This window comes from Pseudomonas sp. PS02290 (assembly GCF_029960075.1).
Classification (GTDB): Bacteria; Pseudomonadota; Gammaproteobacteria; order Pseudomonadales; family Pseudomonadaceae; genus Aquipseudomonas.
Genome location: NZ_JASCOY010000034.1, coordinates 1 through 52,810 on the forward strand (window position 1 = coordinate 1; position 52,810 = coordinate 52,810).

47 protein-coding genes are annotated in these 52,810 nt (G+C 61.5%); 21 read left to right on the forward strand and 26 right to left on the reverse strand.

Going from position 1 to position 52,810, the window contains the following annotated elements; all coding sequences use genetic code 11:
• Nucleotides 1–278 precede the first annotated feature (278 nt).
• The gene (locus tag QMX88_RS16045; RefSeq protein ID WP_020290439.1) at nucleotides 279–437 is read right to left on the reverse strand and encodes a DUF3309 family protein; all 159 of its coding nucleotides are present in this window, start codon (nucleotides 435–437) and stop codon (nucleotides 279–281) included.
• Between the two features lie 448 nt (nucleotides 438–885).
• Between QMX88_RS16045 and QMX88_RS16050 the strand changes: the two genes are divergently transcribed.
• From QMX88_RS16050 to csrA, 3 genes are all read left to right on the forward strand, one after another.
• Nucleotides 886–1,698: an SDR family oxidoreductase gene (locus QMX88_RS16050; RefSeq protein WP_282371026.1), complete on the forward strand. Its 813-nt coding sequence runs from the start codon at nucleotides 886–888 to the stop codon at nucleotides 1,696–1,698.
• A gap of 72 nt (nucleotides 1,699–1,770) precedes the next feature.
• On the forward strand, nucleotides 1,771–2,103 hold the full coding sequence (locus tag QMX88_RS16055) for a YnfA family protein (protein WP_192170961.1): 333 nt from the start codon (nucleotides 1,771–1,773) through the stop codon (nucleotides 2,101–2,103).
• 201 nt (nucleotides 2,104–2,304) lie between these two features.
• Nucleotides 2,305–2,502, forward strand: coding sequence for a carbon storage regulator CsrA (gene csrA, locus QMX88_RS16060; RefSeq protein ID WP_192170962.1), 198 nt, complete (start codon nucleotides 2,305–2,307; stop codon nucleotides 2,500–2,502).
• A gap of 44 nt (nucleotides 2,503–2,546) precedes the next feature.
• Here the strand turns inward: csrA and QMX88_RS16065 are convergent, their stop codons facing one another.
• The 9 genes from QMX88_RS16065 to mnmC all read right to left on the reverse strand — a co-directional run bounded on the left by QMX88_RS16065 (nucleotide 2,547) and on the right by mnmC (nucleotide 14,872).
• Nucleotides 2,547–2,777, reverse strand: coding sequence for a YheU family protein (locus tag QMX88_RS16065; protein ID WP_065986890.1), 231 nt, complete (start codon nucleotides 2,775–2,777; stop codon nucleotides 2,547–2,549).
• A gap of 64 nt (nucleotides 2,778–2,841) precedes the next feature.
• Nucleotides 2,842–4,026, reverse strand: coding sequence for an osmoprotectant NAGGN system M42 family peptidase (locus tag QMX88_RS16070; RefSeq protein ID WP_282371034.1), 1,185 nt, complete (start codon nucleotides 4,024–4,026; stop codon nucleotides 2,842–2,844).
• A gap of 127 nt (nucleotides 4,027–4,153) precedes the next feature.
• Nucleotides 4,154–5,902 carry an N-acetylglutaminylglutamine synthetase gene (gene ngg, locus QMX88_RS16075; protein WP_282371036.1) on the reverse strand — a complete coding sequence of 583 codons (1,749 nt, stop codon included), beginning with the start codon at nucleotides 5,900–5,902 and terminating at the stop codon, nucleotides 4,154–4,156.
• Nucleotides 5,903–5,905: 3 nt separating this feature from the next.
• On the reverse strand, nucleotides 5,906–7,678 hold the full coding sequence (locus QMX88_RS16080; RefSeq protein ID WP_282371038.1) for an N-acetylglutaminylglutamine amidotransferase: 1,773 nt from the start codon (nucleotides 7,676–7,678) through the stop codon (nucleotides 5,906–5,908).
• Between the two features lie 437 nt (nucleotides 7,679–8,115).
• Nucleotides 8,116–8,343, reverse strand: coding sequence for a hypothetical protein (locus tag QMX88_RS16085; RefSeq protein WP_192170966.1), 228 nt, complete (start codon nucleotides 8,341–8,343; stop codon nucleotides 8,116–8,118).
• 135 nt (nucleotides 8,344–8,478) lie between these two features.
• The gene (locus QMX88_RS16090; RefSeq protein ID WP_282371040.1) at nucleotides 8,479–9,576 is read right to left on the reverse strand and encodes a lipocalin-like domain-containing protein; all 1,098 of its coding nucleotides are present in this window, start codon (nucleotides 9,574–9,576) and stop codon (nucleotides 8,479–8,481) included.
• On the reverse strand, nucleotides 9,566–12,046 hold the full coding sequence (locus tag QMX88_RS16095) for an ABC transporter permease (RefSeq protein WP_282371042.1): 2,481 nt from the start codon (nucleotides 12,044–12,046) through the stop codon (nucleotides 9,566–9,568). Before QMX88_RS16095 ends, QMX88_RS16090 begins: the two co-directional genes overlap by 11 nt.
• 1 nt (nucleotide 12,047) lies before the next feature.
• Nucleotides 12,048–12,716: an ABC transporter ATP-binding protein gene (locus tag QMX88_RS16100; RefSeq protein ID WP_282371044.1), complete on the reverse strand. Its 669-nt coding sequence runs from the start codon at nucleotides 12,714–12,716 to the stop codon at nucleotides 12,048–12,050.
• Nucleotides 12,717–12,865: 149 nt separating this feature from the next.
• Nucleotides 12,866–14,872 (reverse strand): bifunctional tRNA (5-methylaminomethyl-2-thiouridine)(34)-methyltransferase MnmD/FAD-dependent 5-carboxymethylaminomethyl-2-thiouridine(34) oxidoreductase MnmC, encoded by a 2,007-nt coding sequence (gene mnmC, locus QMX88_RS16105; RefSeq protein ID WP_282371046.1) that lies wholly within the window; start codon nucleotides 14,870–14,872, stop codon nucleotides 12,866–12,868.
• A 136-nt stretch (nucleotides 14,873–15,008) separates the two neighbouring features.
• On the opposite strand from mnmC, the gene QMX88_RS16110 reads away from it, so the two are divergent.
• Together QMX88_RS16110 and pap are read left to right on the forward strand one after the other, a co-directional pair.
• Nucleotides 15,009–19,307 (forward strand): NEL-type E3 ubiquitin ligase domain-containing protein, encoded by a 4,299-nt coding sequence (locus QMX88_RS16110; RefSeq protein WP_282371050.1) that lies wholly within the window; start codon nucleotides 15,009–15,011, stop codon nucleotides 19,305–19,307.
• A gap of 157 nt (nucleotides 19,308–19,464) precedes the next feature.
• Entirely contained in the window at nucleotides 19,465–20,967 is a 1,503-nt protein-coding gene (gene pap / locus QMX88_RS16115) for a polyphosphate:AMP phosphotransferase (RefSeq protein WP_282371051.1), read from the forward strand.
• A gap of 75 nt (nucleotides 20,968–21,042) precedes the next feature.
• Here pap and QMX88_RS16120 read toward each other — a convergent pair whose 3' ends face one another.
• Complete coding sequence (locus tag QMX88_RS16120; protein ID WP_192170973.1) at nucleotides 21,043–21,630, reverse strand: UPF0149 family protein; 588 nt, start codon at nucleotides 21,628–21,630, stop codon at nucleotides 21,043–21,045.
• A gap of 210 nt (nucleotides 21,631–21,840) precedes the next feature.
• Here QMX88_RS16120 and recQ point away from each other — a divergent pair, with 210 nt between their 5' ends.
• From recQ to QMX88_RS16145, 5 genes are all read left to right on the forward strand, one after another.
• Complete coding sequence (gene recQ / locus QMX88_RS16125; RefSeq protein WP_192170974.1) at nucleotides 21,841–23,967, forward strand: DNA helicase RecQ; 2,127 nt, start codon at nucleotides 21,841–21,843, stop codon at nucleotides 23,965–23,967.
• A 174-nt stretch (nucleotides 23,968–24,141) separates the two neighbouring features.
• Nucleotides 24,142–24,576: a MarR family transcriptional regulator gene (locus QMX88_RS16130; RefSeq protein ID WP_065986915.1), complete on the forward strand. Its 435-nt coding sequence runs from the start codon at nucleotides 24,142–24,144 to the stop codon at nucleotides 24,574–24,576.
• A gap of 143 nt (nucleotides 24,577–24,719) precedes the next feature.
• Nucleotides 24,720–27,059 (forward strand): FimV/HubP family polar landmark protein, encoded by a 2,340-nt coding sequence (locus QMX88_RS16135; RefSeq protein ID WP_282371055.1) that lies wholly within the window; start codon nucleotides 24,720–24,722, stop codon nucleotides 27,057–27,059.
• Between the two features lie 3 nt (nucleotides 27,060–27,062).
• Nucleotides 27,063–27,359, forward strand: coding sequence for a SelT/SelW/SelH family protein (locus QMX88_RS16140; protein ID WP_065986919.1), 297 nt, complete (start codon nucleotides 27,063–27,065; stop codon nucleotides 27,357–27,359).
• Nucleotides 27,360–27,479: 120 nt separating this feature from the next.
• Nucleotides 27,480–28,298 carry a UDP-2,3-diacylglucosamine diphosphatase gene (locus QMX88_RS16145; RefSeq protein ID WP_192170976.1) on the forward strand — a complete coding sequence of 273 codons (819 nt, stop codon included), beginning with the start codon at nucleotides 27,480–27,482 and terminating at the stop codon, nucleotides 28,296–28,298.
• Between the two features lie 69 nt (nucleotides 28,299–28,367).
• Here the strand turns inward: QMX88_RS16145 and QMX88_RS16150 are convergent, their stop codons facing one another.
• Both QMX88_RS16150 and QMX88_RS16155 read right to left on the reverse strand, forming a co-directional pair.
• The gene (locus tag QMX88_RS16150) at nucleotides 28,368–28,679 is read right to left on the reverse strand and encodes a DUF962 domain-containing protein (protein ID WP_282371057.1); all 312 of its coding nucleotides are present in this window, start codon (nucleotides 28,677–28,679) and stop codon (nucleotides 28,368–28,370) included.
• A gap of 107 nt (nucleotides 28,680–28,786) precedes the next feature.
• Nucleotides 28,787–30,241, reverse strand: a complete 1,455-nt coding sequence (locus QMX88_RS16155) for a TrkH family potassium uptake protein (RefSeq protein WP_282371117.1) — start codon at nucleotides 30,239–30,241, stop codon at nucleotides 28,787–28,789.
• Nucleotides 30,242–30,415: 174 nt separating this feature from the next.
• Between QMX88_RS16155 and QMX88_RS16160 the strand changes: the two genes are divergently transcribed.
• Nucleotides 30,416–30,976: an NAD(P)H nitroreductase gene (locus tag QMX88_RS16160; protein WP_282371059.1), complete on the forward strand. Its 561-nt coding sequence runs from the start codon at nucleotides 30,416–30,418 to the stop codon at nucleotides 30,974–30,976.
• Nucleotides 30,977–31,124: 148 nt separating this feature from the next.
• Here QMX88_RS16160 and QMX88_RS16165 read toward each other — a convergent pair whose 3' ends face one another.
• From QMX88_RS16165 to QMX88_RS16185, 5 genes are all read right to left on the reverse strand, one after another.
• Nucleotides 31,125–32,462 carry a sensor histidine kinase gene (locus tag QMX88_RS16165; RefSeq protein ID WP_282371061.1) on the reverse strand — a complete coding sequence of 446 codons (1,338 nt, stop codon included), beginning with the start codon at nucleotides 32,460–32,462 and terminating at the stop codon, nucleotides 31,125–31,127.
• Between the two features lie 93 nt (nucleotides 32,463–32,555).
• Entirely contained in the window at nucleotides 32,556–32,999 is a 444-nt protein-coding gene (locus QMX88_RS16170; protein WP_282371063.1) for a Spy/CpxP family protein refolding chaperone, read from the reverse strand.
• A 328-nt stretch (nucleotides 33,000–33,327) separates the two neighbouring features.
• Nucleotides 33,328–34,005 carry a response regulator transcription factor gene (locus tag QMX88_RS16175; RefSeq protein WP_074890298.1) on the reverse strand — a complete coding sequence of 226 codons (678 nt, stop codon included), beginning with the start codon at nucleotides 34,003–34,005 and terminating at the stop codon, nucleotides 33,328–33,330.
• A gap of 274 nt (nucleotides 34,006–34,279) precedes the next feature.
• Nucleotides 34,280–34,579 carry a YciI family protein gene (locus tag QMX88_RS16180; RefSeq protein WP_192170981.1) on the reverse strand — a complete coding sequence of 100 codons (300 nt, stop codon included), beginning with the start codon at nucleotides 34,577–34,579 and terminating at the stop codon, nucleotides 34,280–34,282.
• A 1-nt stretch (nucleotide 34,580) separates the two neighbouring features.
• The gene (locus QMX88_RS16185) at nucleotides 34,581–35,189 is read right to left on the reverse strand and encodes a septation protein A (protein WP_282371071.1); all 609 of its coding nucleotides are present in this window, start codon (nucleotides 35,187–35,189) and stop codon (nucleotides 34,581–34,583) included.
• Between the two features lie 65 nt (nucleotides 35,190–35,254).
• Here QMX88_RS16185 and QMX88_RS16190 point away from each other — a divergent pair, with 65 nt between their 5' ends.
• The 6 genes from QMX88_RS16190 (at nucleotide 35,255) to rluB (ending at nucleotide 40,113) form a co-directional block, all read left to right on the forward strand.
• Nucleotides 35,255–36,115, forward strand: coding sequence for a PHP domain-containing protein (locus QMX88_RS16190; protein WP_282371073.1), 861 nt, complete (start codon nucleotides 35,255–35,257; stop codon nucleotides 36,113–36,115).
• Between the two features lie 13 nt (nucleotides 36,116–36,128).
• Nucleotides 36,129–36,761, forward strand: a complete 633-nt coding sequence (locus QMX88_RS16195; protein WP_282371075.1) for an L-threonylcarbamoyladenylate synthase — start codon at nucleotides 36,129–36,131, stop codon at nucleotides 36,759–36,761.
• A gap of 140 nt (nucleotides 36,762–36,901) precedes the next feature.
• The gene (locus QMX88_RS16200; protein WP_192171059.1) at nucleotides 36,902–37,600 is read left to right on the forward strand and encodes a segregation and condensation protein A; all 699 of its coding nucleotides are present in this window, start codon (nucleotides 36,902–36,904) and stop codon (nucleotides 37,598–37,600) included.
• A gap of 17 nt (nucleotides 37,601–37,617) precedes the next feature.
• A complete protein-coding gene (gene scpB, locus QMX88_RS16205; protein WP_282371077.1) occupies nucleotides 37,618–38,409 on the forward strand; it encodes an SMC-Scp complex subunit ScpB in 792 nt (263 codons plus the stop codon).
• Nucleotides 38,410–38,463: 54 nt separating this feature from the next.
• Nucleotides 38,464–38,652 carry a DUF1289 domain-containing protein gene (locus tag QMX88_RS16210; protein WP_163022138.1) on the forward strand — a complete coding sequence of 63 codons (189 nt, stop codon included), beginning with the start codon at nucleotides 38,464–38,466 and terminating at the stop codon, nucleotides 38,650–38,652.
• A gap of 213 nt (nucleotides 38,653–38,865) precedes the next feature.
• Entirely contained in the window at nucleotides 38,866–40,113 is a 1,248-nt protein-coding gene (gene rluB / locus QMX88_RS16215) for a 23S rRNA pseudouridine(2605) synthase RluB (RefSeq protein WP_282371084.1), read from the forward strand.
• Between the two features lie 83 nt (nucleotides 40,114–40,196).
• Here rluB and QMX88_RS16220 read toward each other — a convergent pair whose 3' ends face one another.
• Nucleotides 40,197–41,165 carry a leucyl aminopeptidase gene (locus QMX88_RS16220; protein WP_282371086.1) on the reverse strand — a complete coding sequence of 323 codons (969 nt, stop codon included), beginning with the start codon at nucleotides 41,163–41,165 and terminating at the stop codon, nucleotides 40,197–40,199.
• A gap of 69 nt (nucleotides 41,166–41,234) precedes the next feature.
• Nucleotides 41,235–41,372, reverse strand: a complete 138-nt coding sequence (locus tag QMX88_RS16225; RefSeq protein WP_163022139.1) for a hypothetical protein — start codon at nucleotides 41,370–41,372, stop codon at nucleotides 41,235–41,237.
• Between the two features lie 484 nt (nucleotides 41,373–41,856).
• Between QMX88_RS16225 and QMX88_RS16230 the strand changes: the two genes are divergently transcribed.
• Together QMX88_RS16230 and arfB are read left to right on the forward strand one after the other, a co-directional pair.
• Nucleotides 41,857–43,281, forward strand: a complete 1,425-nt coding sequence (locus QMX88_RS16230) for an amino acid permease (protein WP_282371089.1) — start codon at nucleotides 41,857–41,859, stop codon at nucleotides 43,279–43,281.
• Between the two features lie 53 nt (nucleotides 43,282–43,334).
• Complete coding sequence (gene arfB / locus QMX88_RS16235) at nucleotides 43,335–43,748, forward strand: alternative ribosome rescue aminoacyl-tRNA hydrolase ArfB (RefSeq protein ID WP_065986956.1); 414 nt, start codon at nucleotides 43,335–43,337, stop codon at nucleotides 43,746–43,748.
• Between the two features lie 15 nt (nucleotides 43,749–43,763).
• Here arfB and QMX88_RS16240 read toward each other — a convergent pair whose 3' ends face one another.
• The 5 genes from QMX88_RS16240 to phhA all read right to left on the reverse strand — a co-directional run bounded on the left by QMX88_RS16240 (nucleotide 43,764) and on the right by phhA (nucleotide 47,927).
• On the reverse strand, nucleotides 43,764–44,978 hold the full coding sequence (locus QMX88_RS16240) for an MFS transporter (RefSeq protein WP_282371096.1): 1,215 nt from the start codon (nucleotides 44,976–44,978) through the stop codon (nucleotides 43,764–43,766).
• Nucleotides 44,979–45,213: 235 nt separating this feature from the next.
• Nucleotides 45,214–45,351, reverse strand: coding sequence for a hypothetical protein (locus QMX88_RS16245; RefSeq protein ID WP_192170990.1), 138 nt, complete (start codon nucleotides 45,349–45,351; stop codon nucleotides 45,214–45,216).
• 181 nt (nucleotides 45,352–45,532) lie between these two features.
• Nucleotides 45,533–46,729: an amino acid aminotransferase gene (locus QMX88_RS16250; protein WP_282371100.1), complete on the reverse strand. Its 1,197-nt coding sequence runs from the start codon at nucleotides 46,727–46,729 to the stop codon at nucleotides 45,533–45,535.
• Complete coding sequence (locus QMX88_RS16255) at nucleotides 46,730–47,086, reverse strand: 4a-hydroxytetrahydrobiopterin dehydratase (RefSeq protein ID WP_074890313.1); 357 nt, start codon at nucleotides 47,084–47,086, stop codon at nucleotides 46,730–46,732.
• A gap of 52 nt (nucleotides 47,087–47,138) precedes the next feature.
• On the reverse strand, nucleotides 47,139–47,927 hold the full coding sequence (gene phhA / locus QMX88_RS16260) for a phenylalanine 4-monooxygenase (protein ID WP_282371103.1): 789 nt from the start codon (nucleotides 47,925–47,927) through the stop codon (nucleotides 47,139–47,141).
• Between the two features lie 271 nt (nucleotides 47,928–48,198).
• On the opposite strand from phhA, the gene QMX88_RS16265 reads away from it, so the two are divergent.
• Nucleotides 48,199–49,752 (forward strand): sigma-54-dependent transcriptional regulator, encoded by a 1,554-nt coding sequence (locus tag QMX88_RS16265; RefSeq protein WP_282371105.1) that lies wholly within the window; start codon nucleotides 48,199–48,201, stop codon nucleotides 49,750–49,752.
• A gap of 143 nt (nucleotides 49,753–49,895) precedes the next feature.
• Here the strand turns inward: QMX88_RS16265 and QMX88_RS16270 are convergent, their stop codons facing one another.
• On the reverse strand, nucleotides 49,896–50,162 hold the full coding sequence (locus tag QMX88_RS16270; protein ID WP_133773333.1) for a DUF2790 domain-containing protein: 267 nt from the start codon (nucleotides 50,160–50,162) through the stop codon (nucleotides 49,896–49,898).
• A gap of 450 nt (nucleotides 50,163–50,612) precedes the next feature.
• Here QMX88_RS16270 and acs point away from each other — a divergent pair, with 450 nt between their 5' ends.
• Nucleotides 50,613–52,568: an acetate--CoA ligase gene (gene acs, locus QMX88_RS16275; protein ID WP_122624629.1), complete on the forward strand. Its 1,956-nt coding sequence runs from the start codon at nucleotides 50,613–50,615 to the stop codon at nucleotides 52,566–52,568.
• The last annotated feature ends 242 nt before the right edge of the window (nucleotides 52,569–52,810 follow it).

The window sequence follows — 52,810 nt, forward strand, 5'->3', positions numbered from 1 at the left end:
GGTGCAGGCTGAACGCAGGTCTCGCGCAGTGGGCCGAGCCGCATGGATGCGGCGAGAGCGCCGTCAGGACAGGGATGTCCGTTCGGCGCGGGCCCACGGAGCGAGACCGGAGTGAAGGAACCCTGACGAAGGAAGGGCCCAACCAGGAGCACAAGCCCTTGGTTACTTGGGGCTTTATCAAGTAACTCGCCGAAGGCGAAACAGTTCTGCTCCAGCAGAACCGCTTCCATAAAAAAACCGCGCCTAAGCGCGGTTCTTTTTGATGCCAGACTTAGCAGTTAAATCCTGCCCAGCAATACCAATATCAGCAGGATCACCAGGATCGTACCGATGATGCCCGACGGACCGTAGCCCCAGCTCCGGGAGTGTGGAAATACCGGAAGTCCACCGACCAACAGCAGGATAAGGATGATGATCAGAATTGTGCCGATGCCCATGACGAGTTCCTTCTAGTGTTCTTGGAAGATGGCTGTGCAGTTCAAGAGGTTGCCACGACGGCTAATCATTGTGCTGCTTGATTGATCCGACTGTCGGACCAATCAAAAGGTTCTCAGCTGCCGAAATAAAAAATAACATCTTCAGGAAAGGCCAGGAAAATCATAGGCCTGCGTCTTTAACAAAAGTATTTTCCGTATTCAAATGCTGATTGGAAAAGCGCAAAAAGTACTTCGCCTAGTGTGGAACCAAGCGGTAACTAACCGGTCACCAAGTTCGATGTAACGCGCTTCTCGTTAATCATCCACCTGCCTAAATACATCCAAAAGAGTGCCCACCCATTCAAACCATCGGTTTGCCTCCCATATTCAGCGATCTGATGAAGGGTTTGTCGGACAATCTGTCTGTTTACACTCTAGTGACTTCTTAATAACCGACAAGGCGTCTGCTATGCACAATCGCATCATGATCACCGGCGCAGGGTCCGGGCTGGGACGCGGGATCGCGCTGCGCTGGGCGCGCGAGGGCTGGCAGCTAGCGCTGTCGGACGTCAGTGACAGCGGCCTTCAGGAAACCCTGCGCCTGGTGCGCGAAGCGGGAGGCGACGGTTTTATTCAGCGCTGTGATGTTCGCGACTACAGCCAGCTCACCGCATTCGCCCAGGCCTGCGAACAGAAATTCGGCGGCATCGATGTGATCGTCAACAACGCCGGCGTCGCTTCAGGCGGGTTCTTTGGCGAACTGTCCCTCGAGGATTGGGACTGGCAGATCGCGATCAACCTGATGGGCGTCGTCAAAGGCTGCAAGGCGTTTTTGCCGCTGCTGGAACAGAGCAAGGGCAAGATCATCAACATCGCCTCGATGGCCGCGTTGATGCAGGGCCCGGCGATGAGCAACTACAACGTCGCCAAGGCGGGCGTCGTTGCGCTGTCGGAGAGCCTGCTGATCGAGCTGCGCCAGCAGGAAATCGGCGTGCATGTGGTGTGTCCGTCGTTCTTCCAGACCAACTTGCTGGATTCCTTTCGTGGCCCCACGCCGGCGATGAAAGCCCAGGTCGGCAAGCTGCTGGAAAGCTCGCCCATCAGCGCAAAGGACATCGCCGATTACATCTACCAGCAGGTCGCCAGCGGCGAATTCATGATCCTGCCCCATGAACAAGGGCGAATGGCCTGGCAGCTCAAGCAGAAAAATCCCCAGTTGCTGTACGACGAGATGGCCAACATGGCGGAGAAGATGCGCGCCAAGGCGAAGTCCGGGAGCTGAGTCAATCGTTCGCCACGGGTCTTTTCTGATAGGGTTCCCGGCACTTTCCGGCTGACCTGGACGAGGCTCATCGTGCTCAATTACCTGTGGTTCTTCCTCGCTGCGCTGTTCGAGATCGCCGGGTGTTATGCCTTCTGGATGTGGCTGCGCCAAGGCAAGAGCGCGTTGTGGGTGATTCCCGCGTTGATCAGCCTGACGCTGTTCGCCGTGCTGTTGACCCGGGTCGAAGCCACTTACGCCGGACGCGCCTACGCGGCGTACGGCGGCATCTACATCATCGCTTCCATTGCCTGGCTGGGCGTTATCGAACGTGTTCGCCCGTTGACGTCGGACTGGATCGGCGTCGGCCTCTGCGTCATCGGCGCCACCATCGTTCTGTTCGGCCCGCGCTGGTCTGCCGCCTGATTTTCCGTGTTTTAGGACCAAACTGACGTCTGCCGGACCTTTCTCTGACGTGCAGGCCGGAAATGCCCGGGCGCGTAGGAAGCGTCTGTCAGCCATGGTCTTGAAGGGTTGAAGGGCGTTACTGATTTTGCTCTGGCGCATTGAAGCGCCGGGACCTGAGCGTCAACCTGCTTCCTCGGTTACAGCCAAGGAGCAGGACGTATGCTGGTATTGACGCGAGAAATCGGCGACACCTTCAACATTGGCGATGACATCACCCTGAGGGTGCTGGGCATCTCCGGCAATGAGGTGCGCCTGGGAATTGATGCACCGCAAAGCGTCAGAATTCATCGGGCAGAAGTTATTCGACGAATCGCCTCACGACTGCAGAACCTGGCCAACCGGGGGCCGGGCAGGTAAGTCCACCTTAGTCGCCATCCAGACCCGGTTGTGGGCGCAGGGGCCTATTCCTCGAAATATTCCTTGGGCACTTCGTGCTTGAGCATCAGCTGACATTGCTGGCTGTCCATGTCGAAGAAAATCACCGCCTGACCCTTGCTCAACGCATGGCGTACCCGCAATACGCGGGTTTCGAGGGGGGTGTCGTCGCCGTTGTCAGTACCGTCGCGGGTCACGAAATCCTCGATCAGGCGCGTCAGGGTGTCGGCTTCGAGTTGGTCGTAAGGGATCAGCATAGGTTTCTCGGCCATCACAAAAAGAACACGGGGCGGCGATGCTATCGCGCCCCGTGCGGGCAGGCTACCGCTGCCCCACCAATGTATCCACCGACGGCACACGAGTGTCGCTTTCCATCTGCGCGTCGTGTTCCAGCTGATGGCTGAAATTCTCCAGCGATGCGTTGGACGGATGCGCGTCGCTGGCAAACACTGGCGGGCTCATGATGTAGGCGGTGAGCAGACGGCTCAGGGTGCTCAGGCTGTCGATGTGCGTGCGCTCATAGCCATGGGTCGCGTCGCAGCCGAACGCCAGCAGGGCGGTGCGCGTGTCGTAACCGGCAGTGATCGCCGAGTGCGCGTCGCTGTAGTAATAGCGGAACAGGTCGCGGCGTACGGACAGCTCGTTTTGCTCGCCCAGGCGCAGCAAATGGCGTGACAGGTGATAGTCGTAGGGGCCACCGGAATCCTGCATCGCCACGCTGACCGCGTGTTCGCTGGAGTGCTGGCCGGGGGCAACGGGGGCGATGTCGATACCGACGAACTCGCTGACGTCCCACGGCAGGCTGCCCGCAGCGCCGCTGCCGGTTTCTTCGGTAATGGTGAACAGCGGGTGGCAATCGATCAGGGGTTCGACGCCGCTGTCGACGATAGCTTTGAGCGCCGCGAGCAGAGCGGCGACGCCGGCCTTGTCGTCCAGATGGCGCGCGCTGATATGCCCGCTGTCGGTGAACTCGGGCAACGGGTCAAATGCCACGAAGTCGCCGATGTTGATGCCCACCGATTCACAATCCGCGCGGGTCGCGCTGTAGGCGTCCAGGCGCACTTCGACGTGGTCCCAACTGATGGGCATGGTGTCGACGGCCGTGTTGAACGCGTGCCCGGAGGCCATCAACGGCAGCACGCTGCCGCGAATCACGCCATTGTCGGTGAACACGCTGACGCGGCTGCCTTCGGCAAAGCGACTGGACCAGCAACCCACCGGGGCCAGGCCCAGTCGGCCGTTGTCTTTCACTTCACGAACGCTGGCACCGATGGTGTCCAGGTGCGCGGAAACGGCACGATCGGGGCTGTTCTGTTTGCCTTTCAACGTGGCGCGGATGGTGCCGCGACGGGTCAGTTCGAACGGAATGCCCAGTTCTTCAAGCCGCTCGGCGACGTAGCGCACGATGGTGTCGGTAAAACCGGTGGGGCTCGGGATCGCGAGCATTTCCAGCAGGACTTTCTGCAGGTAATTCAGATCCGGTTCAAGGATGTTTGCAGTCGTCATAGGGACCTCAATGTGTGGCGCAGATTAAGCTGAGAGCGGACTCGCTCGCGGGACGGGTCTGGTGTCGACGAATTCGTCGCCCGACCAGACCTGTCGCGGGCAGGCTCAGGGCTACAGCGGTTGCGCCTTAGCCATGGGCAGGCTGGCTGTGGGGAAACAACAGATCGACGAAACGCTCGGCCGTCGGTTGTGGCTCGTGATTGGCCAGGCCGCAGCGCTCGTTCGCCTCGATAAACACATACTCCGGCTGATCGGCGGCGGGCACCATCAGGTCCAGACCCACCACCGGGATGTCGAGGGCGCGGGCGGCACGCACGGCGGCGTCTTTCAGCACCGGGTGAAGAATCGCGGTGACGTCTTCCAGGCAGCCGCCGGTGTGCAGGTTCGCGGTGCGGCGCACGGCCAGACGCTGGTCCGCCGGTAACACGCTGTCGAAGCTGAAACCCGCTTCCTCAACGGTGCGGTGGGTTTCATCGTCCACCGGAATCTTGCTCTCGCCGCCCGTGGCTGCAGAGCGACGGCGACTTTGCGCCTCGATCAGCTGACCCACGGTGTGACGGCCATCGCCGATGATCTCGGCAGGACGGCGGATGGCGGCAGCCACCACCTCAAAACCAATCACGACGATGCGCAGGTCGAGCCCTTCGTGGAAGCTTTCGAGCAGCACACGGCTGTCGAACTGGCGGGCACGCTCAACCGCCGCCTGGACATCTTCGATCGTACGAAGGTCCACGGCCACGCCCTGACCCTGTTCGCCATCGACCGGCTTGACCACGACGCGCTGGTGTTCTTCAAGAAACGCCAGGTTGTCGTCGCCGTTACCCGCCAGTTGCTGCACCGGCACTTCCAGCCCCGCCGCCTTCAGCGTCTTCTGGGTCATGCGCTTGTCCTGGCACAGCGTCATGCTGACGGCGGTGGTCAGGTCGCTCAACGACTCGCGGCAGCGCACCCGGCGGCTGCCATGAATCAGCGTGAACAGTCCGGCCTCGGCATCATCTACTTGCACCTCGATGCCGCGACGATGGGCTTCTTCGACGATGATGCGCGCGTACGGGTTGAAGTCCGCCTGTGGGCCGGGGCCGAGAAACAGCTTCTCGTTGATGCCGTTTTTTCGCTTGATGGCGAAGGTTGGCAGATTGCGGAAGCCCAGCTTGGCGTACAGGCTTTTTGCTTGTTCGTTGTCGTGCAGCACCGACAGATCCAGGTACGCCAGACCCCGGCTCTGGAAGTGCTCGACCAAATGACGCACCAGCACTTCGCCGACGCCAGGCCGTGTGCATTGCGGATCAACCGCCAGGCACCACAGGCTGCTGCCGTTTTCGGGATCGTTGAACGCCTTTTGGTGATTCAGGCCCATGACGCTACCGATCACGGCGTTGGTGGTCTCGTCTTCAGCAATCCAGTAGACCGGGCCGCCTTGGTGCCGAGGCGTCAGCAGGGCAGGGTCAATGGGCAACATGCCACGGGCGATGTACAAATTGTTGATCGCGGTCCAGTCACCTTCGCTTTGCGCTCGGCGAATCCTGAAGCCACGAAACACCCGCTGGGCCGGGCGGTAATCGCTGAACCACAGGCGCAGCGTGTCTGACGGATCGAGAAACAACTGTTGCGGCGATTGCGCCAGCACCTGTTGCGGTGCGGCGACATACAGGGCGATGTCGCGCTCGCCCTGCTTTTCGTTGAGCAACTCTTGCGCGAGGGATGCCGGGTCGGGGTAAGTGTGGCCAATCAGCAGCCGTCCCCAGCCGCAATGCAGAGCCAGCGGTTCTGTCTCAGGCGTGCTGCCGTCTTCGGCAAGGCGAGCCTGCAAGCGCTCGTACGACGGCGCCTGGCCGCGCAACAAACGCTGGTTATGAATCGAAGCGTTGGCTTTCATCGGTCAGAGTCCTTGTTCGCTGAGCCACAGGTTCAGCGCTGCGAGCTGCCACAGCTTGGAGCCGCGCAGGGGCGTCAGTTGACCCTGTGGATCGGTGAGCAGCTTGTCGAGCATGACCGGGTTGAACAGGCCACGGTCCTGGCTTGGATCGAGCAGCAGATCGCGGACCCAGTTCAGCGTGTCGCCCTCCAGATGCTTGAGGCCCGGCACCGGGAAATAACCTTTCTTGCGATCAATGACTTCGGACGGAATCACCAGTCGCGCCGCTTCCTTGAGCACCTGCTTGCCGCCGTCCGGCAACTTGAAGCGGCCCGGAACCCGTGCCGACAGCTCGACCAGTCGATAGTCGAGGAACGGGGTGCGTGCTTCGAGGCCCCAGGCCATGGTCATGTTGTCGACGCGTTTGACCGGGTCATCCACCAGCATGACCGTGCTGTCCAGTCGCAGGGCTTTGTCCACGGCGGCATCAGCGCCCGGCATCGCGAAATGCTCGCGCACGAAATCACCGGCCGCGTCATTCGCCGTCAGCCACTTCGGCGTAACGGTGTCGGCGTATTCGGCGTAACTGCGGTCGAAGAACGCATCGCGGTAGGCGGCGTATGGGTCACTGGCGCCGTCCACTTGCGGGTACCAGTGATAACCGGCGAACAACTCGTCCGCGCCCTGACCGCTCTGAACCACCTTGCAGTGCTTGGCCACTTCGCGGGACAGCAGATAAAAGGCGATGCAGTCATGGCTGACCATCGGCTCGCTCATCGCACGGAAGGCGGCGGGCAGTTGCTCGATGATTTCGCTTTCCTTGATGCGCAGTTGATGGTGGTTGGTGCCGTAGTGTTTGGCGATCAGGTCCGAATACTGGAACTCGTCGCCGCGTTCGCCGCCGGCGTCCTGAAAGCCGATGGAGAAAGTCGACAGATCTTTCACGCCCACTTCACGCAGCAGACCGACCAGCATGCTCGAGTCGACGCCGCCGGAGAGCAGCACGCCAACGTCCACCGCAGCGCGTTGACGAATGGCAACGGCTTCGCGCGTGCTGTCGAGCACACGGTCGCGCCAGTCTTCGAGGGTCAGATTTGCTTCGTCAGCACGCGGGCCATAAGGCAGGGTCCACCAGACTTTCTGCTCGACCTTGCCTTCGGCGCTCACGCGCATCCACGACGCCGGCGGCAGTTTTTCCACACCGGCCAGCAACGTGCGCGGCGCAGGCACTACGGCGTGGAAGTTCAGGTAATGATTGAGCGCGACCGGGTCGAGCATCGGGCTGATGTCGCCGCCTTTGAGCAATGCGGGCAGCGCGGATGCAAAACGCAGGCGCTTGTCGGTGCGCGACAGGTACAGCGGCTTGACGCCGAGACGGTCGCGGGCGATGAACAGGCTTCTGTTGTCGCGCTCCCAGATGGCGAACGCGAACATGCCGTTGAGCTTGGGCAGCATGTCAGCGCCCCAGGCGTGATAGCCCTTGAGCAGCACTTCGGTGTCGCCGCCGGAGTGGAACTGGTAGCCAAGGCTTTCGAGCTCGGCACGCAGTTCCGGGAAGTTGTAGATCGCGCCGTTGAAGGCCAGGGACAGGCCCAGGTGGCTGTCGATCATCGGCTGTGCCGAGCCGTCCGACAGGTCCATGATTTTCAATCGACGGTGGCCGAGGGCAATCGGCCCCTGGCTGTGAAACCCCCACGCATCCGGGCCGCGAGCCGCGAGATGATGAGTGATACGTTCTACTGCGGCGAGATCCGCAGGTTGATTGTCAAAGCGTAGTTCGCCAGCTAATCCGCACATCTGTCCTAAACCCTTTATGTTTTCGGCGTGTTTGGCGTTACTGGGATTGCGCGGCGATAGATGCCGGGTTCATTCCGGGCATCAGGCGCATGATTGCGTACATATGGCGCGTGTCGTACATCCTGCGCTGTCTAATCCCGAGCCTGCGCAATGCACTCAGCCAGTAACGATTCGGCCCTGTCCCGGCGCGGATATACAGCCCTGACACGAACCCGCTTCCTATCGGCGCGAACACGTCATCAGGGCGCGCTGCCGTCAGCGGCCTAGCTTTATCGAGTACCAGCAGGCGTGGATCGTTCAATAAAAAAACATTGCAAGGGAGGGAGGCGTGGCCGGGTTTTTAATCACCGACGACGTTTTTCGTGGGATGTCGACTCGCTCATAGGTGCAAGACGCGCTGCCCACGTAACGGCTGGGAAGCGCATCACTCGCCCGACTCAACGCGAGCGGTTGGCGATCCGTAAAGCCGCGGTTTTGATGTACCTCACCGAGTTGGCAAGGTTACCGGCGTGACTTTCGAGGAGCATGAGGTCCTCTTGTCGACACACAACTCTCTGAGCCTTCAGGTAGATGGCATGACCTTCGAGAAATTGCGACAGAGAGTCAAAGTAAGCCGCCGAATCTTCGAGATCCGACTGCATATCTTTCAAGCTTAATGTAGACATCGAGGCTCCAGACGCTATTGAAGTAGGCGTCCTGGCCTGACGGGGTTGGGGTATTTAGTTCACTGTCCGATGCTTTGTTTATCGGCAGCCGTCAGGAAACTTTAGATGATTATTAGGGTCTGGCTCGGCGGCGTGTCAGTAGCCCGTCATCTCCAGATACCCCACACCCTCATGGCTACCGCTCAGGGTGACTGGCCCCTCCCAATAAGGAATCTGCAGGTTCATCCACGCCTGGGGGTTAAGCGCTTCGACCGCGATATCCACGGCCTTCGACGGTATTTTCACCGACCAACGCGTGGGCATGTCGCGGCCTTCAACGTCAGTGGTGTCTTCCGGTGCCAGTTCTATGTCCTTCGCTGCCAATTGCTCGGTACTGCCATCGGCGTTGATCCATGTCCCGGTCAGGTACGGCTCGCCGTCCTTTTGCCGCATGCGATAGAGCATCACTTCGGTGCCATCACCCAGATGCAGTGAGAACCAGTCCCAGCCCGTCTGATTATCGGTGAGCGGCTGGCTGCTCCACTCCCGGTCCAGCCACGCGGGCCCGGACACCTGATAGGTTTTGCCGTCGATCTCGAGGCTGCCGTCCGCCTGAAAAAACGGCTGGCTGTAGTAGTACGACGCCTGACCCTGTTCGGACTTCTGGCTGAAGCCCTGTTTGCCTTGCAGCACCAACGGCTTCGTGGCTTTCAGGTGCAGGCGATAGTTGAACTGCGGACTGCTGGCCTGCAACTGCATGTCCGCCAGCGGGTCATCGGTGGCAGATTGGCTGGTGAAGGACCAGTCATCTATCCAGGCCGCGAACGGTGCCAGGGTCACGCCGGCCTGCTGCACGCCGCCGCGGGCGTAGCGTTCCGCTGCGAAATGATCGTCCTGGGACGTCACGGCGGCGTGGCCCATCCACAGATTGCGGTTATTCCAGCCAGACCCATCGCCTTGCAGCCCTTTCGCGCGGGGGAGGGCATTGCGAAACAAGGTCCATTGCACGCCAAACGACTGGCCGTCGGCATCCTTGAGGTTGGCGGTGACGTACCACCACTCGATGCGAAAATCATCGTGGGGGCCATGATCGTCGGGAAACACGAAGCGTTTGTCCGGCGTCACCTGCGCGTAACTCGAGGCGTCGTCGGCAAGGCCTGCGAAGCCTTTTTCTTCCTCGGGTTTGTCGTCGCAGCCGCTCAGCAGGGTGACGAGCAACAGACCAACGAGCGGGATCAGGGCCTTAACCTTCATTGGCGAAAGTCCTCAACAAATCAGCAGGGCGGGTGCGGTATAAACGATAGAGCGGCCATGCCGAGGCCAGCAGTGTGGCGAGCATTGCCAGCAGCGTCAGGCGCAACAGCTGCATCGGGAACACCTGCAGCGGCAGGCGCCAACCGAAGGCTTGCACGTTGATCACCGCGTCCAGACACCACGCCAGCAAAAGCCCCAGCGGAATTGCCAGCACCAGCGTCAGCACCGCCAGGAGCCACGTCTGCGCCAGATTGAGCAACATCAATTGGCGCCGCGTTACGCCCAGCGCCCACAGCGGCGCCAGTTGTGCGAGGCGGCTCTGGCTCTGGGTGAGGAGACTGATGAACAGCGCGACGCCGGCCACCATCAAGGTCAGGCTGTTCAACGCGGCCGTGGCGGCGAAGGTGCGTTCGAAGACCTGCTGCGACCAGGCCTTGAGCTGAATCTGATCGACGATGCGGTTGTCGTCGATGGTGAATTTGTTGTGCAGCACCCTCAGCAGTTGCGGGATGGCGTGGGGATCGATGCGCAGATTGAAACGGTTGGGCGTCAGCTGCGGCCAGTGCTTGAGCAGGTGGTCGGCGTTCACCAGCATGTGGCCCTTGGGATTGCCGTAATCGGCATAAATGCCAACGACCCGCAGCGGCCATGGCCCGTCCGGCGCCGGCAGTTTCACTTCATCGCCAACGCTGACATCCAGACGGCGGGCCAGTTGTTCGCTGAGCATCAGCGTGTCTTCCTGCGCCAGTTGCTTCCAGGCATCGCCGCTCGCCGATTCCAGCAGCGGCCAATGCTGGCGATAGTGCGGATGGTCGATAACGCCATACAGCTCGGCCGGCCAGCCATGCAGCTGCAGCGACACCTGCCAGTTGGGCAGCACCGCCGAGGTCAGCGGTTGCTGACTCAACCACTGCTGCAACGGCGCGGCCTGGGCGGGATTCTGCGGATTGATGTACAGCTCGGCGCTGAGGCGTTGCTCCAGCCAGTGGGTGAACGTCTGACGGAACCCCGACGTCATGCTGCCCGCGCCGATGTTTGCTGCCATCGCCAGAAGTAAGGCCATGAGCGCCAGGCTCAGGGCCGGCAATTGTTGTCGGCAGTCAGCGAGAAACCACTGGCCCAGCACCGAGCGGCTCCTGCCCAACAGTGCGTTGAGCAGCAGGTTGAGCAGCACCGGAAGGCCCAGCGCCGCGCTCAATAACAGGCTGGCCATCAACACGAAGCCCAGCGCCAGGCTGTCGCCAAACAGCGCGGCGGATACTGCAATCAACGCCGAAATCCCGGCAACCCAGCCCTGGCGTCGCAGCCATTTGGCGTGGGTTTCGTGCCATGCCTGGGCATTGGCCAGCGCCAGCAAGGGCAGACGCGCCGCGCGCAGCAGGCTGCTGGCGCCCGCGAGAAACGCGCCGAGCAGACTGACGCCCAATCCACTCAGCCACCACCAGACGCTCAGGTTCAGGTGGCCCGCGACTTCAGCGCCGTACAGCCCGCGCAGACTCGCCGCGACATCGGGCAACAGCGCGCTCGCCAGCCAGTAACCACTGATGACGCCGGCGATGCCACCGAGCAAGGCCAGCACGCCGAGCTCGACCACCAGACTCACCATCAACCCGCGTGCGCTGACACCGCAGGCACGCAGATTGCGCAGGAGCCCGCGACGCTGTTCCAGCGCGAGACCAATGGCCGCATGCACGATGAACAGCCCGACTACGAAAGAGAGAAAACCCAGCGCGTCGAGGTTCAGGTGGAAGCTCTCGGTGAGCCTGCCCAGGTCGTTGTCTTCGCCGCTTTTGCGCAGCACCAGCTCGCCGTTCAGCTCGGCCGGCAGGGGAGGAGCGTTTTCGGCAAAATCCTTGGGCAGCACCAGCCGCGAGATCTGATTGGGCTGGTTGAGCAATTGCTGGGCGAAACCGATGTCCATGAGCAGTACACCCGGCGCCATGTCGGTTTTCCCACGCAGTGGCGGCAGTACCTTGCCGGAGTCGATGACCGGCTGCTGGCCTTCATGAAGACCGAGGGCCGCGAGGGTCTGCGGGGAAATCCAGGTAGTGCCGGGAGGGGTGAAGAAGTCGACGATCTGCTCGGTGTCCAGCGATTGCCCGGCCAGCGCGGTGTTCACCGGCAGTGAGACTGGCTCGATGCCGAGCACGGTCAGGCGCTGCTCCGGCGCTTCTTTCAGGGTGACGCGTCCGCGGAGTGCGGGGGAGACCGGCCATCCCGCGCGGCGCAAGGTCACGAACAGGTCCTGGGAAAAGTTGGCGCCGTTGGGCGAGACCAGGATCTTCTGCGGCTCGCCACCGATCATCTGACTGGCTTTGGCGTAGCTTTCACGGGCCTGACTGTTCAGCGCCTGCACGCCGGTCAGCAGGCTGGTCGCCAGCCACAGGCCGGTCAGCACGCTGAAAAACTGCACGGGATGGCGCCGCCAGTGGCTCAGCAGCGCCTTCAACGTCCAGTAGAAGACCGGCATCTCAGCGTTCGCCTTCGCTGACCAGCCGACCCAGATGCAACACGGCCTGACGCTGCAATCGTGCCGCCACCCTCGGGCTGTGGGTCACCATCAACAGGCTGGTCGTGCTATCGGCGAGGAGGTCCAGCAACAGTTGCAGCACTTCATCGCTGGTGGCTTCGTCGAGGTTGCCAGTGGGTTCGTCAGCGAGCAGCAGGGCCGGGCGAGACGCGAGAGCCCGGCCAATCGCAACGCGCTGCTGCTGGCCGCCGGAAAGCTGTTCGGGGTAGCGCTTGAGCAGCGCGCCCAAACCCAGCCGCTCGGTGAGTTCGGTCTGCCATTCGGGCTGGTAGCGCCCGGCCAGACGCGCCTGGAACGCCAGGTTGTCTTCGACTTTCAGGCTGCCGATCAGGTTGAATTGCTGGAACACCAGGCCGATTTCCGTACGCCGCCAGTTGGCCAGCTGCGCTTCGTTCATCTGGTCGAGACGCTGCCCGGCGACCTCGATGCTGCCCTTGTCCACGTGGTCCAGCCCGGCCACCAGATGCAGCAGCGTGCTCTTGCCGCTGCCAGACTCACCCATCAACGCCAGACTGCCGCCCTGATCCAATTGCAGGTCCGCGCCACGCAAAACGGCCAATGGGCCCTGGGCCGTGGCATAGCTTTTGAACACACCCTGGACTTGCAGCATCGACACGCACCTAAATGGAGGGATGGGCTGGAGGATAACGGTTTGGCCGGAGCCGATGTAGCTGGCGAAGCAGTGGATCTTCGGCAGGAGCAAGAAGTTGCGTCGGATAGCGGCGACGGGCGCCTGGACAGCCGATACCGCAGGCCTCTCTACTTACCGCGAATCAGCCCGCGCAGCGCGAATCGGTTGGGGTGACAGGCTTCGGCCACGCTTCGCGGCAGTGGCAGAGGTTCGTCATCCAGCCAGGCGGCAATCAGTTCGCCGGACAGCGGCGCAGTGATCAGACCGCGAGAGCCGTGACCGCTGTTGACGTACAGCCCGGCGAGCCATGGGCACTCGGTATCCGGCGTCTGGCGCGCATCCTTGCGCAGCACGGCGTACGCTTCAAGAAACGCCGCCCGGTCTGCCAGCGGCCCGACGATGGGCAGGTAATCCGGGCTGGTGCAGCGAAACGCGGCGCGACCTTGCAGACCCTCCGCTGGCAGAGCGGTGGCGTCCAGCCGCTGGGTCAGGTCCTCGGAGATCTCCCTTAGCAGTTCGAGATTGCCGAGATGTTCGGCCGTATTCGGCGTCAGGTCATCGCTGTTGAAGGCGAAGCTTGCCCCTAGCGTGTGTTCGCCGTCGCGCGCAGGCGCCACGTAACCCTCGGCGCACACGACAGTCGTCAACGCGCGGCTTTCGGGGGTTGCAGCCAGTCGGGTAATCTGCCCGCGAATACGCTTGAGGGGCAGGTCAGCGCTGGCCGGAAAGCGTTTGATTTCGGCTGCGCCCGCCAACACGACGACCGGAGCAGAAGCCAGCAGACGCTCGCCATCCCACGCCTGCCACAGCGCCCCGTCCCGCCGCAGCTCGATCACGTCATTGTGGGTTAGCAGCTTGATGTTGCTTGCGCTGGCCTGATCGCGACACAACGCCGGCGGATGCACCCAGCCACCTTGGGGGTAAAACAAACCGCCGCTCTTCAACACGACACCGGCCCGTGACTCGGCGTCAGCCCGGTCCAGCACATGCAGCAGATCCTCGGGGAACGCCGCCGCCAGTTGCGCCTGACGCGCTTGCTCTTTCTCGTCGAAGGCCAGCTGCAGCACGCCGCAATCGTCCCAGTCGATGCCCCGTTGCAGGCGTTCCAGCAAACGGCGGGTGTGACCAAATCCGCTCAAGATCAGCTGCGACAACGGGGTGCCGTGGGCCGACAGCTTCAGATAGAGCACGCCTTGCGGATTGCCCGATGCTTCTTGCGCCAAATCCCCGTGACGTTCCAGCAGACTGACGTGCCAACCGCGCGCGGCAAGACTTGACGCAGTGGCGCAGCCGGCCAGGCCTGCGCCGATTACCAACGCCGTGCGCGGGCCGTCCGGTGACGTCGGCCGGGCAAACCAGGGTTTGGCGCGCGTGGGCGTTGGCACGCTTTCTGGCCAGCCGATGAAGCGGCCTTTGAGCACTTCCCACTTATGCCCGATCCCCGGCACGCGCTTCATCTTGAAACCGGCTGCGTTCAATGCCCGGCGCACCCAGCCCGTGCTGGTAAAGGTGCCGATGGTCGAGCCCGGTGCCGCCAGCCGCGCCAGCTCTGCGAAGAGTTCGGGCGTCCACATTTCCGGGTTTTTCGCGGGGGCGAAACCGTCGAGAAACCAGGCGTCGATCTGTCCGTCCAGCTGCGGCAGCATGTCCAGCGCATCGCCAACCAGCAAGGTCAGGGTCACGCGGCCGCCCTCGAAGACCCAGCGCTGGAAGCCCTGATGCACCGCCACGTATTGATCCAGCAACTGATCCGCTTGCTCCTTGAGCTCGGGCCACAAATTCAGCGCGCGTTCCAGATCGGCACGGGTCAGCGGGTATTTTTCGACGCTGACGAAATGGAGGCGGGCGTCTGCCGCTGCGCTGGCATTGAACAGCTGCCAGGCGCACAGGAAATTCAGCCCGGTACCAAAACCGGTTTCGCCGATCACCAGCCGACCACCCGCCGGTAACGCAGCAAAGCGCTCGGGCAGCTCGTTCTGGGTCAGGAACACATGGCGGGTTTCATCCAGGCCCGATCCGGTCGAGAAATAAACGTCGGCGAACACCCGTGAATGCGGATTGCCGTGTTCGTCCCAGTCGATCTGGGCGTGGGCGATCTGGTCATCGGCGATCTGGGTGTGGTCAGTGGTGGTCATGTTCGGCTCGGGGCGGGCGAGGTGGCGATGTTACTCCAGCGTCCGGGGAGGCGTGCACTACATATGTATGCCACTTTGCGGCTGCGTTCCTGTTTATCTATGCGCCTTTGATCACACGCAGAAACAAGGACGTCACATGAACACCGCCAGTCAGGCTCTTACGACTTCATTTATCCAGGACACGCTGCCGCAATGGTTCATCCAGGCGACCCCGGCAATGCGCGATGCCCTGCGTCAGGACATGACCCTCGCGCAGGCCGCTCGGGAAAACCTTAAGCAGGTGTTCCAGCGCATTCAGGACCTGCCGTCATTTGCGCGGCCGTTGCTGACCCAGGCCCTGGACGCCGAATTCGGTCCGGGTCTCGATGTCGACAGCGACCGCTTCTTCCACGCCAGATTCCAGCGCGACTGGCTGACCGGTCGTGCTTCGCCTGAGGGTTCCAGCACACGTTCGCTGCTGGCCGCCGCCCTGCAAAATTTCGAAGCGGTCGAAGCGACGGACGCTGATCGTGAAAGCACCTCGGCAATCATTGGCGGCACGCCGGACACATCGGCGCGGCTGGAAGCCGTTCATCCATCAAGGGTTAGTCCCGGTCGCTTCATCGAGCTGTGCCGCCGGCTTGACCTGGGCGGCCAGTATCAACGGCACTTGCATCATGTGTTGCACCCCGTCGCGAGGCCGGACGTCCCTGGGAGTCTGGACAGCAATGACATCAAGTCGCGCATTATCGAGCACGCCCGTCTGACCTTACGGGTCGACTCCCACATCGCACGCCTCAAGGGCTCTGTTGATGAGGCGCAGTACCAGGGGCTGCTGCAGCTCGACGCCTACGGCCCCGCGCATCAGGTGTCCACCCTGCAACTGCTGGGCTGCAAATTGCGCGGCCCGCTGTTATTCAAATCCACCGAGCAGACGCGTTGCGTGGTGTACCTGCCTGGGGAAGCCAGTGGCGCAATCCAGTCCTACCCCTCGTTGGAACATTTCACACAGGCGCTGCGCACCAAACTGCGCTCCGAGGTGTATCAACGCTACTTCGACCGCTTCATTCCCGAGCGCAGCAAAGGCGCTTTCTTCAAACGCTTGCACGAGCGCCTGGCGCCCCATGTCCTGCACAGCGTTGCCCGTGGCAAAGGTTTTCACCGACAGCTGATCAGCGTTTCGGAAGTGGATCAGAATGCTTTCCTCGACCTGGAAGCCGTCGACGTGGGCGGCGCGCTGGGTGATGTTTTCTATCTTCATCAACTGCTGCGACTGAAGGATGACGCTCGCGTGCTCGCCGTCCCCACCGACGACGAGGACCAGAAAACCCGCGACCAGCGCCTCGCCGACTGGCTGAACTACGGCCTGGATGCACTGAATATAGCCGCGCTGTTCGTTCCCGGTCTGGGCGAAGTCATGATGGTTGTCGCGGGGGCGCAATTGCTCGACGAGACATTCGAAGGCATTGAAGCGTGGCGCCATGGCGACATGGATGAAGCGCTGGACCACTTGGGCAATGTCGCGGAAAACCTGGCATTCATGGGGGCGCTGGGTGTCGCAGGTGCCGTGACCGGCGCAATGGCGGCAGAAGCCGGTGGGTCGCAGCCACCATCGTTCATCAAACGCAGCGTTCCCGCCCGAAACGCTGCAGGTGGCCTACGCCTGACCGACGTGAGCGTGGCTTTGCGTCGTTTGCATCCGGAACTCGCGGACATCGACGACAACACCGTCGGCCGAATAATGGCAGTCAGCGGGGTGGATGAAGAGCATCTGGCCGCACTGCACATCGCCAATCAATCGGCACCCGCAGCGCTGCTCGATACCGCCAAGCGTTTTCGCCTGAGTCAGCAGGCGGCAGACTCAGCCGACGCGTTCAACGCGGCGTACCTTGCCAGCGAGCAGTCGAGCGATCCGCTGATCGCGCTGCTCAGACGGGATTTTCCGTCCCTCACGTTGGCGGCAGGCCAGGAGCTGATAGCTGAAACCGCCAGCGAACAGAAACTGGCCATGCTGGACACTCAACGCATTCCGCTCGAAGCGGCCGGAAAGATCCGTGGGCATCTGCGTCAGACCCGCATGAACCGAGCGCTGGAGGGTTTCTTTCTGACGCCCAGCACGGCCAACGCCGATCTCCAGCGCCTGACGTTGCGCAGCCTTGAAACATTCCCGGGATGGCCCGCTGACCTTCGCATCGAACTGAGGGAGGGCAGCACCACCGGGTCTTTGCTGGACAGCATTGGCGCCAAGAGTGCCTCGCAATGCCGTGTGTTGATCAAGGGCGACAAAGGCTTTCAGGTAGCGGGCACCGAGGAGTCGGAGAAAAGGGTCAGCCTGTTTGCCGCGCTCTTGCGTGCGCTGCCAGAGAGCAGTCGTCAGACGATGGGGTTCAACGACCCGGAAACGGGCGCACGGGCCTTCAAGCGTCGCATTTTTAATTGGGTCCGGTCGCAGCCGGAGTGGGCGGCGGAGCAGTTGGGGCAATGGACGTTACCGACCGGGTTCAGGCCGCCGCAGCGTCTGCTCGACGGGCGCATCGGCTACCCACTCAGCGGGCGCGGTTTGCCTGTGGCTGACAGCGCGGTTCATCAGCAATTGCTCCAGGCAATGGCGCAGCTCTATCCGGAGAGTCTCGAGATGACGGAGCAGGTGCGTGGCATGGCCCGGCGGGGGCGATCACTGGAGCAACTGCTGCACGCGACGCGCGCTCGTGCTGTGGCCTATGACCAGTTGCACGTGAGCCTCATCGCCTGGGCGGAAGCCGACGATATCAGCGTGCTGCTCCATGACGGTGAACGTCTGGCGCGGCGTCGGGTCGCCAACGCGCTGGGTCGGGCCTGGCGCTACAGCCATGCTGATGCGCCACGGGGTACGCGCTGGCTGACGCTTGAGTTCCTGACAATGCCGGAAATGCCGCCGTTGCAAAGTTTCTATGGGGACATCACACAGATCGAGCTCAATAACGTGCAGTTTGATACCAACGCTGCCAATGCGTTTCTGGCGAACTTTCCGAACATGACCCACTTGAACGTGCGCGGAAGCTTCACCGAGCTCCCTAGTGTGTTACCGCAGTTTGAGTCCCTGCAGCACCTTTCGCTGGAGAACATGCAATGGCCCTTGGGCCAGCCTGCCATGGACACACTGATGGACATCCCCGCGCTGAATTCCCTGAGTCTGGCCGGCAGCCAGTTGGGTGAATTCACCGACACCAGCCGCCTGAGCCTGTCGACCTTGTGGATTAACAACACCGGCCTTACCCAGTGGCCTGAATGGACCGATTCGCTGGGCCTTGGCGAGCTGGACATCAGTGACAACCAGATCACCGACATCCCTTCCGACGTGATCGAAAACTCAAGGGATGATGGCCAGCACACGGTGATCTACGCCTACAACAACCCGTTCAACCGCCAGGACCTTGAGGATTACTGGCGCAACGACACCGGCTACGGTCATCGCTATCAGCTCGATTACGACTTTCCCGAAGACATCCGCGAGATCCACGTCGAAGGCGCGCCGATGGACACAGACTCTGAGCCATCTGATGATGAGTCCGCGTCCCATGGTCACCGCGCTGGTCCGAGCGCGGGTGCTGCCAGACCCTCGGCGCAGGTGTGGTTGCGCACGGGGGAAGATGTGTTGAATCAGCGGTTGCTGGCAGCGTGGACGCAGGTCGAACAGGCCGCCGATGCGCCTCATCTGCTGGTGTTGTTGCAGCGTTTGAGGGAAACCCCGGACTTCCGCCAGTTCCATGCCGAGCTTGCCAGTGAAGTGCTCACTGTTCTGGAAACAGCTGCGCAGGATGCCGGGTTGCGCGGGCAGATCGAGGTCATGGCCAACGACCGCTTGTTCGGCGCCAACCAGACCTGTCAGGACGGGGCGCGCTTGATCTTCAGCGACATCCAGGTCGCGGTTTACAGCCATGGTGCGCTGCGGGGCGTTGCAGAAAGCCAACGCACGGACGCCTTGCTGGGTGTCCTGCGTCAGCTTTTCCGCCTCAACGAAGTGCAGGCGATTGCGGATGCGGAGATTGCCCGGCGCGAAAGCCTGGGGATGGCGCTGGATCATGCGGAGGTGCGACTGGCCTACCGCGTCGGGCTCGCGGAGGAACTCGGGCTGCCCGGTCAGCCTTACCGCATGGTCTGGGCGCGTCTGGCGGCGGTCGACCGTGGGGCATTGCTGGACGCTCGTCGCCAGGTGCTGGAAGCAGAACGCGGCCCGGCTTTTCTGCAGTTCGCCATCAGTGATCAGCAATGGAACGCGCGGTTGCGCTCCGAGCATGCGCCCGCGCTGGCTTTGGCCACTGAATCCGTGCGCGCACGCATGGCCGCCCTTGAAGAGCATCCGCCAACCGATCCAGACGAGTACCACCGACAGGGCCTGGCCCTCATCGCCGAACGCGATGCGGCCGAGGCGCTGATGCTCACGCAGTTGACCGATCTGTACCGCGCGGGCTGGTAATTTGCTGAACAAGGTGGCACTCCCACGGTGCCGCCTCGTTAAACCCGCAACCGAATGTTTCCCGCTGCTGTGATCCATCGCAGCGGTTGGCGGTCATAACCTGCATCGGCGCTGCCCGCCGCCTGCTAGTCTTGACCGATCCTGAAGGGAGCCTTGAATGTTCGAATCCGCTGAAATCGGCCACACCATCGACGACGAAACCTACGACGCTGAAGTCCCGGCGCTGCGCGAGGCGCTGCTGGAAGCTCAGTACGAATTGCATGAGCAAGGCAAGCGCCAGATTATCGTGCTGATCAATGGCATCGAGGGCGCAGGCAAGGGCGAGACCGTCAAGCTGCTCAACGACTGGATGGACCCGCGCTACATCGAAGTGCGCACTTTCGATCAGCAAACCGATGAAGAACTGGCCCATCCGCCGGTCTGGCGTTACTGGCGCCAGTTGCCGCCGAAAGGCCGCATCGGCGTATTTTTCGGAAACTGGTACAGCCAGATGATCCAGGGCCGGGTGCACAAGCGCTTCAAGGACCCCGTGCTGGATCAGGCCATCAACGGCGCCGAGCGACTGGAGAAGATGCTGGTCGACGAAGGCGCGGTGATCTTCAAATTCTGGTTTCACCTGTCCAAGCGGCAGATGAAGCTGCGCCTCAAAACCCTCAAGGATGATCCCCTGCACAGCTGGCGGATCAGCCCGCTGGACTGGCAGCAATCGAAGACCTACGACCGCTTTGTGCGTTTTGGCGAGCGCGTGCTGCGCCGAACCAGTCGCGACTACGCGCCCTGGCACGTCATCGAAGGCGTCGACCCGAATTACCGCAGTCTCACCGTTGGCCGCTTGCTGCTCGAGGGTTTGCAAAACGCTCTGAAGACACCTGAAGGGGCGACCCATCTTGTCGGACTCGGCCCTTTGCCCAACAACAGCAACGAGCTGAGCCTGCTCGACAACCTCGACATGACCCTGGCGCTGGAAAAAGACGACTACGACGAGCAACTGATCACCGAGCAGGCGCGGCTTTCGGGGCTCATGCGCGACAAACGCATGCGCCGTCACTCCTTGGTGGCGGTGTTCGAGGGCAACGATGCAGCGGGCAAGGGCGGTGCGATCAAACGAGTCGCCGGAGCCCTCGATCCACGGCAGTACCACATCGTGCCAATCGCCGCGCCCAGTCAGGACGAACTGGCTCAACCCTACCTGTGGCGCTTCTGGCGTCAGATTCCGGCGCGGGGGAAATTCACCGTGTTCGATCGGTCATGGTACGGGCGCGTGCTGGTCGAGCGAGTCGAAGGCTTCTGCTCCGAGGCGGACTGGTTGAGGGCTTACAGCGAGATCAACGACTTCGAAGAGCAGCTCACGGATTTCGGCGTGGTGGTGGTGAAGTTCTGGCTGGCGATCGACGACAAAACCCAGCTTGAGCGTTTTCAGGCGCGGGAGAAGGTGCCGTTCAAGCGCCACAAGATCACCGAGGATGACTGGCGTAACCGCAGCAAGTGGCCGCTTTATCGCGAGGCGGTGGGCGATATGGTGGACCGCACCAGCACTGAAATCGCCTCGTGGACGCTGGTCGAGGCCAACGACAAACGCTGGGCACGGGTAAAGGTACTGCGCACGATCAACGAAGCGATCGAGGCGGCATTCAAGAAGAGTGACAAGAAGCACAAGTAGCAGGGAGCGGGACGTACGAGCCGGAGTCGGCTCGTACGCTTCTCAATCGGTAACGGTGGGGCTTTATTGTTGAGCTTAGTGGTGGCGCGGCTTGAGGATCGCCGGCTTTTCATCCGGGGCTTGGAGCAGCAGATACAGCGCGGTCAGCGCTTCCGGGATCTGCACGATCATGTCGTCCATCAGGTTGGCATCGGCGGCGATGTCGGCGAACTCTGGCTGTTCATCGAAGAGACCGGAACCGACCATGATCGGCAGCAGCATCTCGCTGACTTCCTCTTCGTCGTTCTCGAACCAGGCGGACTCGCGCAGGAACACGCCTTCCATGAAACCGATGCACCAGCCGCGCAGCTCGGAGTCGTCGGGGTCATCGCCCAGATCGAGATCGCACGGCAATTCGAACTCTTCGTCCGACGCCAGCTGACGAGCGATGTGCGCCTTGAGCTGGATCAGCGTGGCTTCGATTTCCTCGTGCTGCGCTTTGTCAGCGTAGTGCGGGGGCTCGGCGAACAGTGCGTCGATCCACTCGCGATCCGGCACGGTTTCGGCGCAAATGGACAGCGCGGTCAGATAGCCGTGGGCGGCTACGTAGTCCAGCGCTTCGTCATGCAGCTCATCGGCATCGAGGAAGGCTTGCAGGCGGTGTAATTGCTCAGCGAAGGACATTGACAGACTACCTTGGGAATAAACGATGCTGAATTCTAGGCCCTGAGGGCGCCCGGCGCCAGCGGCGAGGCCACTGGAATCGGTATTCCGGTTAATTTCGACCGCCGGTGTCGCCGCTGTCCAATCTGTCGGAGCGCTCCGGTATACTGCCGCGCTTTGCGATTTCCACAGCGATTCTCGACCGCTGTTGCGGCACCATCCGGGGTATTTATGCTCGACCAGGCTCAACGCGTACTTAAAGACATCTTCGGCTACGACAGCTTCCGTGGTCGCCAGGGTGCCATTATCGAGCGCGTGGCCAGTGGCGGGGATGCATTGGTCCTGATGCCCACCGGGGGCGGCAAATCCCTGTGTTTCCAGGTGCCGGGCCTGTTGCGCGACGGCCTCGCGGTGGTGGTTTCGCCGCTCATTGCGTTGATGGACGATCAGGTAGCGACGCTGGAAGAACTCGGTGTTTCAGCCGCCGCGCTGAATTCCACGCTCAGCGCCGAACAACAGCGCGACCTCGCCAACCGCATTCGCCTGGGCGAAATCAAGATGCTGTATCTGGCGCCGGAGCGTCTGGTCCAGCCGCGCATGCTGTCGTTTCTGCAGAACCTCAAAATCGCCCTGTTCGCCATCGACGAAGCCCACTGCGTGTCGCAATGGGGGCATGATTTCCGTCCGGAATACCTGCAACTGGGGCAACTGGCCGAGCTGTTTCCGGACGTGCCGCGCATTGCTCTGACCGCCACGGCTGACAAGCGCACCCGCGAAGAGATCGTCGAGCGTCTTCACCTGCAGAACGCCGAGCGCTTCCTGTCGAGTTTCGACCGCCCGAATATTTTTTACCGCATCGTGCCCAAGGAACAGCCGCGCAAGCAGTTGCTGGCGTTTCTGTCCGAGCGGCGCAGCGACGCCGGCATTGTTTATTGCCTGTCGCGCAAAAAGGTCGAGGAGACCGCGGCGTTCCTTAGCGACAACGGCTATCCGGCGCTGCCCTACCACGCCGGCTTGCCCATCGAGACCCGCTCCGGCAATCAACGGCGCTTCCTCAATGAGGAAGGGTTGATCATGGTTGCCACGATTGCGTTCGGCATGGGCATCGACAAACCCAACGTGCGGTTCGTGGCGCACATGGATCTGCCCAAATCGCTGGAAGCCTATTACCAGGAGACGGGTCGGGCTGGGCGCGACGGTCTGCCGGCCGATGCGTGGATGGCATACGGTCTGCAAGACGTCCTGATGCTCAAGCAGATGCTGCAGAACTCCGAAGGCGACGAGCGCCACAAGCGCGTCGAGCAGCACAAGCTCGACGCGATGCTGGCGCTGTGTGAAGAAACCCGCTGCCGGCGTCAGTCGCTGCTCGCCTACTTCGACGAAATCATGCCCAACCCTTGTGGGCATTGTGACAATTGCGTCGATGGCGTGCAGACCTGGGACGCCACCGAACCCGCGCGACAGGCACTGTCAGCGATCTACCGGACCGGCCAGCGCTACGGTGTGGGCCATCTGGTCGATGTCTTGCTGGGCAAGGAAAACGACAAGGTCCAGAGCTTCGGTCATCAGAAGCTGGCGGTGTTCGGTGTCGGCAAAAGCCGCAGCGAAGGCGAGTGGCGTTCATTGTTCCGACAGCTGGTGGCGCGCGGTCTGGCGGACATCGATCTGGAAGGCTACGGCGGCCTGCGCCTGAGCGACACATGCCGGCCGCTGTTGCGTGGCGAAGTCACCTTACAGTTACGCCGTGACCTGAAACCGCAGACCACCGCGAAAGCTTCCGGCAGCCCGGCGAGCCAGCTGGTGCGCGGCGAAGAGCGCGAACAGTGGGAAGCGCTGCGTACGTTGCGGCGCAAACTGGCGGAAGAGCATGGCGTGCCGCCGTATGTCATCTTCCCGGATTCGACCTTGCTGGAAATGCTTCGCAGCCAGCCGGGGACCATGGCCGAAATGGGCCGGGTCAGCGGGGTGGGCGCGCGCAAGCTGGAGCGTTACGGCGAGGCCTTCCTCGAAGTGCTCGGCGGTGCTGCACCCGCGCCGCGTGTGGTCGCCGATGTGCGGCATGAGCTCATCAGCCTCGCCCGCGCCGGCATGACCCCGATGCAAATCGCCGGGCAACTGCAGTGCTCGGAGAAGAACGTCTATACGATGCTCGCCGAAGCGATCGGCAAACAGCAGCTTTCGCTGGATCAGGCGCTGGACCTGCCCGAAGACCTGATGACCGAGATTCAGGACGCGTTCCTCGACGGCGAAGGCGAACTGCCCCCCGTTGCCGCCATTGCCGAGCTGTTCACCGGCCGTGTTCCCGAAGGGGTGCTGTATTGCGTGCGCGCGGCGTTGCAGTCGGAATTCGAGGTTTAACCCTTCGCCACCACGGCCGGTTGCAAACGTTCAAGCAGTTCAAGGCAATCCAAAGGCATACCCGCCGCATCCCGGCCTGTGCGACGAATCACCGCGTCCAGGCGCTTGCCTCATGCCGGGCTCCATGGTTAGCTGCCTATTAATTAGGAATCGCCTTTAACCATCGAGTTACCTATGCCGTTAACCGAAGAACACCGCTTTGGCATGCAGCTGGCCCATATGTCCCGTGGCTGGCGTGCCGAGCTGGATCGCCGGCTGGCTGACCTGGGATTGTCCCAGGCGCGCTGGCTGGTTTTACTGCATCTGGCCCGTTTCAAAACGCCGCCGACCCAGCGTGAACTGGCCCAGAGCGTGGGCGTCGAAGGGCCGACCCTGGCCCGGTTGCTGGACAGTCTGGAAAATCAGGGGCTGGTTCTGCGGCAGGCAGTGCTCGAAGATCGTCGGGCGAAGAAGATCGTTCTGTGCGACACGGCGCGGCCGCTGATCGAGAAAATCGAAACCATCGCCACGGCCTTGCGCCACGAGTTGTTTGCCGGCATCGACGAAGAAGAATTGCTCATGTGCATGCGCGTTCATTCGAAAATCCTCGCCAATCTCGAAAAATCCTGAAAACCGCGCGAACGCCCGCGACAAATACATTGATGCGGGCGAAACATCCTGTTCTATTTGCACCCATACTGATGATGCCCGGATGACGTGTCCGGGCGTACCGAATGTGCAGGGAAGCCTGCCTCGTCTTCAAAAGGGTTCGCATGCGGAAGAGTTTTCAGGCCGGTAGTCGTCGCGAAGGAGATGCGCCCCTTCGCGTTCAGTCAGGTCTTCGTTCGGGTTTGCTCGCCATCGGTCTTGCTTCGGCCGCGTTGCTGCACAGCTCCGTGGCGGCTGCGCTGGGGCTGGGCGAGATCAGCCTGCATTCCGCCCTCGGGCAACCTTTCAACGCCGATATTGAATTGATCGAAGCGGGTGGGCTGAGTCCCGAGGAAATCGTCGTGGGGCTCGCGCCGCCCGAGGCCTTCACCAAGGCTGGCGTTGAACGCGTGTTCTTTCTCAACGACCTGCGTTTCACCCCGGTGATCCGTGGCAACCGCAGTGTGGTTCACATCGAATCGCACAAGGCAGTCACTGAGCCTTACTTGAATTTCCTCGTCAGGCTGGTACGGCCTAACGGCGACCAGCTGCATGAATACACCGTGTTGCTCGACCCGCCGACATCGCCCACAGGACTCGCCGCGACGCGCAGCCGTACTCAATCGCCGGCGGTCAGCGCGAAGAATGATGAGTCGCGTCTGCCGGTCGCGCCGCCCCAGGCTCGACAAGGCAAGCATTACACGGTTGTGTCCGGCGACACCCTGGCGGGTATTGCCCGTCAGGTACAGGCGCCGGGCAGCAAGACCTCTTCTGCCGAGTTGATAAAAGGTGTGGTGGCGCTCAATCCGCAAGCGTTTCCCAATGGCGAGCGCAGCCAGTTGAAGGTCGGTCAGAGCCTTTTGCTGCCGGACAATGCCGTTGAACCGAAGACCGCCAGCGCGCCCGCCGCTGCAGGCAGCAACCCCTCGGCAGCAGCTTCCACCTCGACGTCTACCCCGGCGAACCAGAACGCGGTCGATCAGTTGTCGGCGACGGCACTGGAAAACCAGCAATTGAACAAGACGCTGGACGACCTCAAACAGCAAGTCCAAACGTCCACCGTCGAAGAGGCCGACAAGGACAAGCAGATCATCGAACTGCAGACCCAGCTCGCCGAACTCAAGGCGCAGTCGGCCAAACCTGCGCCCGCTGCTCCGACGGCAGGGGCGGTGACGACTGCGACTCCCGCTGCAGCGCCAGCTCCGACGCCAGCTCCCATAGCCACTCCCGCACCAGCGCCGATGCCGGTGCCGGTTGCCGCCGTGGACGATGACTTTCCCTGGACGTCGATTCTGGCGGCGCTTCTGGTGGTGTTGCTGCTCCTTGCGCTGGCCTGGTCGGTGCGCCGCAACCGGATCAAAAATCAGCTGGCTCTTGAGCCCGTGCCTGTCGAGCCAGTGGTCAGGCCTGCCGCGACGGTCACGCCGGTCTTCGAAGTGCCGGCTGTTACTGCGGCGCGTCCAGCCTCGGCAGCGCCTGCCGGCCAGCGCCTGGCCGGTGCCGCCACCGACGCGCTGGATGGTGCAAGCATCTACATCGCCTACGGTCGTTTCGCCGAAGCGCTGGCCATTCTGCGCGATGCGCTGGACAAGCAGCCCGAGCGTACCGATGTCCGCCTGCGCATCCTCGAACTGCTCGGCGAGCAGGGCGACGTGGATGCGTATGACGAGGAAGAACGAGTCCTGCTGAGCCAGGGCGTCGATGGGCAGAAGCTCCAGGACATCCGCAGCCGCTATCCGAAACTGAAGCCTGAGCCCGTTGCTCCCGAACCGCCGTCCGCGCCAGTCGCCTCGCCTCCCATGACCTCGGCGGCAGCCCCTGCGGCGGCGCTGGGTGCAGCCGCGGTGCTGGCCAGTCAAACTGCCTCGGCCAGTCAAGCATCAGACGACCACCCAGAGCTCAGCCTGACAGAGCCCGCCCAGCTGGACGAAAATACGGCCGCATCGCTGAACCCGGTTGACCCTGCCGACGATTTCCAGCTCAACCTCGACGATCTCTCCATGGACGCCGACTGGGATCTGGTTGATCCGTTCGACAGCAAGCCCGCTCCCCGCAAGCCCGCGCCGGCGCCCGAGGCCGAACCTGAACTGGACACGTCGTTCTCGTCCGACCTGACGCAACTGCCTGAGGTTTTCGAGATGCCGGAAGAGCAGTTCCTCAGCGATTTTGCGGAAGAGGAAACGCCGCCGGAAATGGACGTCCAGTTCGAACCGGGTCCGGCAGCCGTCGTGCAGAGCAACAGCGATTTGCTGGACGACGCTTTTCTCGACAGCTTCATGATCGAGGAGGGCGGTTTCGATTTGCTGAGTCTGGACGAAGAACCGCTGAGCAAGATCAATGAGGCGCAGGTGCTGATTGATGAAGGCAACCTCGACGAAGCCCGCCGGCTGTTGCAGGAAGTGATCGACGGCTCTGACGACGGCCCCCAGCAAACGGCCCGTGATCTGCTGGCAGGGTTGGGCTGATCGATGTCCGCCAAGCCTGAAATCACCATCACCTACTGCACGCAATGCCAATGGCTGTTGCGTGCCGCCTGGCTGGCTCAGGAGTTGTTGAGCACCTTCACCGATGACCTCGGCAAGGTGTCGCTGATCCCGGGCACCGGCGGTGTGTTCCGCATCACCTGCGATGACGTGCAGATCTGGGAGCGCAAGGCCGACGGCGGGTTTCCCGAGGCCAAGGTACTCAAGCAGCGGGTGCGCGACCAGATTGATCCGGCCCGGGACCTGGGGCACAACGATCGTCACGCCGGCCTCGACACCTGAATGCGCATCGGCTGTCGCAAAGTGTTAATCGATAGGCCGTGTCATCAAAGCTAAACACCGTCGTCATGTTCATATCACCGACCACGTCCACGCTTGGGAAAACCCAAGTGGAGGTGGTCCATGAGCATTGCCGAGAACGTGAAACCCAGTCGTAAGCAACGTGTCCGGACCTTGTGGATCTCCGATGTGCACCTGGGAACCCGTGACTGCCAGGCCGAACACCTCTCCGGATTTCTCAAGCAATACCATGCCGACAAGGTGTACCTGGTCGGTGACATCATCGACGGCTGGAAGATGCGCGGCGGCATGTACTGGCCGCAGGCCCACACCAATGTCATCCGCCGCCTGCTGACCATGAGCAAGCGTGGTACGGAAGTCATCTACGTCACCGGCAACCACGATGAATTCCTGCGCCGCTACTCGAAACTCATTCTGGGCAATATCCAGCTGGTCGATGAAGCCGTGCACCTGACCGCCGATGGTCGTCGGCTGCTAGTGATCCACGGTGACCAGTTCGACGTCATTACCCGCTACCATCGCTGGCTCGCCTTCCTTGGCGATTCGGCCTACGAATTCACCCTGACCCTCAATCGCTGGCTCAACCACTGGCGCGCCAAATACGGTTACGGCTATTGGTCGCTGTCGGCGTACTTGAAGCACAAGGTCAAGACGGCCGTGAGCTTCATCAGCGACTTCGAGGAAGCCATCGCCCATGAGTGCGTCAAGCGCGGGCTGGACGGGGTGGTGTGCGGACATATTCACCACGCCGAGATCCGTCAGGTGGGCGGCGTGGAATACCTCAACTGCGGCGACTGGGTGGAGTCCTGCACGGCCTTGATCGAACATTGGGATGGCACGATCGAGCTGTTCCGGCTGGCCGATGCACACGTCAAAGCCAAAAGCCCGCAAGCGCCGGAACCAGTGGGCGAAACGGTCTGAGCGCCAGCCGCTTTGTAGCTCAATCGGGGCGGCAGCAAGGCGTCATAAGTGATGCCGAGGGAGTGCCGATCAAAACGGCCCTTTGCCCCTGAGCATGTCCTTGTACATCACGAAATCGCCGAGCAGGCTGTAGAACGGATGCTTGAACGTAGCCGGGCGGTTTTTCTCGAAAAAGAAATGGCCGACCCAGGCGAAGGTGTAGCCCGCCAGCGGCAAGACCCACAACAACGTCCAGCTAGCGTTGAGCACGGCGAATGCCAGGATCAGGATAACCAGACTTGTGCCGATGAAATGCAAACGGCGGCAGGTGCTGTCGCGGTGTTCCTGCAGGTAGTACGGATAGAAGTCTGCGAATCGGTCGAAACGCTTCATTGTTTCCACAAAACTGTGCTCCGAGGCAGGGTATTGGCTGAGCTTAGTCCAGCCTCCGCCGCTCGCCGCGAAATTTCTCACAGCTTCGCGAACCACATTGCCCGGCCCGCAGTGTTCTAGTGCCGCCAGAACGCCGGGATGCATAGCACCAGCACCGTGATGATTTCCAGCCGACCGAGCAGCATCCCCAATGAGAGAATCCACTTGGCGGCATCCGGCAGCGTCGAGAAATTGCCCGCCGGGCCGATGGTTTCACCCAGCCCTGGCCCTACGCCCGACACGGTGCTGGCGGCGCCGGTCAGCGCCGTCATCCAGTCCAGTCCCAGCAGCGACAGCATCAGCGCGATCAGGCAGATGGTGAAGGTGAAGAAAAACGAGAAGGTCAGGATCGAGCGCACGATCTCGTCGTCCAGCCGGTGACCGTTGTACTTCTGCTTGATCACCGCGCGTGGGTGAATCAACTGGTGCAGGTTGGCGCGCAACAGGATGTACGCGACCTGAAAGCGGAAGACCTTCACGCCGCCGGCCGTTGACCCTGAACACCCGCCGATGAACCCCAGATAGAAAAACAGCATCAGGGCAAAGTTGCCCCACAGGCTGTAATCCCCCAGCGCGAAGCCGGTGGTCGTCACCACCGAGGTCACGTTCAGCGCCACATGGCGCAACGCGTCATACCACGGCAGATCGGTCGTCGCCCAATACCAGGCGCCCATCACCAGCCACGTCACCAGCAGCAGGACGAGGAAGCCCTGCACCTGCTGATCCTTGAGCAGCGCCCCGCGATTGCCCCGCAGCGTCGCGACATACAGGGTGAACGGCAGGGCGCCGAGGATCATCACCACGATCGCCACCCAATGCACGGCGGGTTGCGGCCATTTCGCCAGGGACTGATCCGAGGTGGAGAAGCCGCCGGTCGAAATCGCCGACATCGCGTGGTTGATCGCGTCGAACAGGCTCATGCCCGCCCACCAGAATGCCAGCGTGCCCAGCACGGTGATGCCGAGGTAAACCAGGACGATGAACTTGGCGACCATGTGGGAACGCGGCATGACTTTTTCGGAACGGTCCGACGACTCGGTCTGGAACAGGCGCATGCCGCCGATGCGCAACAGCGGAAGAATCGCCACCGCCATACCGATGAAGCCGATGCCGCCGAGCCAGTGCAGCAACGAACGCCAGATCAGGATGCCGGGGGACATGGTGTCCAGCCCGCTGAGCACCGTGGAGCCGGTCGCGGTGATGCCGGACATGCTTTCGAAGAAGGAGTCGGTGTAGCTGATGTGTTGCGTGAGCAGAAACGGCAGCGCCGCGAAGACGCAGACGATGACCCAACTGCTGACCGTGAGCAGGTACATGTCCCGCGGGCGGAGGTGCACATGTTCAGGTCGGCCCTGACCCACCAGCGCCAGCCCGGACACGAAAGTGATCAGGCTTGACCACAGAAACGACGGCATGTCAGCGGTGCGGTGGAAGATCATCAGGGTGACCATCGGCACGACCATGGCGATGGCCAGGGTAATCAGGAAGATGCCGATAATGAAACCGATGATGCGGAGGGTCGGCAACGCCATGCAGTCGCTCTGATCAGGTAGTGAGAGGGCGGCCATTCTACTCGCGGGCCCGTTTGTGTAAACCGAGGCATTTCCGAGAGTGTTGTAAGTAAATGCCCTGGTTAATCGTTATTGAAGTTCAAGACTGCACCCAGGGCACTACAATGGCCCGTCATTTTTCCTGGAGACGACTTAATGGAAGCGCTCGACGTATTGCTTAATCGCGTGTCCGTGCCCCGCTTGATCGAACCCGCTCCAAACGCCGAGCAACGCGAGATCCTCTTTGGCGCCGCCCTGCGCGCGCCGGACCACGGCGTGTTGCGACCCTATCGCTTTCTGACCGTAGAGGGCGACGCACGTCACCGCATGGGGGATTTGCTGGCCCAGGCCTTGATCGACAAAGGCGGCGATGTTGAGGCCAAAGCGCTGGACAAGGCTAGAAACGGACCGTTGCGCGCGCCCTTGGTGGTCGTGGTCATCGCCAAGTTGACTGACCACTTCAAAGTGCCGAAAAAGGAACAAGTGATCACCGCAGGGTGCGCTGCCCATGGCATCCTCCTGGCCGCTTATGCGATGGGCATTGGCGCGGTCTGGCGCTCGGGGGATTTGTCCTACTCCCGCCATGTCGCCGAAGGGCTGGGGCTGACAGCAGACGAAGAAGTCGTCGGTTTTCTTTACCTGGGCACCCCGCAAAACCCGCCCCGCGAACCGGCAAAGCCGGACGTGGCCGAGTTTGTCAGTGCGTGGGAGGGGTGATGTAACCGTATAGCCGGCCCCGATCTGTAGGACCGGCTTTAGCCGGGAAGGCGTTCGGCGTCACACTGCAAAATGGAGGGTGCTTACACCGGCCTCTTCCCGGCTGAAGCCGGTCCTACTGGAAATCGCTGAAGCCGCTCCCGGGGAATCAACCGTGCAGAGCGGTCAACTGGCGGGGAACGACGATGCTGGCCACGAATCCGCCCTGCGGATGATTGCCCAGCACCAGCGTCCCGCCGTGCTTCTCGGCGGCGCGTTTGGCAATCGCCAGACCCAGCCCGTAACCCGGCGCGGTCTGGTTCGGCGCGCGATAGAACGGCTCGCCCAGCTGCGCCAGATGCTCCGGATTGGCACCGGGCCCGTGATCCCGCACGCTGAGACGCAACTCATCCCCCTCAGTGCTCGCACTCAACTCGATCGGTTGCCCCTCCGGGTTGAAACGCAGCGCGTTGCGCAGCAGATTGTCCAGTGCCCGTTCCAGTACGCTCGGCCAGCCCTGCAACTGCACACCAGGCTCCACCGACACCGAAACCGTCTGCTCGCCGCCGCCCATCTCCGTCTCAGCCTGCAAATGATGCAACAGCCCTGACACATCCACCGCCGTGGCGCTGCCCATGTCGGCATCCAGTCGTGCCAGCGCCAGAATTTCACTGATCAACTCTTCCAGGCGGTCGCACTCACGGGTCAGGCGCGGCCACAGCTTGTTGCGCTCCACCGGCTCGGCGCGTTCGGCCAGGGCCAGGGCGATCCGCAGCCGGGCCAAAGGAGAGCGCAACTCATGGGAAACGTCGCGCAGCAGCTGGCGCTGGCTGCTGATCTGACTTTGCAGGCGGGCGCCCATGCGGTTGAAGTCATTGGCCAGCACACCGAATTCATCACGACGATTGGCCAGTTGCGCCAGGCTGTTCTGCTGATACGTGGTTTGGCCGAGGTCATGCACCGCGCCACGCAAACGGCTCAACGGGCGGGTGATCGACAACGTCACCATCAGGCTGAACAACGTCAGCACCACCAGGGCGATACCCAATGCACTCAGCGGCCAGACCAGACTGTCGCGGTGCCAGGCGTCCAGCTCCGGATGAGGGATGCGGTAAATCAGCAGGTAGGTTTCCCCGGTTTTTTCACTGGTGTATTCGGTGGTCAGGCGCCGCCACGGCAGCGGGCGTGTGTCGTCATTCTGCCGCTCTTCAAAGGCCGCGGCGCGGGGCGGGAAGGTGCCGGGGATCACCGCTTCGCCGCTGTCGTTCAGCACCTGGACGTCGATGTGGTATTTGCGCTTGAGGTCTTGCAGATAGTCCTGGGCAGATTTCTCGCCTTGGCCTTCGTACAGCTCGACCCACTTCTGCGGCAAGTTGTGCAGACCGGGATGGCGACTGAGGATCCAGGCGTCCTGATTGAGCACATGCCCCATCAGAATCGACAGGCCCGCCACCAACGCGATCGCCAGCCAGAAGCTGGCCAGGATTCTCCAGAACAATGAACGCACGTGCTGCCCTCGACCCGGTTCGTCAAATAGAAAACCCGACACGCCGGGGAGCGTGTCGGGTTAGGGGAAGTGTAATGCCGCGCCAGCAGCCGGTTACTGGGTTTTTTGCGCTTTCTGCGCTTTCCAGGCTTCGAACTCGGCGCGATCCGCACGACGCTGGGCCTCATCCTTCTGGATCTGGTCGAAGGTCTTCTGCTGTTCCGGCGTCAGCAGGGCGCGGATGTCGGATTGGGTTTTGGCCCGGGCAGCTTCCTGTTCATCCTTCATCGCTTTCTGGTCGGCAGCCGACAGCTTGGCCAGGTACTTCTGGGTGATCTCGTTGCGGCCGTGCCATTGAGCGCCCATCAACCTGTCGACTTGCTGACGTTGATCCGGGGTCAGGTTCAGCTGTTCCAGAGGACCTTTGCGGTGATGCATGCCAGGGCCATCAAAGCCTGGACCAGCAGGGCCACCCATCGGGCCGCCTTCCGGAGGCATGGCCATTGCAACGGTAGGGAGGGCTGCGGCGAACATCAAAGCCATCAAAGTCTTGCGCATGGTGAATCTCCTTGTCTCGATTTCGGCTCTGTGCCGGTTGAGGCCAGTTTAGGGCGATCAAGGTCAAGGGAGGTCAGGCGTGGGTAAAGCTTGGGTAAAGGGGGCGCGCTGGCGTGTTGACGTAATGGGCCGGTTACCGAGTGCGCGCCCAGCTGTAAGCGGCAAGCCACAAGCTTCAAGCCAAAAGCAGTCCGGCGTCGCTGCCGATGCCGATGCTGTTGCTTGTGCTGTCGCTGTCGCTGTCGCTGTCGCTGTCGCTGCCGCTGTCGCTGTCGCTGTTGCTCTTGATCTTGCTTGCAGCTTGAGGCTTACGCTCCCAACTCCCTCGTCAGAGGCTGTAATAATACCCACGGCTGCGCAGGGCCACTATGCGCGGGCGGCCGTCGGCGTGGGGGCCGATCTTCTTGCGCAGGTTGCTGACGTGCATATCAAGGCTGCGGTCGTAGAGCGTCAGCTTGCGACCCAGGGCCAGTTGCGCCAGCTCCTGCTTCTCAAGCGGCTCGCCGGGCTGGCCGAGCAAGGCCTCAAGCAGACGCGCTTCGGACACGGTCAGGGTGAATTCCTGCTCATCAATCGTGACCACCCCGCGCGCCGGGCTGAAGCACAGGTCGCCCAGCTCGATCTGCGACGAGACCGCCGTCGGATGGCTGCGGCGCAATACCGCGCGCAGACGCGCTGTCAGTTCACGGGGATCGCAGGGCTTGGCCAGGTAATCGTCGGCACCCAGTTCCAGACCGAGGATGCGGTCCAGCGGTTCGCCGCGAGCGGACAGCATCAGCACGGGGAGGTCGGGGTGATCGGTGCGCAATTGTTTGAGCAGTTCCAGACCGCTGCCGTCGGGCAGCATCACGTCCAGCACCACCGCAGCGGGTGCGGATTCGGCGAGCGCCTTGCGCGCGCTCTGGCCATCGTGGCAGGCGCGCACGGCGAACCCTTCCTGACTCAACCAACTGCTCAGGAGCTCACACAGCTCCTGGTCATCATCAATAAGTAACAGCTCGCTCATGACTCACTCAATTTAGCCATTGCCGACGACGTCTACGCCGGCCGCTGGCAAAGATACCGCACTGGAGGGCCACCCTATGTTGCGCGGCCCCTCGCGACAAACCGTTGTTGTTCGATCATTACCCGCAAAGGCATGACCGCCCGTGCCTCTTTGAGCCGCAGTCAAAGCTCTTGGTTCTAGCAACTTATCGGCAGGCCAGTGCGAAGGGTGAGCAATGTAAAGCGGGTTGAAGGCGGTCCGGCTCATGTACGGAGCCGGGCGCTGGTCAGGCCTATCAGGGCAGGACTTGCTTGAACGGTTTGACGACCACGCCGGCGTAGACACCGGCTGCAACGTACGGATCGGCATCAGCCCAGGCCTGGGCGTCCTTGAGGGACTCGAATTCCGCGACGATCAGGCTGCCGGTAAAACCTGCAGTGCCCGGGTCGATGCTGTCCACTGCAGGCATCGGGCCGGCGAGAACGATGCGGCCTTCGGCCTTCATTGCGTTCAGGCGATCAAGGTGCGCAGGGCGCGCGGCCAGGCGTTTTTCCAGCGAGTTGGCGACGTCGGTTGCCACGATTGCGTAGAGCATGTCAGTCCTCTCTTTTCTTGTTTGAAGGCTGGGTGGACGGGTCGGCGTCATGGATGTGGCGAGCCAGGTAGATGCCTTGGCCCACCAGGAACAGCAGGGTCATGCCCAGGCTGCCGAACACCTTGAAGTCGACCCAGAATTCTTGATAGGTAAAGGCCACATAGAGATTGGCCGCGCCGCAGAACAGGAAGAACACGATCCAGGCAATATTCAGCTTGGTCCAGACCGCCTGCGGCAGGGTCAGCGCGTGGCCCATGATGCGTTGAATCAACAGGCGGTCACCAATGAAGTGGCTGCCGGCAAAGATCAGCGCGAAGACCCAGTTGACCACCGGGGCTTTCCACTTCAGGAAGGTTTCGCTGTGGAAAGCCAGGGTCAGGCTACCGAAGACCAGACAGGCAATCAGCGTCAGCCACTGACTCTTTTCCAGTTTGCCCTGCCGGAAATAAAGGATGCCGTAGACCACGAGGGAACTGGCGATCAGCATCGCGGTGGCGCTGTAAATCCCGCCTACCATGAAGCTGTGGCCAAGGACATCGACGGCTTGCGGGCTGATTTTGTAAACGATGAAGAACAGGATGAGCGGGATGAAGTCGATGAATTGTTTCACAGTAAGAGCCAGAAGCTGGATGTGACGGCATAATAACAAACATCAATGACTGCGAAAGCGCCCCTATGAACGTCGATCTGCACTGCCACAGTACCGCTTCCGATGGCGCCCTTGCGCCCGCGGTACTCGTCGCGCGTGCCCATGAGCACGGCGTGAAAGTCCTCGCGCTGACCGATCACGACACCCTCGAAGGCCTAGCTGAAGCCCGTACTGCGGCGGTTGCGCTGGGTATGCAGCTGATCGATGGCATCGAACTGTCCTGCACCTGGGGCGGTGCCACCATTCATGTGCTGGGCTATGCATTCGATGTGGATGCCCCGCAATTGCGTGAAGCCATCGAGCAATTGCACACCGGACGCTGGTTGCGGGCCGAAGAAATAAGCCGCAAGTTGGCGATGAAAGGTATGCCCGGCGCGCTCGAAGGTGCGCGCGCGGTCCAGCAGGCACTGGGCGACAGCGGCAATGCGCCGGCCCGACCGCATTTTGCCGACTTTCTGGTTAATCAGGGGTTCGTCAAAGACCGCGCCGAAGCGTTCCGCAAATGGCTCGGTGCGGGCAAACTGGGCGACGTCAAGCAACACTGGCCGACCCTTGAGGAAACGGTGGCGACCCTGCGCGCCGCCGGGGCCTGGATCAGCCTTGCGCACCCTTCGCATTACGATTTCACCCGCAGCAAGCGTCGCAAGCTGGTCGCTGACTTCATCCAGGCCGGCGGCCACGCAATAGAAGTGGTCAACGGCCTGCAGCCTGCCGATCAGGTCGGCAGTCTGGCGATTCTGGCCCGTGAGTTCGGTCTGCTGGTCAGTGCCGGCAGTGATTTTCATGCCCCAGGCGCATGGTCTGAAATCGGCGTTTATCGCCCATTGCCCGAAGACCTGCCCCCCCTTTGGTGTCGGTTCAAACATGACCAGCCTACTGCCGTCTGAACAGGAAATTACCGTGAGTCAATTTTTCCAGGTCCATCCGGAGAATCCGCAAGCGCGCCTGATCAAGCAGGCCGTGGAAATCATCCGGGCGGGCGGTCTGGTGGTGTATCCCACCGATTCGTCCTACGCGTTGGGTTGCCAGATGGGCGACAAGACCGCCGTCGAGCGCATCCGTCGCTTGCGTCAACTCGATGACAAACACAACTTCACGCTGATGTGCAGCGACCTGTCCCAGCTCGGGTTGTTCGCCAAGGTCGACACCGCGGCGTTTCGCGTGCTCAAGGCGCACACGCCGGGGCCGTACACCTTCATCCTCGGCGCCACCCGTGACGTGCCGCGTCTGGTCCTGCACCCCAAGCGGCGGACCATTGGGTTGCGCGTGCCGGGTCATCCCATTGCGCAGGCGCTGTTGCAGGAACTGGGCGAGCCGCTGATGAGCGTCAGCCTGATCCTGCCCGGCGAGGCCATTCCGATGAGTGACCCTTACGAGATGCGCGGGATCCTCGAGCATCAGGTCGACCTGATCATCGACGCAGGCGAGGGCGGCATTTCGGCGTCCACCGTGGTCAACCTGACCGATGGCGAGCCCCAAGTGGTGCGCGTGGGTTGCGGCGATCCGACGCCGTTCGGGGTCGAAGTCGAGTGACCCAGGCGCAAACGCTGGATGTTCAGACCGACGCTCACATCGACCCGCAGGCCGGCGCTCAGCAAGAGCTGCCGTTTGCCATGGTCTACGGTCAGGCCGTCACGCAGATGCCGGTCGATCTGTACATCCCGCCGGATGCGCTGGAAGTGTTCCTCGAAGCCTTCGAAGGCCCGCTGGACCTGCTGCTTTACCTGATTCGCAAGCAGAACATCAACATCCTCGACATCCCTGTGGCGGAAATCACCCGTCAGTACATGGGTTACGTCGAGCTGATGAAAACCGTGCGCCTGGAGCTCGCCGCCGAGTATCTGGTCATGGCGGCCATGCTTGCCGAGATCAAATCGCGTATGTTGCTGCCGCGCTCGGAAATGGCCGAGGAAGAAGAGGGTGACCCTCGCGCCGAGCTGATTCGCCGCTTGCAGCAATACGAGCGGTTCAAGGCGGCAGCTGAAGGCATCGACCAGCTGTCTCGCGTGGGCCGTGATGTCTTTATACCCAGGCTTGAGGCGCCCGAAGCGCGGGTGCGCAAGTTACTGCCGGATGTCGCCCTCGAAGAGCTGTTGATGTCGATGGCCGACGTGCTGCGCCGTGGCGACATGTTCGAAAGCCATCAGGTCAGCCGCGAGGCGCTGTCCACCCGCGAGCGCATGAGTGACGTGCTGGAGCGCTTGAAAGGCGCGGGTTTCGTACCCTTCGCCGAGCTGTTCACGGCCGAAGAAGGGCGGCTGGGCGTGGTGGTGACGTTCATGGCCGTGCTGGAACTGGTCAAGGAGCAATTGGTGGAGCTGGTGCAAAACGAAGCCTTCGCCGTTATTCATGTGCGGGCGCGAGCCGAATAAAGAGCAAGAGCTGATCAATGAACCTGAATGAACCCCGCGATCTGGCGCCGTTGCTCGAAGCGTTTCTGCTTGCCTCCGGAAAACCGCAGTCCCTGGAGCGCCTCTACGAGCTGTTCGAAGAGGGCGAGCGGCCCGAACCTCCGGTCTTCAAGAAGGCCCTGACGCTGCTGGCCAAATCCTGCGATAACCGCGCCTTTGAGCTCAAAGAAGTTGCCACCGGCTATCGCTTGCAGATCCGCGAGAAGTTCGCGCCGTGGGTCGGGCGCTTGTGGGAAGAGCGGCCCCAGCGTTATTCGCGGGCCCTGCTGGAAACCATGGCGCTGATCGCGTACCGCCAGCCGATCACCCGTGGCGAGATCGAGGACGTGCGTGGCGTCGCGGTCAATACCAATATCGTCAAGACCTTGATGGAGCGCGAGTGGATCAGGATCGTCGGCTACCGTGACGTGCCCGGCAAGCCGGCGATGTTCGCCACCACCAAAGCTTTTCTTGATCACTTCAACCTGAAAAACCTCGACGAACTGCCACCGCTGGCCGACCTGCGCGAGATGGAAACCGAGCCGGTGCTGGAATTCGACGACGCGCCGGTGCCCGCGCATTTGCAGGCGTTGGCCGACGCCAGTCTGTCGCTCGATGCTGACGCCGAGCCCGAAGCGCCCCGGGATGAGACCAGTTTCCGCAGCCTGCTGGCCGAGCTGGACACCATGGAGCAGGGCCTGAAAATCGACTTTGACGATTTATTGCTCGATGAGGCCGATAAAGAGTCTGAATTGGAAGAACCGCCGCAAGACGATGAAGATCCGCGGTGACGATGGCTGTGGCGGAAATGTCCGCAGCGCCCAATTCCTCACTCAGGCGAACCCATGAGCACCAAGAATCCCTGCATCAGCCTCTGCAAGTTCGACGAAGAGATCTGCCTCGGCTGCGGTCGCAGCAAGCGCGAAATCAAGTCCTGGAAGAAGATGGAGAAGGACGAAAAGCGCTCGGTGCTCGCCGAGTCGGCTCTGCGGCTGATCAAACTCAAGGGTGCCAGTCGGCGGAAAAAGAAGTGAGCCTGAATTTTTCATCTAGTCTCTGGTGCGCAACGCGCGTCAGGCGCGTATGATTCGCGACCTTTTGGCGATCCACACGCGCCAGGGATTTCAGTTTTCTGCCCGTTCCGCTTCAGAGTTGTTCTGATCCGGAGCCGCTCTCGTCCAGAGAGCCGGGCCACAGGCCATGCCCACTCGCGCATGCCCTGATTCGACACACCGGGAGGTGCCCAGATGAGTGAACAAGACAAGCAAGACAAAGAGATCGGCCCAGCAGGCGAAAAACTGCAGAAGGTTCTGGCGCGCATTGGCGTCGGTTCCCGTCGCGACGTTGAAGCCTGGATCGGCGAAGGCCGCATCAAGGTCAACGGCGTTCAGGCCACGCTCGGTCAGCGCGTCGACCTGCACGACGCCATCACGGTCGACGGTCGCGTGATCCGCCGCGAAGAAGCCGCCGAGACCGTTCGCCGCGTCGTCATGTACAACAAGCCAGACGGTGAAATCTGCACCCGTGACGACCCTGAAGGCCGTCCGACCGTGTTTGATCGCCTGCCGCGCCCGAAAGAAGGCCGCTGGATCAACATCGGTCGTCTGGACATCAACACCACCGGCCTGCTGATGTTCACCACCGACGGTGAACTGGCCAACCGCCTGATGCACCCCTCGTTCGAAATGGACCGCGAGTACGCCGTGCGCGTCCGTGGCGAAGTTGACGACGACATGCTGGCGCGCCTGAAGGCTGGCGTGGTGCTGGAAGACGGCCCGGCGCGTTTCACCGACATTCAGCAGGCGCCGGGTGGCGAAGGCTTCAACCACTGGTACCACTGCGTGGTCATGGAAGGCCGCAACCGTGAAGTTCGCCGGTTGTGGGAATCCCAGGGGTTGGTGGTCAGCCGCCTGAAGCGCGTGCGTTTCGGTCCGGTGTTCCTCAATTCCGATCTGCCGATGGGTCGCTGGCGCGAAATGAGTCAGCAGGAAGTGGACATCCTCAGCGCCGAGGTCGGCCTGACGCCGGTCGCGATGCCGCAGATGACCGCCAAGACCAAAGACAAACTGGAGCGTTTGCAGCGCCAGTCGTCCCGTCCGTTGGGCAAGGGCGAGCGCGTGCGTCAGGTTCGTCCGGCCAAAGATGCAGTGTCTTCGGACCGTCCGGCCCGTGAGCCACGTCTGGCGGATGGCGAGCGCCCGGCGCGCAAGCCTGCGGAAAACGGTAGTCCGGCGCGCACGCCGCGTCCGGCCATCGGTGGTCGTGGCGACACTGCCCGTGGCGGCAATCCACGTGGCGACAGCGCCCGCAGCGAAAACGGTCGTGGCACGCCGGTGGCGGAACGTCCGAGCGACATGAACAAGCGTCCTGCCAAGCCGAAGCCTTCGCGCCCCGGCATCGGTCTGGTGGACGACAAGACCCCGTCCGGCAAACGCCGCGGCCCGCCAAGCGGCTCCGGTCAGCGTCCGGGCTTCGGTCGCCGCAAGCCTGAGTAATGCCGTTGTGAAACACTGACAGCGGTCTGCACTACGAAAAACGCCAGTCGAGAGACTGGCGTTTTTTTATGCCCGCTTGGGAGTCAGACGACGTAGGCGGTCCCGTCGAACACCACGCGCTTGTCCACGGCCAGCGATCCGCTGTTGAAGATCAGGTCCATGTGATGGCTGCCCTTGGCGCCGCCACCCAGGCCCAGGTGCAGCCCGCAGTGGCGCTCTTCGAACCCTGCGTTGCGCGCGTACAGCTGACTGACGCCTTCGTTGGTGCCGATCCCCAGTTCCTCGATGCGACGGTTCGAGGGATTGGCGTCCAGGTACTTATTGAAGTCGTGCTCCAGCCCCGGTACCTCAGTAGCGATGCGGGTCACCACGGAGTTCTCGATCCACAATTCCAGCGGCGATTCGATGATTCCGTATTTGCGCGCGAAAGGGATGGTGCTGAGAAACGTGCCGAGAAACCGCACATGACCGTTGATGGATTCGCTGTGGGTGGCAATCTCACCGGGGGCCAGGTCGTAGTTGCCGACGCCGTTGATGTTGGTCCATTTCTTCAGCTCGCGCAGCGGGGCCTCAAAGTATGAACCGTGATCGTCGCTGAAGCTGAGGGTCTCGCCTTGGTTCATGGTGTCGATCAGTGCCGCATTCAGCTGCGCGATGCGCTCGGGTTCAACGCTGAAAGCGTCGTAGAAATAGTCGCCGTAATCTTTGAACAGCAGGGATTTCTTCCATTGGGCCGACATCACTTCCTGCAACTGGCGTATGAACGGTGGCCCCTCCGCGCGAGGATTGGGCAGCGTTGAGGAATCGTAGAACAGGACGAAGAGATCGGAATCGGTGATGGCTTCTGTCAGTTCGCTGATAGGAGACGTGTCCAGCGGCATAGTGCTGAACCGGAAGAAATCCCACGCCGTAGCGCTTTCGATGATGCCATTGACGATGCTGCGGTATTCCGGGGTATGGGCCAGTAGTACTTGGGGAGTGTTCATGCCGGCGATGGCGGGGTGGCGTTGCAGGTAATACAGGAAATGTTCGATTGCGCTGCTGTTATCCATAGTGCGCTCCGCTCCGAATGCTTAAAACAAGAGGGCGAACGCGTTAGCCACGTTCGCCCTTCAGCTGTTTTAGAACGGCCACATCGCGGTGCCAAACGGCACGACGGCGTCAGCCTGCATCATTTCCACAGCGGCATCATGAGTCGGTGCTTCAAACCAATCGTCCAATTGCAGTTCTTCTTCCAGAGCCAGTTCAACTGTTTGCATAGGTGAATCTCCTGAGAATGACGTACTTGCCGAATGCAGCGAGGACGAGAGGGCTGAGCCCCGGGTCCTCGTCATGGAAGCACACTGACCTTCGTGGCCAGCAAGCACTGAAAAAACTAGTGCAATAACCGGAGTGTTGCAAAATAAAAAATGGGAGATAAATGCTGGCATTTCGCCGGAATTATCGAAACTTCCTGCGAAAACAACGTTAGGGAGCTTTCGATTTCGGGGAATTATTTTTGCGACAGAATTGTGTCGGCAGAGTGATTGAGAGCCCAGTCAATAAAAGATTCCCGGCTAAAGCCGGTCCTACTCTTCCGCGCAATCCGGTGTGAGCGGTGTACAATGCGCGCCCGTTTTTTCTGTGATCCACCGGCGTATGGACGCCAATCCCTCGGGGTTACCCACTCCGTTTCCCTCCGCCGCGTCATGAGCGCGTCGGGTTCGATTCCGTCACAGACAAGCGCGCCAAGGTGGTTTGCCAATGAGTGAAAACATGTCCCATTCGGGTGACTTGAAGCGTGGTCTGAAGAACCGTCACATCCAACTGATCGCCCTCGGTGGCGCGATCGGCACGGGTCTGTTCCTGGGCTCGGCAGGGGTGCTGAAGTCCGCTGGCCCGTCGATGATCCTTGGCTACGCCGTCTGCGGCTTCATCGCCTTCATGATCATGCGCCAGCTCGGCGAAATGATCGTCGAAGAGCCGGTGGCCGGGTCGTTCAGCCATTTCGCCCACAGATACTGGGGCGGCTTTGCCGGTTTCCTGTCGGGCTGGAACTGCTGGGTCCTGTACATTCTGGTGGGCATGTCAGAGCTGACCGCTGTTGGCAAGTACATCCAGTACTGGTGGCCGGAAGTCCCGGCGTGGGCCTCGGCCGCGGTGTTCTTCGTAATGATCAACGTCATCAACCTGGCCAACGTAAAAGTCTTTGGCGAGGCTGAATTCTGGTTCGCGATCATCAAGGTCGTGGCGATTCTGGGGATGATTGCCCTGGGCAGTTATCTGCTGGTGAGCGGCGAGGGTGGCCCGCAAGCGTCGGTCAGCAACCTGTGGGATCGGGGCGGCTTCTTCCCCCATGGTGTGAGCGGGCTGGTCATGGCGCTGGCGTTCATTATGTTCTCGTTCGGTGGCCTGGAAATGCTCGGCTTCACCGCTGCGGAGGCGGATCAGCCGCGAACCATCATTCCCAAGGCGATCAATCAGGTCATTTATCGGATTCTGATTTTCTACATCGGCTCGCTGGTGGTGCTGCTGTCGCTGACGCCATGGGACGCTTTGCTGATCGACCTCAATGCGTCCGGCGATGCCTACAGCGGCAGCCCGTTCGTGCATGTGTTCTCGATGCTGGGCAGCACAACGGCGGCGCACATACTCAACTTCGTCGTACTGACGGCGGCGTTGTCGGTCTACAACAGCGGCACCTATTGCAACGCGCGCATGCTGTTTGGCATGGCCGAACAGGGCGATGCGCCGCAGTCACTGGCGCGGGTCGATGGCCGGGGTGTTCCGGTGCGGGCGATTCTGGTGTCGGCGGCGGTGACGCTGATTGCCGTGCTGCTCAACTACCTGATGCCGCAAAATGCCCTTGAGCTGCTGATGTCGCTGGTGGTCGCCACGCTGGTGATCAACTGGGCGATGATCAGCTACTCCCACCTCAAGTTCCGCCAGCACCTGACCCGGGTCGGCCAGCAGCCGCTATTCAAGGCGCTGTGGTACCCGTACGGCAACTACGTCTGTCTCGCGTTTGTGGTGCTGATTCTCGGGATCATGCTGATGATTCCCGGCATCCGGATTTCGGTCTACGCGATCCCGGTCTGGCTGGCGGCGATGTGGGTGTTCTACCTGATCAAGAACAAGCGTCGGGCCAGTAGCGAGTCAATGGCCCAGCGGACGTCGATCATCAAATAAGGCGAGAGCCGCCGGTGACGTCGCGGCGGCTTCGAACCAGGACACAGATTGCCATGCTGATCATTTCCAACAACATCCATCTGCCGGACAGCGACGTCGAGCTGACCGCCATCCGTGCCCAGGGTGCGGGTGGTCAGAACGTCAACAAGGTGTCCAGCGCCATGCACCTGCGCTTCGACATCAACGCCTCGTCGCTGCCGCCGTTCTACAAGGAACGCCTGCTGGCGCTGCGTGACAGCCGCATCACCAGCGACGGCGTGCTGGTCATCAAGGCGCAGCAATACCGGACGCAGGAACAGAACCGGGCCGATGCGCTGGAGCGTTTGAGTGAGCTGATCATCAGTGCGGGGAAGGTCGAGAAGAAGCGTCGGCCGACCAAGCCGACCCTGGGCTCGAAGACCCGTCGGCTGGAGTCGAAGACCAAGCGCGGGTCGATCAAGGCAGGGCGGGGCAAGGTCGATTTTTAAACAGCGTTGACGGGATCAGCTGGCGACCGGCTTTTCCCGAGTCTTGTTCGCGTGTTTGTACAGATACACACTCAGCCCCAGCCCGCTCAGCGAAGCCAGCGCGGCGAACAGGAAGATCGACGCAAAGCCGAAACCTGCCGCCACGGCGCCCGCCACCGGCCCGGTAATCCCCAGCGACAGGTCGATGAACAGCGAATAAGCCCCGACTGCCGCACCGCGACTGGCGGGCGGCACCAGATTGACTGCTTCGACGCCGAGCGCCGGGAACACCAGCGAGAAGCCGAAGCCAGTCAGCGCCGCACCGGCCAGCGCCAGATTCGGGTTGGGCGCCAGCCACAGCAGCAACAATCCCAACGTCTCCACTGACAGGCAGGCAATCGCCACGCGGAAGCCGCCGATGCGGTTGATCAGGTTGCCGAACAGCAGGCGGGCGCCGATGAAGCAGGCGCCGAACAGGCTCAGGCACAACACCGCATTCGGCCAGGTGTGGCTGGCGTAATACAGGGTGATGAAGGTCGCGATGGTGCCGAAGCCGATCGAACCCAGCGCCAGCCCGGTGCCGTGGGGCAGCACGCGGCCGAGCACGTGAAGGAAGGGCAAACGCTCCCCATGCACCAGCGGCGCCGGGGTTTTCTTCCAGGCCAGGGAAATACCCAGCGCTGCCAGCAGCATGATGCTGACGCCCATGCTCCACAGCCCCAGCGCGTTGACCAGCAACACACCCACCGGCGCGCCGATGGCCAGTGCGCCATAACTGGCGATGCCGTTCCATGAAATCACTTTGGCCGTATTGGCGGCGCCAACGCGGCCGATGCCCCAGCCGATCGAGCCTGAGCCAACCAGGCTCTCTGCGCTGCCGAGCACCAACCGGCCCACGAACAAGCTGATCAGGCTCACCATCGGCCAGGCGTCGAGCCAGTCGGCGAGGAGCATGAACACGCCGCTCAACCCGCAGCCGAACAGGCCGATGATCACCGCTTTCTTCGGGCCCCGGGTGTCGATGATGCGCCCGGCGTAGGGGCGGCTGAGCAGGGTTGCGAGGTATTGCACGCTGATCACCAGTCCTGCGGCGACCGCGCCGAAGCCAAGGTCGGTGTGCACATAACCGGGCAATACGGCCAGCGGGATACCGATGTTCAGGTAGCCGATGAAGGTGAACAGCACGATGGAAACAACCTGCAGCGTGACAGCCATAGGACGTTGAGGGGCAGCGCTCGAAGCGTCTGGCATGGGCATAGATCCACGGTTACGACGGAAAAAGAATAGCGAGGGGGCAATCGGGTTGAAGCGTAGACGCTTGAATCCGCGCGAGGGCACATGATAACGAGGCACGGCGGTTCATGGGAGTGGCGGATGGGTGGATCTGGATCGGAGTGGAGCAGAGGTGAAGCTTGTCGCGAATGATTCAGCCCTTATGGAAATACACCTTGAAGACGCTCTTCCATAGGGGCTGGACAATTAGCCTTCAGCGCGGGCTTTGGGCTTTGCTGCTCTCGTTGCGTTTACCGCTGGCTTTCATCTCGATCGGCTGACCGAGTTCCTGGCGGGCTGCTGCGCTTTGCTGGGTTTGGCTTGGGAAGGGGAAGTTCGGGATTTCATGCATATCGTCGCTCCTCACAAGTGTGTTGCGGCTGAATTGAACAGCGCGTCCTAGAACGCTCAGGGAGGATACAGCAGTACAAATGACAATCAGACTTTTAAATGCGGGCCGCCGGTCATGTAGTGAGGATGGGTTCCTGCAACATCCGCGCGGCCCGCGAAAAAGCGTTGAATCGGTGATCGCCTCAGTCTTTGCAAACCGCTGCAAACGCCGCTGCCAGTTCATCCAGCCGCGTGGCATCAATCCCCGCAACGTTGGCTCGGCCCGCCGCCACCATGTACACGCTGTGCTCGTTGCGCAGACGCGCCACCTGATCGTCGTTCATGCCGGTGTAGGAAAACATGCCGCGCTGCACGGCGATGTGGGCGAAACGCTCACCCAGGCCCAGCGGTGTAAGCGCCTCCACCAGCCCGACGCGCAACTGCGCAATTCGGCTGCGCATCTCTTCCACTTCTTCAGCCCACAGGGCTTTCAACTCAGGATCGCCCAGGATCTCGGCCACCACGGCGGCACCATGATCCGGCGGGTTCGACCACAGATTACGGGCGGTCGCCGACAGCTGACTGCGCACATCCATCAGCTTCTCGGGGGTGTCAGCGCAGACCAGCAAGGCGCCGGTGCGCTCGCGGTACAGGCCGAAGTTTTTCGAGCACGAACTGGTGATCAGCAGCTCAGGCAGTTCGCCGGCAAACAGACGAACCGCCCAGGCGTCTTCTTCAAGACCGTCGCCAAAACCCTGGTACGCGAAGTCGATCAGCGGCAGCAGGTTGCGTTGCTTGACGATTTCCAGCACCGCGTACCAGTCATCACGGGACAGGTCGAACCCGGTCGGGTTGTGACAGCACGCATGCAGTAGGACAACGTCGCCTTCCGGAATGGTCTTCAACGCCGCCAGCATGGCCTGCACGTTGAGCGTGTTGTCGCTGCCCACGTAGGGGTAGTGACTGACCTTCAGGCCTGCAGCGGCGTAGATGGTTTCGTGAATCGGCCAGGTCGGATCGCTCAGCCAGATGCCTTTGCCCGGCAGGCAGTTGGCAATGAAGTCGGCGCTCAACCGCAGCGCGCCCGTGCCGCCAGGGGTCTGGGTAGCGCCGACGCGTTTGCTGGCGATCAGCGGTGAATCGGCGCCCATGACCAGCTCACAGATCAGCGTGCCGAAACGCGGTTCGCCATGGCCACCGATGTAGCTCTTGGTGGGCTGGGAATCGACCAGCCGTTGCTCGGCGATTTTCACCGCGCGGGGAATGGTGGTCAGGCCCTGCGCATCTTTATAGACGCCCACGCCCAGGTCGAACTTGTTCGGATTCGGGTCTTTGGCGTAGGCCTGAATCAGGCCCAGGATGGGATCGTCCGGTACGCGCTGGATCTGTGAAAAATGCATTTACTTACGGCCCTCGGCGCTTTTGGCCACCTCGTCTGTGCGGGAGGCCATGATGAAATCGTTGCGGTGCAGCCCCTTGATGGAATGGCTCCACCAGGTCACGGTCACTTTCCCCCATTCGGTCAGCAGACCCGGGTGGTGACCTTCGGCCTCGGCAATTTCGCCGACCGCGTTGGTAAACGCCAGCGCAAATTTGAAATTCTTGAACAGAAAGACTTTTTCCAGCTGCATGACGCCGTCACGCACTTCGATGTTCCAGTCCGGGATCTGCTTGAGCAAATCCGGCAGCTCGGCGTCGCTGACTTGTGGGGCGTCGGCGCGGCAGGCTTCGCATTGGGATTGGTTGAGAGCGGTCATTGAAAGATTCCTTGATCGGGTTCGGGCTGCTTTTTTTGGGGCGGCTTTTGTTTTAAGCGGCTTTATTTTTCGGTGGAAATTTCGGCGCGTGCAGCCCCAGTTCAGCCGCCGTGCGGGCCATGCCCATGATGTCTTCATGGGCTAGGTCGAAAAGGCGCTTGAGGTCCGGCAGCACAAAATACACCGGCTGCAGAATGTCGATGCGGTAGGGCGTGCGCATGGCCTCAATCGGGTCGAAAGGCTGATGTTCAGGGGTTGTTGACACGCTGTAAACGGTTTCCTTGGGCGAGGAGAGGATGCCGCCGCCGTAGATCTTGCGCCCCTGGGGCGTGTCGACCAGGCCGAACTCGATGGTCATCCAGTAGAGGCGGGCAAGATACACGCGCTGCTCTTTGCTGGCTGCCAGACCGAGCTTGCCGTAGGTGTGGGTAAATTCTGCAAACCAGGGGTTGGTCAGTAAGGGGCAGTGTCCGAAAACCTCGTGAAAGATGTCGGGCTCTCGCAGGTAGTCGAGCTCTTCTTCGCTGCGAATGAATGTGGCGACCGGAAATCGCTTGCTCGCCAGCAACTCGAAGAAGGTTTGAAAGGGGATCAGCGCCGGCACGCGCTCGACTTGCCACCCCGTGGTCGCGCCCAGCACGCGGTTGATTTCGCCCAGCTGCGGAATACGGTCGTGGGGCAGGGCGAGCTGCTCGATGCCATCCAGATACTCCTGACACGCACGACCTTCGATCACCTTGAGCTGGCGGGTGATGAGGGTGTTCCAGATTCTGTGCTCGGCTTCCGAGTAATCAATGAATCCGGTGGCGTCCGGCTCGCGGGCGACGTACTGCGTACTCATGGGGCTCTCCTGATGGTTTGTTCTTATATGGAGCAATGCGATTGAGGGTAAAACTGATGGGGCTATTGATAGCTGATTTGGCGACTCTCAACTGCAAGGCTCCAGCCCGAGTTGCTGAGCCCTGTCCGATAATTCGTAAAGAAATCGTGACGGTTGATCGGGTTCGCCTGAATACATTCGCCGTGCTGTCTCGTCTGGCCCTTGCGCTGTAACGTATTCTTGACGATAAACTCGGGCCAACCCGAAATCGATGCCACCCCGCGAGCCCTCCATGCGTATCAAAGTCCATTGCCAGAACCGCGTCGGTATCCTGCGCGACATCCTCGAGCTACTGGTGGCCTACGGCGTCAACGTCTCCGGCGGAGAAGTCGGCGGTGAGCATGGCGACGCCGTCTATCTGCGCTGCCCAAACCTGATCAATCTGCAGTTCCAAGCGCTGGTGCCGAAATTCGAGACCGTCGCCGGGGTATTTGGCGTCAAGCGTGTGGGATTAATGCCCAGCGAGCGTCGGCACATGGAGCTAAACGCTTTGCTTGGCGCACTTGAATTCCCCGTGCTCTCCATCGACATGGGCGGCTCCATCGTTGCGGCCAACCGCGCCGCCGCGCAGTTGCTGGGCGTGCGGGTCGATGAAGTGCCGGGCATTCCGCTGTCCCGTTACGCCGAGGATTTCGACCTGCCGCAACTGGTGCGTGCCAATCGCTCGCGCATCAACGGTCTGCGCGTGAAGGTCAAAGGCGACATCTTTCTGGCTGACATCGCGCCCCTGCAATCCGAGCACGAAGACAGCGAAGCCATGGCCGGCGCGGTGCTGACGCTGCACCGCGCCGACCGGGTCGGCGAGCACATCTATAACGTGCGCAAGCAAGAGCTGCGCGGCTTCGACAGCATCTTTCAAAGCTCAAAAGTGATGGCGGCGGTGGTCCGGGAGGCCCGGCGCATGGCGCCGCTGGATGCGCCGTTGCTGATCGAAGGCGAAACCGGAACGGGTAAAGAACTGCTGGCGCGGGCCTGTCATCTGGCCAGCCCGCGCGGCCAGTCGCCGATGATGGCGCTCAACTGCGCGGGGTTCTCCGAATCCATGGCCGAGACCGAGCTGTTCGGCTACGGCCCCGGCGCGTTCGAAGGTGCCCGCGCCGAAGGCAAGTTGGGGCTGCTGGAGCTGACCTCGGGCGGCACGTTGTTTCTCGACGGCGTTGCGGAAATGAGTGCGCGGTTGCAGGCGAAACTGCTGCGTTATTTGCAGGAAGGCTGCTTTCGACGGGTAGGCAGCGACGAAGAGGTTTACCTGGACGTGCGCATCATCTGCGCGACGCAGGTGGATCTTTCCGAACTTTGCGCCCGGGGTGAATTCCGCCAGGACCTCTACCACCGGCTCAACGTGCTATCGCTGCACATTCCGCCCCTGCGCGACTGCCTGGACGGCCTCGCGCCGCTGGTTGAGCACTTTCTTGATCAGGCCAGCCGACAGATCGGCTGCACTTTGCCCCGGTTGGCGCCAGCGGCAATGGAACGCCTCAGCCAATACGATTGGCCCGGCAATGTACGGCAGCTGGAAAACGTATTGTTCCAGGCTGTTTCGCTGTGCGACGGCAAATGGGTGAAAGCCGAACATATTCGCCTGCCGGATTACGGCGTGCGCCCACCCTTGGGCGACTTCTCTCTGGAAGGCGGGCTGGAAGATATTGTCGGGCGATTCGAGAAGGCAGTACTTGAGCAGCTCTATGCGGCACACCCGAGCAGCCGCTTATTAGGCAAGCGATTGGGTGTTTCCCATACAACTGTCGCCAACAAGTTGAAGCACCATGGAATAGGCCAGAGTTGATAGTGGGTGATGACTTCAGAAGTGCGCTTGCCCGCGAATCGGTAATACTGCTGGCGGATATATAAACTCATGCACCGCAATACACGGGCAAGCGCGCTCCTGCAAGTAAGCGGCGCGCTCAACTGATCAACAGAGCGTGCTGATCAACCGTTGCTGCAACCGTTGCCCATGACCTGATACTCAAGCACGTGGCGTTTGCCCTGCGAGTCTTCGTAAGTCATGTGCTGCGGGACGACCTGGCAGACGTTAGGCACTTCGTCCACCGAAATGACTTTCGCGATATCCAGTTTAGTGGAATAGGTGTACTCCTCGACACGCTGTTGCTGAGCGGCCACTTTCGCGCCGGATTCTTCTGCCATTGCCATGGCGCTGAAACCACAAAGAGCCATTACAACCAGTGCAGCTTTCATTACTCATTTCCTCTAAGTTGCTTCATTCACACTGCGTCGCAAGAACTGCGGTCGACAGGGTGCACAAAACCTTTTTGGGGCTCTGCGTGAAGCGAATCATGACCGGGTAGGTTTAGTTGATTGACAGTCCAGTGTGGGGGGCTGTTGTTTATCAATCATTTGCCGTGTTGGCGGAACGGATTCTATGCCCCTGTTCTGAATTCATATAGAAACCATTTTGATAAAGTCTATTGAGCGAAACGGCAACAATCGTCGTTGTCGGGTTGCGGCCAGGCGTTCGATGGGTTCTTCAGTCGTAGCCGGGACATGAAGATTTGCCTGGAATCGGGCACTGGACCTGCTTTCGGCGCTATGCTCGGAGTCGGTAAGACCATCGTCGAATGGCCTTTACAGCCATCGGCGGATACAACAGGGTCATAAAACAACAACATTTCCACCGAGGTAAGAAAGATGAGTGCGGCTTCCCTGTACCCCGTCCGCCCTGAAGTGGCAGCCAACACGCTGACTGACGAGGCGACCTACAAGGCGATGTACCAGCAGTCGGTGGTCAATCCCGATGGCTTCTGGCGCGAACAAGCCCAGCGCCTTGACTGGATCAAGCCATTCACCACCGTCAAACAGACCTCGTTCGACGACCACCGCGTCGACATCAAGTGGTTCGCCGACGGCACCCTGAACGTTTCCTACAACTGCCTCGACCGCCATCTGGCCGAGCGCGGCGATTCGATCGCGATCATCTGGGAAGGCGACGATCCTTCCGAGAGCCGCAACATTACCTATCGCGAACTGCACGAAGAAGTCTGCAAGTTCGCCAACGCGCTGCGCGGGCAGGATGTCCATCGCGGCGACGTCGTCACCATCTATATGCCGATGATCCCGGAAGCCGTGGTTGCCATGCTGGCCTGCGCGCGCATCGGTGCGATTCACTCCGTGGTGTTCGGTGGTTTCTCTCCGGAAGCACTGGCCGGTCGCATCATCGACTGCAAATCGAAAGTGGTGATTACCGCTGACGAAGGGCTGCGTGGCGGCAAGAAGACCGCGATGAAAGCCAACGTCGACCGTGCGCTGACCAACCCGGAAACGGCGAGCGTACAGAAGGTCATCGTGTGCAAACGCACCGGTGGCGACATCGAGTGGAACCGTCATCGCGACATCTGGTACCACTCGCTGCTGGACGTGGCATCGAGCACCTGCGCACCGAAAGAAATGGGCGCCGAAGAATCGCTGTTCATCCTTTACACCTCGGGCTCCACTGGCAAGCCGAAGGGCGTATTGCACACCACCGCAGGTTATCTGCTGTACGCCGCGCTGACCCACGAACGCGTGTTCGACTATCGTCCGGGCGAAGTGTACTGGTGCACCGCGGACGTCGGCTGGGTCACCGGCCACAGCTACATCGTCTACGGCCCGCTGGCCAATGGCGCGACCACGCTGTTGTTCGAAGGGGTGCCGAATTACCCGGACATCACCCGCGTGTCGAAAATCGTCGATAAGCACAAGGTCAACATCCTCTACACCGCACCGACCGCCATCCGCGCCATGATGGCCGAGGGCACCAAAGCCGTAGAAGGCGCTGACGGTTCGAGCCTGCGTTTGTTGGGTTCGGTGGGCGAGCCGATCAATCCGGAAGCCTGGAACTGGTACTACAACACCGTCGGCAAGAAGAATTGCCCGATTGTCGACACCTGGTGGCAGACCGAAACCGGTGGCATTCTGATCAGCCCGCTGCCTGGCGCCATTGCCTTGAAGCCGGGTTCGGCGACGCGTCCGTTCTTCGGCGTGATTCCGGCCCTTGTGGATAACCTGGGCAACCTCATCGAAGGCGCAGCGGAAGGCAATCTGGTGATTCTCGACTCGTGGCCGGGTCAGTCGCGCAGCCTGTACGGCGACCATGACCGTTTCGTCGACACTTACTTCAAGACCTTCCGCGGCATGTATTTCACCGGTGACGGTGCCCGTCGTGACGAAGATGGTTACTACTGGATCACCGGCCGCGTCGACGACGTGCTAAACGTGTCCGGCCACCGCATGGGCACCGCCGAGATCGAGAGCGCGATGGTGGCCCACCCGAAAGTCGCCGAAGCGGCCGTCGTGGGTGTGCCTCACGATTTGAAGGGGCAGGGCATCTACGTGTACGTCACACTGAACGGCGGTGAAGTGCCGGACGAAGCGTTGCGCATCGAGTTGCGCAACTGGGTGCGCAAGGAGATCGGTCCGATCGCTTCGCCGGATGTGATTCAGTGGGCGCCGGGTCTGCCGAAGACCCGTTCCGGCAAGATCATGCGACGCATCCTGCGCAAGATCGCCACCGGGGAGTACGACGCGCTGGGCGATATCTCGACGCTGGCCGATCCGAGTGTGGTTGCGCATCTGGTTGAGACCCACAAGACCATGACTGCGGCCTGACGGTCGTGCTTCGGGAGCGACAATCGCAAAGATCAAGAGCGTCTGCCTAACGGCAGACGTTTCGCCTTCGGCGAGTTACTTGGAAAAGCACCCCAAGTAACCAAGGGTGCTTGCTCTCGGTTGGGCCCGACTTCGTCGGGTTCCTTCACTCCGGTCCCGCTCCGTGGGCCCGCGCCGAACGGACATCCATGTCCTGACGGCGCTCTCGCGGCATCCATGCCGCTCGGCCCACTCCTCGAGAC

Bases quoted from the DNA above. Each gene is read 5' to 3' on its own strand.
- QMX88_RS16045 (WP_020290439.1), bottom strand. From the start codon at position 437: ATGGGCATCGGCACAATTCTGATCATCATCCTTATCCTGCTGTTGGTC.
- QMX88_RS16050 (WP_282371026.1), top strand. From the start codon at position 886: ATGCACAATCGCATCATGATCACCGGCGCAGGGTCCGGGCTGGGACGC.
- csrA (WP_192170962.1), top strand. From the start codon at position 2,305: ATGCTGGTATTGACGCGAGAAATCGGCGACACCTTCAACATTGGCGAT.
- QMX88_RS16065 (WP_065986890.1), bottom strand. From the start codon at position 2,777: ATGCTGATCCCTTACGACCAACTCGAAGCCGACACCCTGACGCGCCTG.
- QMX88_RS16070 (WP_282371034.1), bottom strand. From the start codon at position 4,026: ATGACGACTGCAAACATCCTTGAACCGGATCTGAATTACCTGCAGAAA.
- ngg (WP_282371036.1), bottom strand. From the start codon at position 5,902: ATGAAAGCCAACGCTTCGATTCATAACCAGCGTTTGTTGCGCGGCCAG.
- QMX88_RS16080 (WP_282371038.1), bottom strand. From the start codon at position 7,678: ATGTGCGGATTAGCTGGCGAACTACGCTTTGACAATCAACCTGCGGAT.
- QMX88_RS16085 (WP_192170966.1), bottom strand. From the start codon at position 8,343: ATGTCTACATTAAGCTTGAAAGATATGCAGTCGGATCTCGAAGATTCG.
- QMX88_RS16090 (WP_282371040.1), bottom strand. From the start codon at position 9,576: ATGAAGGTTAAGGCCCTGATCCCGCTCGTTGGTCTGTTGCTCGTCACC.
- QMX88_RS16095 (WP_282371042.1), bottom strand. From the start codon at position 12,046: ATGCCGGTCTTCTACTGGACGTTGAAGGCGCTGCTGAGCCACTGGCGG.
- QMX88_RS16100 (WP_282371044.1), bottom strand. From the start codon at position 12,716: ATGCTGCAAGTCCAGGGTGTGTTCAAAAGCTATGCCACGGCCCAGGGC.
- mnmC (WP_282371046.1), bottom strand. From the start codon at position 14,872: ATGACCACCACTGACCACACCCAGATCGCCGATGACCAGATCGCCCAC.
- QMX88_RS16110 (WP_282371050.1), top strand. From the start codon at position 15,009: ATGAACACCGCCAGTCAGGCTCTTACGACTTCATTTATCCAGGACACG.
- pap (WP_282371051.1), top strand. From the start codon at position 19,465: ATGTTCGAATCCGCTGAAATCGGCCACACCATCGACGACGAAACCTAC.
- QMX88_RS16120 (WP_192170973.1), bottom strand. From the start codon at position 21,630: ATGTCCTTCGCTGAGCAATTACACCGCCTGCAAGCCTTCCTCGATGCC.
- recQ (WP_192170974.1), top strand. From the start codon at position 21,841: ATGCTCGACCAGGCTCAACGCGTACTTAAAGACATCTTCGGCTACGAC.
- QMX88_RS16130 (WP_065986915.1), top strand. From the start codon at position 24,142: ATGCCGTTAACCGAAGAACACCGCTTTGGCATGCAGCTGGCCCATATG.
- QMX88_RS16135 (WP_282371055.1), top strand. From the start codon at position 24,720: ATGCGGAAGAGTTTTCAGGCCGGTAGTCGTCGCGAAGGAGATGCGCCC.
- QMX88_RS16140 (WP_065986919.1), top strand. From the start codon at position 27,063: ATGTCCGCCAAGCCTGAAATCACCATCACCTACTGCACGCAATGCCAA.
- QMX88_RS16145 (WP_192170976.1), top strand. From the start codon at position 27,480: ATGAGCATTGCCGAGAACGTGAAACCCAGTCGTAAGCAACGTGTCCGG.
- QMX88_RS16155 (WP_282371117.1), bottom strand. From the start codon at position 30,241: ATGGCGTTGCCGACCCTCCGCATCATCGGTTTCATTATCGGCATCTTC.
- QMX88_RS16160 (WP_282371059.1), top strand. From the start codon at position 30,416: ATGGAAGCGCTCGACGTATTGCTTAATCGCGTGTCCGTGCCCCGCTTG.
- QMX88_RS16170 (WP_282371063.1), bottom strand. From the start codon at position 32,999: ATGCGCAAGACTTTGATGGCTTTGATGTTCGCCGCAGCCCTCCCTACC.
- QMX88_RS16175 (WP_074890298.1), bottom strand. From the start codon at position 34,005: ATGAGCGAGCTGTTACTTATTGATGATGACCAGGAGCTGTGTGAGCTC.
- QMX88_RS16180 (WP_192170981.1), bottom strand. From the start codon at position 34,579: ATGCTCTACGCAATCGTGGCAACCGACGTCGCCAACTCGCTGGAAAAA.
- QMX88_RS16190 (WP_282371073.1), top strand. From the start codon at position 35,255: ATGAACGTCGATCTGCACTGCCACAGTACCGCTTCCGATGGCGCCCTT.
- scpB (WP_282371077.1), top strand. From the start codon at position 37,618: ATGAACCTGAATGAACCCCGCGATCTGGCGCCGTTGCTCGAAGCGTTT.
- QMX88_RS16210 (WP_163022138.1), top strand. From the start codon at position 38,464: ATGAGCACCAAGAATCCCTGCATCAGCCTCTGCAAGTTCGACGAAGAG.
- rluB (WP_282371084.1), top strand. From the start codon at position 38,866: ATGAGTGAACAAGACAAGCAAGACAAAGAGATCGGCCCAGCAGGCGAA.
- QMX88_RS16220 (WP_282371086.1), bottom strand. From the start codon at position 41,165: ATGGATAACAGCAGCGCAATCGAACATTTCCTGTATTACCTGCAACGC.
- QMX88_RS16225 (WP_163022139.1), bottom strand. From the start codon at position 41,372: ATGCAAACAGTTGAACTGGCTCTGGAAGAAGAACTGCAATTGGACGAT.
- QMX88_RS16230 (WP_282371089.1), top strand. From the start codon at position 41,857: ATGAGTGAAAACATGTCCCATTCGGGTGACTTGAAGCGTGGTCTGAAG.
- arfB (WP_065986956.1), top strand. From the start codon at position 43,335: ATGCTGATCATTTCCAACAACATCCATCTGCCGGACAGCGACGTCGAG.
- QMX88_RS16240 (WP_282371096.1), bottom strand. From the start codon at position 44,978: ATGCCAGACGCTTCGAGCGCTGCCCCTCAACGTCCTATGGCTGTCACG.
- QMX88_RS16245 (WP_192170990.1), bottom strand. From the start codon at position 45,351: ATGCATGAAATCCCGAACTTCCCCTTCCCAAGCCAAACCCAGCAAAGC.
- QMX88_RS16250 (WP_282371100.1), bottom strand. From the start codon at position 46,729: ATGCATTTTTCACAGATCCAGCGCGTACCGGACGATCCCATCCTGGGC.
- QMX88_RS16255 (WP_074890313.1), bottom strand. From the start codon at position 47,086: ATGACCGCTCTCAACCAATCCCAATGCGAAGCCTGCCGCGCCGACGCC.
- phhA (WP_282371103.1), bottom strand. From the start codon at position 47,927: ATGAGTACGCAGTACGTCGCCCGCGAGCCGGACGCCACCGGATTCATT.
- QMX88_RS16265 (WP_282371105.1), top strand. From the start codon at position 48,199: ATGCGTATCAAAGTCCATTGCCAGAACCGCGTCGGTATCCTGCGCGAC.
- QMX88_RS16270 (WP_133773333.1), bottom strand. From the start codon at position 50,162: ATGAAAGCTGCACTGGTTGTAATGGCTCTTTGTGGTTTCAGCGCCATG.
- acs (WP_122624629.1), top strand. From the start codon at position 50,613: ATGAGTGCGGCTTCCCTGTACCCCGTCCGCCCTGAAGTGGCAGCCAAC.